Annotated in this window: 56 protein-coding genes (1 of these 56 running past the window's edge); 29 read left to right on the plus strand and 27 right to left on the minus strand. The window is 31.7% G+C overall.

Going from position 1 to position 57671, the window contains the following annotated elements:
* Window positions 1-146 precede the first annotated feature (146 nt).
* The 3 genes from NSA01_RS03255 to NSA01_RS03265 all read right to left on the minus strand — a co-directional run bounded on the left by NSA01_RS03255 (window position 147) and on the right by NSA01_RS03265 (window position 5323).
* Window positions 147-1193, minus strand: a complete 1047-nt coding sequence (locus NSA01_RS03255) for an alcohol dehydrogenase catalytic domain-containing protein (protein WP_257480081.1) — start codon at window positions 1191-1193, stop codon at window positions 147-149.
* Between the two features lie 207 nt (window positions 1194-1400).
* Complete coding sequence (locus NSA01_RS03260; RefSeq protein ID WP_257480082.1) at window positions 1401-3125, minus strand: ammonium transporter; 1725 nt, start codon at window positions 3123-3125, stop codon at window positions 1401-1403.
* 113 nt (window positions 3126-3238) lie between these two features.
* Entirely contained in the window at window positions 3239-5323 is a 2085-nt protein-coding gene (locus tag NSA01_RS03265) for a glutamine synthetase III family protein (protein ID WP_257480083.1), read from the minus strand.
* A 455-nt stretch (window positions 5324-5778) separates the two neighbouring features.
* Between NSA01_RS03265 and NSA01_RS03270 the strand changes: the two genes are divergently transcribed.
* The 6 genes from NSA01_RS03270 to NSA01_RS03295 all read left to right on the plus strand — a co-directional run bounded on the left by NSA01_RS03270 (window position 5779) and on the right by NSA01_RS03295 (window position 12475).
* A complete protein-coding gene (locus NSA01_RS03270) occupies window positions 5779-6885 on the plus strand; it encodes a class II glutamine amidotransferase (protein WP_257480084.1) in 1107 nt (368 codons plus the stop codon).
* A gap of 1 nt (window position 6886) precedes the next feature.
* A complete protein-coding gene (locus NSA01_RS03275; RefSeq protein ID WP_257480085.1) occupies window positions 6887-8392 on the plus strand; it encodes a glutamate synthase-related protein in 1506 nt (501 codons plus the stop codon).
* 378 nt (window positions 8393-8770) lie between these two features.
* Window positions 8771-9502, plus strand: a complete 732-nt coding sequence (locus NSA01_RS03280) for a glutamate synthase (RefSeq protein WP_373887177.1) — start codon at window positions 8771-8773, stop codon at window positions 9500-9502.
* A 12-nt stretch (window positions 9503-9514) separates the two neighbouring features.
* Window positions 9515-10810, plus strand: coding sequence for a glutamine synthetase family protein (locus tag NSA01_RS03285; RefSeq protein WP_257480087.1), 1296 nt, complete (start codon window positions 9515-9517; stop codon window positions 10808-10810).
* Window positions 10811-10843: 33 nt separating this feature from the next.
* Window positions 10844-11413 carry an ANTAR domain-containing response regulator gene (locus tag NSA01_RS03290; RefSeq protein ID WP_257480088.1) on the plus strand — a complete coding sequence of 190 codons (570 nt, stop codon included), beginning with the start codon at window positions 10844-10846 and terminating at the stop codon, window positions 11411-11413.
* 114 nt (window positions 11414-11527) lie between these two features.
* Window positions 11528-12475 (plus strand): calcium/sodium antiporter, encoded by a 948-nt coding sequence (locus tag NSA01_RS03295; protein ID WP_257480089.1) that lies wholly within the window; start codon window positions 11528-11530, stop codon window positions 12473-12475.
* Between the two features lie 42 nt (window positions 12476-12517).
* On the opposite strand, the gene NSA01_RS03300 is transcribed toward NSA01_RS03295, so the two are convergent.
* From NSA01_RS03300 to NSA01_RS03340, 9 genes are all read right to left on the minus strand, one after another.
* On the minus strand, window positions 12518-13186 hold the full coding sequence (locus NSA01_RS03300; RefSeq protein WP_257480090.1) for an allulose-6-phosphate 3-epimerase: 669 nt from the start codon (window positions 13184-13186) through the stop codon (window positions 12518-12520).
* A gap of 102 nt (window positions 13187-13288) precedes the next feature.
* Complete coding sequence (gmk, locus tag NSA01_RS03305) at window positions 13289-13837, minus strand: guanylate kinase (protein ID WP_257480091.1); 549 nt, start codon at window positions 13835-13837, stop codon at window positions 13289-13291.
* A 16-nt stretch (window positions 13838-13853) separates the two neighbouring features.
* Window positions 13854-14333, minus strand: a complete 480-nt coding sequence (locus tag NSA01_RS03310; protein ID WP_257480092.1) for a GNAT family N-acetyltransferase — start codon at window positions 14331-14333, stop codon at window positions 13854-13856.
* A gap of 3 nt (window positions 14334-14336) precedes the next feature.
* The gene (locus NSA01_RS03315; RefSeq protein WP_257480093.1) at window positions 14337-15212 is read right to left on the minus strand and encodes a YicC/YloC family endoribonuclease; all 876 of its coding nucleotides are present in this window, start codon (window positions 15210-15212) and stop codon (window positions 14337-14339) included.
* A 15-nt stretch (window positions 15213-15227) separates the two neighbouring features.
* Window positions 15228-16217 (minus strand): tRNA dihydrouridine synthase DusB, encoded by a 990-nt coding sequence (dusB, locus tag NSA01_RS03320; RefSeq protein ID WP_257480094.1) that lies wholly within the window; start codon window positions 16215-16217, stop codon window positions 15228-15230.
* Window positions 16198-16968, minus strand: coding sequence for a type III pantothenate kinase (locus NSA01_RS03325; protein WP_257480095.1), 771 nt, complete (start codon window positions 16966-16968; stop codon window positions 16198-16200). Before NSA01_RS03325 ends, dusB begins: the two co-directional genes overlap by 20 nt.
* A 10-nt stretch (window positions 16969-16978) precedes the next feature.
* Window positions 16979-17572: an ECF transporter S component gene (locus NSA01_RS03330; protein WP_257480096.1), complete on the minus strand. Its 594-nt coding sequence runs from the start codon at window positions 17570-17572 to the stop codon at window positions 16979-16981.
* A gap of 265 nt (window positions 17573-17837) precedes the next feature.
* Window positions 17838-18347 carry an ECF transporter S component gene (locus NSA01_RS03335; protein WP_257480097.1) on the minus strand — a complete coding sequence of 170 codons (510 nt, stop codon included), beginning with the start codon at window positions 18345-18347 and terminating at the stop codon, window positions 17838-17840.
* Window positions 18348-18644: 297 nt separating this feature from the next.
* Window positions 18645-19169 carry a nitroreductase family protein gene (locus NSA01_RS03340; protein WP_257480098.1) on the minus strand — a complete coding sequence of 175 codons (525 nt, stop codon included), beginning with the start codon at window positions 19167-19169 and terminating at the stop codon, window positions 18645-18647.
* A 235-nt stretch (window positions 19170-19404) separates the two neighbouring features.
* On the opposite strand from NSA01_RS03340, the gene NSA01_RS03345 reads away from it, so the two are divergent.
* Complete coding sequence (locus NSA01_RS03345; protein WP_257480099.1) at window positions 19405-19770, plus strand: helix-turn-helix domain-containing protein; 366 nt, start codon at window positions 19405-19407, stop codon at window positions 19768-19770.
* A gap of 23 nt (window positions 19771-19793) precedes the next feature.
* Here the strand turns inward: NSA01_RS03345 and NSA01_RS03350 are convergent, their stop codons facing one another.
* On the minus strand, window positions 19794-22175 hold the full coding sequence (locus NSA01_RS03350; protein ID WP_257480100.1) for an ATP-binding response regulator: 2382 nt from the start codon (window positions 22173-22175) through the stop codon (window positions 19794-19796).
* A gap of 190 nt (window positions 22176-22365) precedes the next feature.
* Between NSA01_RS03350 and NSA01_RS03355 the strand changes: the two genes are divergently transcribed.
* Window positions 22366-23784, plus strand: a complete 1419-nt coding sequence (locus NSA01_RS03355; RefSeq protein ID WP_257480101.1) for a GntR family transcriptional regulator — start codon at window positions 22366-22368, stop codon at window positions 23782-23784.
* A 1-nt stretch (window position 23785) separates the two neighbouring features.
* Here NSA01_RS03355 and NSA01_RS03360 read toward each other — a convergent pair whose 3' ends face one another.
* From NSA01_RS03360 to NSA01_RS03370, 3 genes are read right to left on the minus strand one after another with little or no spacing between them, the layout of a single operon-like run.
* Entirely contained in the window at window positions 23786-24478 is a 693-nt protein-coding gene (locus NSA01_RS03360; protein ID WP_257480102.1) for a YoaK family protein, read from the minus strand.
* Between the two features lie 20 nt (window positions 24479-24498).
* Window positions 24499-24972: a 23S rRNA (pseudouridine(1915)-N(3))-methyltransferase RlmH gene (rlmH, locus tag NSA01_RS03365; protein ID WP_257480103.1), complete on the minus strand. Its 474-nt coding sequence runs from the start codon at window positions 24970-24972 to the stop codon at window positions 24499-24501.
* Window positions 24962-25720: an acyl-[acyl-carrier-protein] thioesterase gene (locus NSA01_RS03370; protein WP_257480104.1), complete on the minus strand. Its 759-nt coding sequence runs from the start codon at window positions 25718-25720 to the stop codon at window positions 24962-24964. The genes rlmH and NSA01_RS03370 overlap by 11 nt, the downstream gene beginning before the upstream one ends.
* A gap of 138 nt (window positions 25721-25858) precedes the next feature.
* On the opposite strand from NSA01_RS03370, the gene NSA01_RS03375 reads away from it, so the two are divergent.
* Complete coding sequence (locus tag NSA01_RS03375) at window positions 25859-26803, plus strand: AEC family transporter (RefSeq protein ID WP_257480105.1); 945 nt, start codon at window positions 25859-25861, stop codon at window positions 26801-26803.
* A 31-nt stretch (window positions 26804-26834) separates the two neighbouring features.
* Here the strand turns inward: NSA01_RS03375 and NSA01_RS03380 are convergent, their stop codons facing one another.
* Genes NSA01_RS03380 through NSA01_RS03400 form a run of 5 tightly spaced genes read right to left on the minus strand, consistent with a single transcriptional unit; the run spans window position 26835 to window position 30226 of the window.
* Window positions 26835-27023 carry a DUF951 domain-containing protein gene (locus NSA01_RS03380; protein WP_306813843.1) on the minus strand — a complete coding sequence of 63 codons (189 nt, stop codon included), beginning with the start codon at window positions 27021-27023 and terminating at the stop codon, window positions 26835-26837.
* A 16-nt stretch (window positions 27024-27039) separates the two neighbouring features.
* Window positions 27040-27717, minus strand: coding sequence for a CvpA family protein (locus NSA01_RS03385; protein ID WP_257480106.1), 678 nt, complete (start codon window positions 27715-27717; stop codon window positions 27040-27042).
* Window positions 27718-27740: 23 nt separating this feature from the next.
* On the minus strand, window positions 27741-28577 hold the full coding sequence (locus NSA01_RS03390; protein ID WP_257480107.1) for a hypothetical protein: 837 nt from the start codon (window positions 28575-28577) through the stop codon (window positions 27741-27743).
* A gap of 1 nt (window position 28578) precedes the next feature.
* Complete coding sequence (locus NSA01_RS03395; protein WP_257480108.1) at window positions 28579-29460, minus strand: ParB/RepB/Spo0J family partition protein; 882 nt, start codon at window positions 29458-29460, stop codon at window positions 28579-28581.
* A gap of 1 nt (window position 29461) precedes the next feature.
* Complete coding sequence (locus tag NSA01_RS03400) at window positions 29462-30226, minus strand: ParA family protein (RefSeq protein WP_257480109.1); 765 nt, start codon at window positions 30224-30226, stop codon at window positions 29462-29464.
* A 1208-nt stretch (window positions 30227-31434) separates the two neighbouring features.
* On the opposite strand from NSA01_RS03400, the gene guaB reads away from it, so the two are divergent.
* The 9 genes from guaB (at window position 31435) to NSA01_RS03445 (ending at window position 41482) form a co-directional block, all read left to right on the plus strand.
* Window positions 31435-32898: an IMP dehydrogenase gene (gene guaB, locus NSA01_RS03405; RefSeq protein WP_257480110.1), complete on the plus strand. Its 1464-nt coding sequence runs from the start codon at window positions 31435-31437 to the stop codon at window positions 32896-32898.
* Window positions 32899-32909: 11 nt separating this feature from the next.
* Entirely contained in the window at window positions 32910-34457 is a 1548-nt protein-coding gene (gene guaA, locus NSA01_RS03410; RefSeq protein WP_257480111.1) for a glutamine-hydrolyzing GMP synthase, read from the plus strand.
* 175 nt (window positions 34458-34632) lie between these two features.
* Window positions 34633-35532, plus strand: coding sequence for a DNA adenine methylase (locus NSA01_RS03415; protein WP_257480112.1), 900 nt, complete (start codon window positions 34633-34635; stop codon window positions 35530-35532).
* 14 nt (window positions 35533-35546) lie between these two features.
* Window positions 35547-36083, plus strand: a complete 537-nt coding sequence (locus NSA01_RS03420) for a PD-(D/E)XK nuclease superfamily protein (protein ID WP_257480113.1) — start codon at window positions 35547-35549, stop codon at window positions 36081-36083.
* A gap of 3 nt (window positions 36084-36086) precedes the next feature.
* Window positions 36087-36965 (plus strand): type II restriction endonuclease, encoded by an 879-nt coding sequence (locus NSA01_RS03425; protein ID WP_257480114.1) that lies wholly within the window; start codon window positions 36087-36089, stop codon window positions 36963-36965.
* Window positions 36965-37711, plus strand: a complete 747-nt coding sequence (locus tag NSA01_RS03430) for a TRM11 family SAM-dependent methyltransferase (protein WP_257480115.1) — start codon at window positions 36965-36967, stop codon at window positions 37709-37711. Before NSA01_RS03425 ends, NSA01_RS03430 begins: the two co-directional genes overlap by 1 nt.
* 258 nt (window positions 37712-37969) lie before the next feature.
* The gene (gene speB, locus NSA01_RS03435) at window positions 37970-38914 is read left to right on the plus strand and encodes an agmatinase (RefSeq protein ID WP_257480116.1); all 945 of its coding nucleotides are present in this window, start codon (window positions 37970-37972) and stop codon (window positions 38912-38914) included.
* Window positions 38915-38932: 18 nt separating this feature from the next.
* A complete protein-coding gene (locus NSA01_RS03440; RefSeq protein WP_257480117.1) occupies window positions 38933-40381 on the plus strand; it encodes a YjiH family protein in 1449 nt (482 codons plus the stop codon).
* A 228-nt stretch (window positions 40382-40609) separates the two neighbouring features.
* A complete protein-coding gene (locus tag NSA01_RS03445; RefSeq protein ID WP_257480118.1) occupies window positions 40610-41482 on the plus strand; it encodes a DUF362 domain-containing protein in 873 nt (290 codons plus the stop codon).
* Window positions 41483-41511: 29 nt separating this feature from the next.
* Here the strand turns inward: NSA01_RS03445 and NSA01_RS03450 are convergent, their stop codons facing one another.
* On the minus strand, window positions 41512-42747 hold the full coding sequence (locus NSA01_RS03450) for a hypothetical protein (protein WP_257480119.1): 1236 nt from the start codon (window positions 42745-42747) through the stop codon (window positions 41512-41514).
* A gap of 294 nt (window positions 42748-43041) precedes the next feature.
* On the opposite strand from NSA01_RS03450, the gene NSA01_RS03455 reads away from it, so the two are divergent.
* Together NSA01_RS03455 and NSA01_RS03460 are read left to right on the plus strand one after the other, a co-directional pair.
* A complete protein-coding gene (locus NSA01_RS03455; RefSeq protein ID WP_257480120.1) occupies window positions 43042-43680 on the plus strand; it encodes a GNAT family N-acetyltransferase in 639 nt (212 codons plus the stop codon).
* A 22-nt stretch (window positions 43681-43702) separates the two neighbouring features.
* The gene (locus tag NSA01_RS03460) at window positions 43703-44623 is read left to right on the plus strand and encodes an AEC family transporter (protein WP_257480121.1); all 921 of its coding nucleotides are present in this window, start codon (window positions 43703-43705) and stop codon (window positions 44621-44623) included.
* Window positions 44624-44634: 11 nt separating this feature from the next.
* Here the strand turns inward: NSA01_RS03460 and NSA01_RS03465 are convergent, their stop codons facing one another.
* Complete coding sequence (locus NSA01_RS03465) at window positions 44635-45561, minus strand: hypothetical protein (protein WP_257480122.1); 927 nt, start codon at window positions 45559-45561, stop codon at window positions 44635-44637.
* Window positions 45562-45711: 150 nt separating this feature from the next.
* Here NSA01_RS03465 and NSA01_RS03470 point away from each other — a divergent pair, with 150 nt between their 5' ends.
* Genes NSA01_RS03470 through NSA01_RS03480 form a run of 3 tightly spaced genes read left to right on the plus strand, consistent with a single transcriptional unit; the run spans window position 45712 to window position 47757 of the window.
* Entirely contained in the window at window positions 45712-46251 is a 540-nt protein-coding gene (locus NSA01_RS03470; RefSeq protein ID WP_257480123.1) for an LOG family protein, read from the plus strand.
* Window positions 46252-46264: 13 nt separating this feature from the next.
* Window positions 46265-47038, plus strand: a complete 774-nt coding sequence (gene udp / locus NSA01_RS03475; protein ID WP_373887179.1) for a uridine phosphorylase — start codon at window positions 46265-46267, stop codon at window positions 47036-47038.
* Window positions 47039-47040: 2 nt separating this feature from the next.
* On the plus strand, window positions 47041-47757 hold the full coding sequence (locus NSA01_RS03480) for an AAA family ATPase (protein WP_257480125.1): 717 nt from the start codon (window positions 47041-47043) through the stop codon (window positions 47755-47757).
* 7 nt (window positions 47758-47764) lie between these two features.
* Here the strand turns inward: NSA01_RS03480 and NSA01_RS03485 are convergent, their stop codons facing one another.
* The 4 genes from NSA01_RS03485 to NSA01_RS03500 all read right to left on the minus strand — a co-directional run bounded on the left by NSA01_RS03485 (window position 47765) and on the right by NSA01_RS03500 (window position 51536).
* On the minus strand, window positions 47765-48376 hold the full coding sequence (locus tag NSA01_RS03485; RefSeq protein ID WP_257480126.1) for a class I SAM-dependent methyltransferase: 612 nt from the start codon (window positions 48374-48376) through the stop codon (window positions 47765-47767).
* A 64-nt stretch (window positions 48377-48440) separates the two neighbouring features.
* Entirely contained in the window at window positions 48441-49007 is a 567-nt protein-coding gene (locus NSA01_RS03490; RefSeq protein ID WP_257480127.1) for a TetR/AcrR family transcriptional regulator, read from the minus strand.
* A gap of 66 nt (window positions 49008-49073) precedes the next feature.
* Window positions 49074-50282, minus strand: coding sequence for a deoxyguanosinetriphosphate triphosphohydrolase family protein (locus NSA01_RS03495; RefSeq protein ID WP_257480128.1), 1209 nt, complete (start codon window positions 50280-50282; stop codon window positions 49074-49076).
* An 84-nt stretch (window positions 50283-50366) separates the two neighbouring features.
* Window positions 50367-51536, minus strand: coding sequence for a cation diffusion facilitator family transporter (locus NSA01_RS03500; protein ID WP_257480129.1), 1170 nt, complete (start codon window positions 51534-51536; stop codon window positions 50367-50369).
* A gap of 184 nt (window positions 51537-51720) precedes the next feature.
* Here NSA01_RS03500 and NSA01_RS03505 point away from each other — a divergent pair, with 184 nt between their 5' ends.
* From NSA01_RS03505 to phnW, 6 genes are all read left to right on the plus strand, one after another.
* Window positions 51721-52125: a hypothetical protein gene (locus NSA01_RS03505; RefSeq protein ID WP_257480130.1), complete on the plus strand. Its 405-nt coding sequence runs from the start codon at window positions 51721-51723 to the stop codon at window positions 52123-52125.
* A 140-nt stretch (window positions 52126-52265) separates the two neighbouring features.
* Window positions 52266-52976, plus strand: a complete 711-nt coding sequence (locus NSA01_RS03510; RefSeq protein WP_257480131.1) for a helix-turn-helix domain-containing protein — start codon at window positions 52266-52268, stop codon at window positions 52974-52976.
* A gap of 228 nt (window positions 52977-53204) precedes the next feature.
* The gene (locus NSA01_RS03515) at window positions 53205-53975 is read left to right on the plus strand and encodes an ABC transporter ATP-binding protein (protein WP_257480132.1); all 771 of its coding nucleotides are present in this window, start codon (window positions 53205-53207) and stop codon (window positions 53973-53975) included.
* Window positions 53972-55624, plus strand: coding sequence for an ABC transporter permease subunit (locus NSA01_RS03520; RefSeq protein WP_257480133.1), 1653 nt, complete (start codon window positions 53972-53974; stop codon window positions 55622-55624). The genes NSA01_RS03515 and NSA01_RS03520 overlap by 4 nt, the downstream gene beginning before the upstream one ends.
* A complete protein-coding gene (locus NSA01_RS03525) occupies window positions 55608-56600 on the plus strand; it encodes an extracellular solute-binding protein (RefSeq protein WP_257480134.1) in 993 nt (330 codons plus the stop codon). Before NSA01_RS03520 ends, NSA01_RS03525 begins: the two co-directional genes overlap by 17 nt.
* Window positions 56601-56619: 19 nt before the next feature.
* On the plus strand, window positions 56620-57671 hold the 5' portion of the coding sequence (gene phnW, locus NSA01_RS03530; RefSeq protein WP_257480135.1) for a 2-aminoethylphosphonate--pyruvate transaminase. It continues 40 nt past the right edge of the window; only the first 1052 of its 1092 coding nucleotides appear in the window; the start codon lies at window positions 56620-56622; its stop codon lies off the right edge, out of view.

A 57671-nucleotide genomic window follows, 5' to 3' on the forward strand; every position in this document is an offset into this window, starting at 1 on the left:
CCCTTTAGCCACTCGGGCACTCCCCCATGAATATGCTATAATATTTTATTATATTATTTCCCTTTTGTCAAGAGATTAGTCATTTATATAGTATTTAAATAAAAAATGCACCAATATTAGGTGCATTTTTTATAATATTATTTATTTTATTCCCAAGGTTTTAGAATTACCTTAATTGCCTCTCCGGTCCTTGTCATTTCTATCCCTCTTTTTATTTCGGATAAAGGAAGAGTATGAGTAACAAATTTATCCGCAGGTATAGTACCGTCAACTATTAAATCAAGAGCATGCTTAAATGAATCGGGTGAAAAACTATATCCACCGCATATTTGCAGTTCTTTATAATGTATTAGATTACTGTCAAAATTTACATGGCAGTTATCATGAGGAAGTCCTCCGAACAATAAAACTTTTCCTCTTGGTCTTACATAGTGCGTTGCTTCCTCTTGCACAGCACCTACAGGACAAGCAGTAATAGCCACATCTACCCCGTCCCCGTCCGTTTCTCGCATAACTATTTCTTCTAAATTTTCGGTTGTAGGATTTACGAATAAATCTATGAAATCAAATCTTTTGGCTTTATCAAGTCTGGGCTGATTTACTTCAGATAATATAACTTTTTTAGCACCCCTGATTTTCGCCATTGCACTATGTAAATTGCCTAAAGGTCCTGCCCCGATTATGAGAACGATATCGCCCTTTGTTATATTGATAAAATCATGAGTGGAATAAACACTCGCCAAAGTTTCTGACAGCGGAGCTAAATCCAAATTAAAATTATCCGGTAAGATATGTAAGAATTTTGGATTTGCACCAACTTCCGGAAGTGCTACATACTGTGCATATCCCCCATAAAAATCCATTCCCGGTACTACTATATTTTTACATTGGTTACCTAAATTTTTATCTGAAGTACAGAATTTGCATTTACCGCAGGTAATTCCTGGATTTAACATTACCTTCTGCCCTTTTTTATAATATTCACTGTCGCTTTCTTCAACTATCCCCGCAATTTCATGACCTATTACAAAAGGAGGTTTGACCTTATGATGTCCGGAATTAAATGTTCTGATATCAGAACCGCAAAGCCCTACGGATATGACTTTAATCAGTACACCATTTTTAGGACACTCTGGTGTTTCTACTTCTTCATAATCAAAATTTCCCGGTCCTTTATAAAGTATTGCTTTCATTTTCGTCTCCTTAAATCTAATTTATCTTAAGTTAAGTTTAATATTATAATTATATAATGGCAATACTGAAAATATTTTCACTAGTCGGAAACTTTTTTGTTTTTATATTAAAAAGCGTACTCTGAGGGCTAAGTGAGTACGCTTTTGAGGTGTAAAACCTGTCTGACCGATTAAATATTTAAAATGTAAATACCCAGACAGTAACTTTTATTCTTCTTCAGGTTCCTGCAGTGCATCAAAACCTTCTTCGCCTGTCCTGATCTTAACGACATTATCAAGCCCGTAAATAAAGATTTTTCCGTCTCCGATATTCCCTGTGTATAAAGCTTTTTTGGCAGCTTCGATAACGGTTCTGACAGGTACGGCTGCAACTACTATCTCTACTTTCAATTTAGGAAGGAGTACCGCATCTACTTCACTTCCACGATAATAGCTTTTTCTTCCCTTTTGGACACCGCATCCGAGTACATTTGTTACGGTCATACCCGTAACTCCAACTTTTTGCATTGCCGCTTTAAGAGAATTAAATTTATCTTTATTTATTACGATTGTGATTTTACTTATACCGGTATCGGTTTTAGTGACTTTAATTTTACTGTCTTTTTCTTTCAATAAAACATCTTCGATATTTGCCGGAGGAACAGGTTCTGTAACAGAAGCGAGACTGCCTTCATCGTCCAATGAATAATAGAAATCTCCTGCGGGAGCAAAATCCGCATAAGAACTTACCAATCCGTGCTCGGTTATATCAAGTCCTAAAATTTCTTCTTCTTCACTTGCTCTAAGTCCCACTGTCTTTTGAATAAGTTTAAAGACAATAAACATAGTAACTAAGACATAAACAGCAACAGAAACAACCCCAAGCAACTGAATTAAAAACATATGAGTTCCACCGCCGTAAAAAAGTCCGCCGTCCAATGCAAATAATCCTGTAAGTAATGTACCCGTAGCACCGCAGCAGCCATGAACGGCAATAGCTCCGACAGGATCGTCTATCTTAAGTTTATGGTCGATAAATTCAACTGCAAATACTACTAAAGTACCTGCAACAGCACCTATAAAGAAAGCACCTACGGGAGAAACCATATCACAGCCCGCTGTAATAGCGACCAATCCTGCCAAAGCACCGTTAAGTGTCATTGAAACATCAGGTTTTCCGTATCTTACCCATGTAACTATAAGCGTCATTAATGTAGCGGCAGCAGCTGCCATGTTTGTAGTTACGAATACACTTGAAGCGGATAGCATCGCTTCATCTGTAGACATTGCTACAGTTGAACAACCGTTAAATCCAAACCAACCCATCCAAAGGATAAATACGCCTAAAGCACCGATTGCAATATTATGTCCGGGAATAGCTTTACTTTTTCCATCTTTATCATACTTTCCAATCCTTGGTCCAAGGATTTTAGCTCCTACCAATGCTGCAACTCCGCCGACCATATGTACTGCGGTAGAACCTGCAAAATCATGAAATCCCAACTGACTTAACCAGCCGCCACCCCAAATCCAATGTCCTGAAATAGGATAAATAACAGCACTTATAACCGCAGAATAAATAAGATAAGAAATGAATTTTGTTCTTTCAGCCATTGCACCCGAAACGATTGTGGCTGCAGTAGCACAAAATACTGTTTGAAAAATCACAAATGCCATTGTGGGAAAGGCACTGTCATAATTACCTCTGATAAAGAAATCTACTTTACCTATGACGCCCAATATATCAGGTCCCATCATTATCCCGAAACCAATGACCCAATAAATGATTGTACCGAGGACAAAGTCCATCAAGTTTTTCATAATAATATTTCCTGCATTTTTAGCTCTGGTAAACCCTGATTCTACCATGGCAAATCCCGCTTGCATCCAAAATACCAGTATAGCTCCAAGCAATACCCAAATGGTATCGAGAGCATTAAATGTTGTCTCCATTTTAATTACCTCCAAATTGTATTGTTAATTTATATAAAAAAGCGTGTAATCATATAGAATATCTATACAATTACACGCCTTCGTGTCGAATTTATTAAATTAATTTTGATTACTTATTTTACACTAAATAAAATTTCTCCGTATGTAGGATATGGCCAAAAATCTCTGTCTACGATAGTTTCCAGTTCATCTGCATATTTTCTGACTTCTTCCATATTTTCAAATACATCTTTTCTGAATGACATGGCTCTTTCTTGTACATCTTCGATATTTTCAGCCTTTTTTAGTCCTTCTTCCAAAGTAGCGATAGCTTTATATAATGAAGCGTTAAGAGAGCTTACTCTCATTACCGTATCTTCTTCAACCGTGCTGTCAGCCGCAGGACAAACATCTTTCTTAACCGCTAGAGTCTCTGCAACTTCTTTTACGTATGATACACATGAAGGCAAGATTGAAGCTTTTGCCATATCCAGGCAAGCTTTTGCTTCTATTGAAATTACATTTGAATAATCTTCAAGAAGAACTTCCGTTCTGCTTTCAACTTCTTCTTTTGTAAGAACTTTATGTTTTTCAAATAATGAAATATTTTCTTCTCTCTTATAATAAGGGATCGCTTCCGCACAAGTTTTTAAATTAAGTAATTCTCTTTTTTCTGCTTCAACTACCCATTCATCGGAATATCCGTCACCGTTAAATATAATCCTTTGATGATTCGTAAAAGTATCTTTGATCAACTTCTTAATAGCTTCATCAGAATTGTCTTTTTCAAGGATATCAGCAAACTCACAGAAAGCATCGGCAACAATAGTATTAAGCATCATATTTGAACATGCAACCGAATCCTGTGAACCTACCATTCTGAATTCAAATTTGTTTCCTGTAAATGCAAAAGGTGATGTTCTGTTTCTGTCCGTAGTATCCTTTGTTAAATCGGGAAGGACTGTAGCACCGAGGTTAAATTTAGTTTTTCCTTCACTCTTATAATCATTATCTGAGATGATCGCATCTACAACTCCTTTTAAATCATCTCCCAAGAAAATGGATATGATTGCGGGAGGAGCTTCATTCGCACCGAGTCTATGGTCATTACCTGCACTTGCAACAGAAATCCTAAGCAAATCCTGATGTTCGTCAACGGCTTTAACGACAGCCGCAAGTACTAATAAGAACTGCATATTTTGTTTAGGGTCATTTCCCGGTGATAGCAGATTTTCACCTTCTTTTGTCGTAATAGACCAGTTATTATGTTTACCGCTTCCGTTAATACCTTCAAATGGTTTTTCGTGAAGCAAACATACTAAACCATGTCTTTTAGCAACCTTTTTCATTATTTCCATCATTATTTGATTTTGGTCACATGCTATATTCGTAGAATTATAAATCGGCGCCAATTCATGCTGTGCAGGAGCAACTTCATTATGTCTTGTTTTGGCAGTTATGCCAAGTTCCCATAAAGTTTCATCCAAGTCCTGCATATATTCCATGATAGGACCTTTTATAGGAGCAAAATAATGGTCATCCATTTCCTGTCCTTTTGGAGTAGGAGCACCGAATAATGTTCTTCCTGTATAAATTAGGTCAGGTCTGTTTTTATACATTTCTTCGGAAATTATAAAATATTCCTGTTCGGCACCTACAGAAGGATCTGCTCCGGAACATTCTTTACCTAAGAGCTTGAGGAGTCTTACAACTTGATCGCTTATTGCTTCTATGGATTTAAGCAAAGGTGCCTTTTTATCAAGTACTTCCCCGTTATAAGAACAGAAGATTGCAGGAATGCACAGCGTATTATCTTTAATAAAAGCATAACTTGTAGGATCCCAAACTGTATACCCTCTGGCTTCATTGGTAGCCCTAAGTCCCCCTGAAGGAAAAGAAGAAGCGTCCGGTTCATCTTGAAGTAAATCCTTCCCTGAAAGTCTTATTACTACATTATCTCCATGAGGCTCTATAAAAGCATCATGCTTTTCGGCGGTTAAACTTGTCATAGGCTGGAACCAATGTGTATAATGCGTACATCCGTTTTCCAATGCCCATTCTTTCATCGCATGTGCAACAGCATTTGCAATTGTTATATCAAGGGCTTCACCCTCTTCTATAGTTTTCTTTAATATTTTATATGTATCGTTTGGTAGTTTTTCCTGCATGGTTTCATCATTAAAAACCTTACATCCGAATAAACTTGCAACTCTATCCATAATTTATACATCCTTTCTCTTAGATAAATTAAATCTTTTAAATCAATATGAATTAATTATACATTTTTTTTCATAATCTTTCTACCATATTTTAAATCTTTATATCCTTATCCACCCTTTTAACCTTTCTCTTTGTAAATAAAAATTCAAAAATTAAACTTTGTATACAATTCTAATTTTAAAAAAGAAAAAGACGCCGTAAGCTTTTTGCCTACAGCGCCGTTGCTGTTATGAGTGCATAATACTACGCAAGTTCGTATTTGTCAAGTATTTTTTTATAATTTTTTAAATATTTAGAAAATTCAATTTATTTACGTATTAAGTCTTGATTTTTATTACTTCCGGGTGTATACTATTCCCACTATAAAATTAAATAGCCGGACAAAGAAGTCCAATGAACATAGATTATATTCTGTGTTTATTGGATTTTTTTATGTTTTCATGGGGGTGTAAAAATGGTATTTGATGAAAGATATAAAGAAGGGAATGTAAGGATTCCCTCCGGATGTGCAATAAGCGGTATATTTCATAAAGACGGAAGAAAGACCGATGGAAGAGATATTATAACTTCTATTGAAGTCATGCATGAAAGAAGCAATGGTTTAGGCGGAGGCTTTGCAGCATATGGGATTTATCCGGAATATAAAGATTATTATGCTTTTCATGTATTCTTTGATGACAATATAGCAAGAAAAGAATGCGAGGCATTCTTAGACACTCATTTTGATGTTATTGACTACGGAATAATTCCTACAAGGAAAATAGATAAAATAAAAAATGAACCATTGATTTATAGATATTTTTTATTTCCAAAAGAATCAAAATTAAAATCTTCACAATTGGATGAAAAAGAATTCGTAGTCCAAAGTGTAATGAATATAAATACAAATATGAAGGGATGTTATGTTTTTTCAAGCGGAAAAAACATGGGATCTTTTAAAGCCGTAGGTTATCCCGAGGATGTCGGAGAATTTTATAAACTGGATGACTACAAAGCATATTCATGGACGGCACACGGAAGATATCCGACAAATACACCGGGTTGGTGGGGAGGAGCTCATCCTTTCAGCCTGCTGGATTATTCTATAGTACATAACGGAGAAATATCTTCATATGACGCGAACAGAAGATATATTGAAATGTTCGGATATAAATGTAATTTGCTTACAGATACGGAAGTTATTACATATATGATGGATTATTTATTAAGAAAAAAAGGATTGAACCTTGAAGAAACCGCGGAAATTATAGCTGCACCGTTTTGGAGCACAATCGAAAGAATGGAAGAAAAAGAAAAAGAAAGATTAACATATCTAAGAACTATGTTTTCAAGCATGTTAATAACAGGGCCTTTTTCTATTATGCTTGGATTTGAAGGCGGTATCATGGCTCTTAACGACAGACTTAAACTTCGCTCGATGGTAGTTGGAGAAAAAGGTGAAGATGTATATATAGCGAGTGAAGAAAGTGCAATAAAAATTATACAAAAAGACTTTGATAATATTTATTCTCCTGCCGGCGGAGAAGCCGTAATCGTAAAACTAAATGAGGGGGCTAAATAAAATGAGAATTAATTTTATACATCCACAGTTTGAAGTGGTAAGAAATCAAGATAGATGTATACAGTGCAGAGTTTGCGAACGTCAATGCGCAAACGAAGTTCATTTTTACGATGAAGACAGCAAGTTAATGTTAAGCGACGAAACAAACTGTGTTGCTTGTCACAGATGTGTTTCTCTGTGCCCTACAAAGGCTTTAAAAATAGTTGAAAGCGATCATACTTTTAAGCCACATGCAAACTGGACGGGAGAACAAATAGAAAATATTTACAGACAAGCCGAAAGCGGAGGAGTTCTTCTTGCCTCAATGGGAAACCCCAAAAGCTATCCTATTTATTTTGATAAAATGCTGATTAACGCATCTCAGGTTACTAATCCTTCCATTGACCCTTTAAGAGAACCTATGGAAACAAAAGTAAGCCTTGGAAAGAAAAATGTAAAAATAAAAAGAGATAAAAACGGAAATATAATTCCCGATATTCCTCCTCAAATAAAACTTAATGTACCAATAATGTTTTCTGCCATGTCATATGGTTCAATAAGCTATAATGCTCATGAAAGTTTAGCAAGAGCGGCAAGCGAGCTGGGAATAATGTATAACACAGGTGAAGGCGGACTTCATGAAGATTTTTATAAATATGGTAAGAATACTATAGTACAAGTAGCTTCGGGAAGATTTGGTGTTCATAAAGACTTTTTAAACATAGGTGCAGCAATAGAAATAAAAATGGGACAAGGTGCTAAACCGGGTATCGGAGGACATCTTCCGGGAGAAAAAATAGGTCCGGATATTTCAAAAACCAGAATGATACCCGAGGGAAGCGACGCTATAAGCCCCGCACCTCATCATGATATATATTCCATAGAAGATTTAAGACAGCTTGTATTATCCCTTAAGGAAGCGACAAATTATGAAAAGCCGGTATTAGTAAAAATCGCCGCCGTACATAATGTGGCTGCAATAGCAAGCGGAGTTGCAAGAAGCGGAGCGGACATAATCGCAATAGACGGTTTCAGAGGAGGAACAGGAGCTGCTCCTACAAGGATAAGAGATAATGTAGGTATACCTATTGAACTCGCTCTTGCAAGCGTAGATTCAAGACTTAGAAACGAAGGTATAAGAAACAATGTTTCACTTGTAGTGGGAGGAAGTATAAGAAGCAGTGCAGATGTCGTAAAATCAATAGCACTCGGTGCCGACTGTGTATACATTGCAACATCAGCCTTAATGGCTCTTGGATGTCATTTATGCAGAAACTGCCACAGTGGTAAATGCAACTGGGGTATCGCCACTCAACGCCCCGATTTAGTAAAAAGATTAAATCCGGATATAGGATATAAAAGAGTAGTTAATTTGGTTACCGCCTGGGAACATGAAATAAAAGAGATGATGGGCGGAATGGGTATTAACTCAATCGAAGCATTAAAAGGAAACAGATTAATGCTGAGAGGCGTAGGACTTAATGAAAAAGAACTTGAAATACTTGGAATTAAACATGCGGGAGAATAAAAGAAAAGTATATATAATAAAAAATTGTGCATTGAATACCTTATATGTGAATATAACTATTCTATTATAAATAGTAATAAAGTCTAATAAAGTACGTCCTTAAAGACAAAAGATGTGCAAAATATCGGATAAGAAAAAATCAAATAATAACATAGCACCAATAAATTTTTTTGTATTGGGGTCTACATATGATAATAAAGTAAAATTATGATAGAGAAAAATATATTATTACTGGAGATATAAACAAATCGGGAATATATACATATTTAATCAGATAAAAAATAAAATTAAAGGATTTTGGTTTAATAAAAGATAATCCCGGACTTATGACATTTTAAAAGAATACAGAAAATCTACTCTGGGAGGGAAAAAATTATGATGGAAATAAATGCAAAAGGACTTGAACATAGAGAAATAAATTTGGAAATAAAAGCATGTGCCATAAAAGAAAGGGATATTACCGTAAAGGAAGTAATGGGACAAAGATTTATCGGTTCTGCCCTATCTAAAACAAATCTTATAATAAACGGAGTTCCCGGTAATGCTGTGGGAGCATATCTTGACGGCGCTAAAATCACCATAAACGAAAATGCACAGGACGCTACCGGAGATACAATGAACGACGGAGAAATCATAATCCACGGCTCAAGCGGAGATGCTACGGGATATGCAATGAGAGGCGGAACTATATATATTAAAGGTGACGTCGGGTACAGAGCAGGAATTCATATGAAAGCTTATAAGGATAAAAAACCCACTATAGTAATCGGAGGAAAAACCGGTTCATTCCTCGGAGAATATCAAGCTGGAGGAAATATCATAGTTCTTGGATTAGGATATGAAAACAAAGAAATCCCATTGGGACATTTTTGTGCAACGGGAATGCACGGAGGAAAAATATTTTTAAGAACGAAATATCCGCCCAAAATAGAAACTGATAAATTGATTATTAAAGAAGCGGACGCTGAAGATATAGATGAAATCAAAGAATATATAAAAAAATTCAGTTCTTACTTTAACAAAGATTATGATAAAATAGTTAATAGTAAGTATTATGTAATAATACCTAATACAAAAAGTCCTTACAAACAATTATACACTAATCATTAGGAGGAGTAGTATATGAACAGTATAACAAGGGAAGTAATCAATTTTGTCAGAGAAAATGATATAAAATTTATTCGACTAGCATTCTGTGACATCTTTGGTGTACAAAAAAATATAGCTATAATGTCAGACGAACTTGAAAATGCCTTTGAAAATGGAATTTCTTTTGATGGATTTTCGATTGACGGATTTTTAAATGACAAAAGCAGTCATCTTCTGCTTTACCCCGATCCGTCTACACTATCCATATTACCATGGAGACCTTCGGAAGGAAGAGTTGCAAGATTTTTTTGTGACGTCAAATATCCAACAAAAGAATTATTTGATAATGACTCAAGGTATATTCTAAAAAAAGCAATCAATAAAGCAAAAGATATGGGATATCTGGCTAAAATAGGAGCGGAATGCGAATTTTATATCTTCGAAACCGATGAAGAAGGACATCCCACTATGATACCTTATGACGAAGGCGGATATTTTGATGTTTCTCCTTTAGACAAAGGTGAAAATATACGTAGAGAGATTTGTCTCACACTGGAACAAATGGGTATTACTCCAATAAGCTCTTATCATGAGAGAGGTCCGGGACAACATAGAATTAAATTCAGATACGGAGATCCGCTGACGGCAGCAGATGATTTTATTACATTTAAATGGATTGTAAAATCAATCGCAAATAAAAACGGAGGTTATGCGACATTTATGCCAAAACCTCTAAAGGAACTATATGGCAGCGGACTTCATGTGAGTCTTCTATTATTTAAAGAAGGTAAAAATATATTATCTGAAGGTCTTGATAAATCAAGTGAAGCTAAATCTTTTATAGCAGGAATAATGAATAGGATAAACGAAATTACCGCTATATTAAACCCAACTAGGAATTCATATAAAAGATTCGGAGAATTTCATGCACCTAAATATATTACTTGGTCAGAAAAAAATCCAAATACTTTGATAAAAGTTACTACATTCAATAAAGATAAAGCAAAATTTAAATTAAGGTCTGTAGACCCAACAACCAATCCATACCTTGCTTTTGCCTTGATTTTACTTGCAGGTTTAAAAGGTATAGAAAACAAAGAAAAAATAGATGATAAAGCAAATATTAAATCTATAATGGAAGAAGATATACCGACCGGAGTAAATATGCTTCCGCAAAACTTTAAGAGTGCTTTAAAGATATTTGAAAAAAGTGCATTTGCTGAGAAATGCTTAGGAAAAAATTTAGTTTATAACTTTATTGAGAAAAGAAAAAAAGATTTAAAAATTGACGAAGATATTCAAGAGCTTAAATACTTTTTAATGGATTAAAATATAGAAATTTTATTACAAGGGGGTGATTATTTGGAAAAAGTATTGATAGTATCCGCAAATGAAAAATCAAAAGATACACTATGCGAATTATTAAAAGAATATAATAATATCCAAATAGTTACCACGACTTCCGCGGCAAAAGCAAGAAGATATGCCGCAAATAATGAATTGTCAATTGCCATAATCAACACTCCGCTGAGAGAAGAATTCGGTACCGAACTTAGTATAGACCTATCAAGGTTAAATATAGGAACGTTATTGCTGGTTAAAAGCGATATTGCAGAGGAAATTAGAGCAGATGTAGAAAGCTTCGGAGTACTAATCATATCTAAACCTGTTATAAAATCTCTTTTTTATCAATCACTTAGACTGCAAATGTCAGTGAAAAACAGACTTATTTCTTTAAAAAAGGAAAATGAGCAGCTTAAAAATAAAATAGAAGAAATTAAAATCGTGGATAGAGCTAAACTCATACTAATAGAAAATGAGCATTTAAATGAAAATGAAGCACATAAGTACATAGAAAAAGAAGCTATGAACCGCAGATTAAATAGATATGATATAGCAAAGGAAATACTTGATAAGTATAATATTTCTTGACATATGTATTCTTATATTATAAAATATTTTTTAATTCGTAGTTGAATTAACATAAGTGGATTAGGAAAACTTATGTATGTAACATAAGTTTTTTTAATGCAAAAAGGAGATAAAATGATCAGAGATATAATATTTCTTATAATAGGATTTATACTTCTTATAAAAGGTGCGGACTTATTTGTGGAAGGCTCCAGCTCGGTGGCAAAACTTTTAAAAGTTCCTACGATTATTATAGGGCTAACAATAGTTGCAATGGGAACAAGTGCACCGGAGGCAGCTGTCAGTATTTCCGCAGCACTCAAAGGGCAAAATGCGATTGCTATAGCAAATGTCATTGGTTCAAACATATTTAATCTTTTAGTCGTAGGCGGAGTATGCGCTGTAATAACCCCGATAATAGTCAAAAAAAGCATTATTAAAAGGGAATATCCATTTTCAATCATAATAAGTATACTGTTACTGTTTTTCATTTCCGATTTTATATTTGGAAATAATAATATTACGCTTGGAAGATTTGAAGGTCTTATCCTTTTAGTATTATTTATACTATTTCTTATATATATGGTTGTTTCTGCCATTAAAAACAGAGAAGAGTTAGATGAAGATTTTATAGTTCTTTCTCCTATAAAAAGTGTATTATATATACTACTGGGTCTTGTAGGTGTGATCTACGGAGGAGATGTAGTCGTTGACTCAGCGTCTTCAATAGCATCCAGTTTAGGTTTAAGCGCAAATTTGATAGGACTAACTATAATAGCACTTGGGACAAGCCTTCCCGAACTCGTTACAAGTATCGTTGCCGCAAGAAAAGGAGACAGTGATATGGCACTGGGAAATATAATTGGCTCAAATATTTTCAATATCTTATTGATTTTAGGTATGGCATCCTTCATTCATCCGATAGCAGTATCAATGGAATCTGTTTTTGATTTAATTATGCTTTGTATAGTGAGTATAATCACTTACTTCTTCTGCATATCTAAAGATAAAATAAGTAAAAAAGAAGGCTTTGTAATGATTTTTATGTATTTGATATACATGATTTACATTATAAACAGATAAAATTTCAATAAAAAAAGGCTTCAATTATGAAGTCTTTTTTATTTATGCTTCTTCAATTTGTTTTAAAGTCATTTTTACCGCAGTATCCAAATCTTCATGAAGACTAAATAAGCCCCTATTTCCGACGATATAAACATCTACCCCTGCTTCTTTATATTCTCTGAAATGTTCTTTATTTACAACACCGTCAACTTCTATTAAAAAATTCAAATCTCTTTCTTTTCTGATTTTAACTAACTTTTTTATTTTATCTAAAGTTCCCGGTATAAAATCACCACCCGCAAACCCCGGTTCTTCCGTCATTACAGTAATCTTATCAATTTCACAAATATAAGGCATCAAAGTTTCTTCGCCTATTTCAGGACACAGTACCACACCGAACTCTTTGTTTCTTTCATGTAAAAACTTACTGGTTCTAAATGCTTCGTTAATAAGTTTTTCAGAATGAATGCTTACACAGTCCGCACCGCAGTCAACCATTTCTTCCAAATAGTAAAAAGGATCCACGAGCATTACATGCGCATCTAATTTTGCGGAAGTTACTTTTCTTACAGCCTTCATAAAAGGAGGTGTGAAAGAAAAATTTTTAAAATATACTCCGTCGATTATATCGACATGATAAGAATATACATATGGATTAAGAGTTTTTATTTGACTTTCTATATTAAGCAGATCCATACACATAAGAGATGGACTTATTTTATATTTCATTTTTACCTCCCTAAATATATTCATTTATAATATATCATAAAAAAATTATAAAACACAAATATATTTATATAAAAAGAAAACTGATTTATAAAATAAATCAGTTTAATTATTGTTTATAATATCTTTTATTTCATTTGCGGCTCTATTTATATCATCATTTACCACTATGTAATCATACTTATTTTTAAATAATATCTCTTCTTTAGCCGTCGCAATTCTAAGTTTTAACTGTTCATCGCTTTCCGTTTTTCTGTTTGTAAGTCTTTCGATAAGTTCTTTCTCACTTGGGGGCATTATAAATATAAGTACAGCCTTATCATTTTGTTTTTTTATTTGCATAGCACCCTGAACATCTATTTCAAGAATTACATTATATCCGCCGTCAAGCATTTCATCAACTTTTTCTTTAAGCGTACCATAGTAATGATTGAATACGCTGGCAAATTCGTAAAAAGCTTTCTTTTTTATTTTTTTCTGAAATTCTTCATTACTTAAAAAATAATAATTAACGCCTTCTTCTTCACCTTTTCTCATAGGTCTGGTCGTTGCGGAAATCGATATTTTTATATTTTCTTCTTTTTCAAGTTCTTTACATATAGTACTTTTTCCGCTTCCCGAAGGTCCCGAAATAACAAATAATTTTCCCCTCATGAATATCTCCTATTATTTAAAAATTTAATACCATTATATAATCTTCATCATTTTCTTTTATTATATCAAATCCCAGCTTTTTATACAAATCAACAGCATAATTTTCTTTATTGACACTCAAAGAAACTCTATTATAATTCTTTTTAAGTACTTTAAGATGTTCTTTAAGTAAAGCTGTCCCTATACCTTTATTTCTGTATCCTTTTAAAACAGAAACAGCGATTTCGGGAGTATTATTATCGATATTACCGTAACCCTTTATATCACCGCTTAGTATCCTGTTCCAGGATAAAGCAACAATTTTATTATTGTATTCACATCCTAAAATAATATCATCTGCTTTTCCAAGTCCTTCGATATAGTTATAAATTTCTTTATTATAGATTATACTTTTATCTATGGGCTTACTGTCTTCAGGTATATAAATCGCATTATATAAGAATTCCTCTAATATATGTATATCCGGATTATCTATTAATTTTATATTATACTTCATTTTTTATTCTATATTTTGGATTTGTTCTCTTATCTTTTCAAGTTCGCTTTTTATTTCGACTACTGAAGAACTGATTTCAAAACTGTTGGATTTTGAAGCTATTGTGTTCGCTTCCCGGTTTATTTCCTGAAGTAAAAAATCAAGTTTTCTTCCTATAGGTTCTTTCTTTTCTATTATGGTTAAGAATGATTTAAGATGATTATCTAATCTTACCAATTCTTCTGTTATATTGACTTTTTCTGCATATAAGGCAATTTCAGTAGCTAATCTATCAGAATCGATTATTCCGACTTTATATTTTTCTATATTATCATTTAATTCCTTGGCATAGTTTACCGGAATGTCATGAGCCAATTTAGAAATTTTTTCAGTCTCGGCACTAACGATATCGATCCTTTTTATGAAATCCTTCTTAAGTGCCTCGCCTTCAAGTCTCCTGCTTTCAACCAAAGTTTCTACAGCTTCATTTATTGCTTCTTCAAAATACTTCCACTGTTCTTCCAAATCAATTTCAGCTTCTTCTGTTTTTATAACCTCAGGATATCTTGCTATAGTAGTTATTGCAATATCATTTTTAATATCGGTAAATTCACATCCGATTTTATTTAATATATCATAATATTCTTTAGCAAGGTTTTCATCATAAACCAAAGAAACATCTTCACTGCCAAATTTTTCGGCCTTAATAAAGACATCGATTCTTCCTCTGTTTACTTTCTTACTTATAAGATTTCTTACTCTCTCTTCAAAAGCAGAATATTTCCTGGGTAATCTTATATTAAAATCTCTGTACCTGTGATTTATAGTTTTGATTTCAACATCTATTACCAAAGTTTCGCTTCTGTATTCTCCTCTTCCGAAACCTGTCATGCTTTTCATAATATTTCCCCTTTTCTATGACTCTAATATATCATCTATTCTATTAAATATATCATACACTTCATCTATTTCGTTAACATTGTTGATACTGTTCCTAATTTTAGCACTGTTCTTTATACCTTTAATATACCAATATAAGTATTTCCTGAATTCAATCACTTTCTTTTTATCGTTTGAATATTTTAAATGTATTTCAAAATGTTTTCTTGCAGCATCTATTTTATCATGAATAGAATACTCACTTATTTTTTTCCCCCCAATACACTCATTGAACTGAGAAAAAATAAAGGGATCATAATTCGCACCCCTGCCTATCATGACACCGTCAGAACCGGTATAATCCATTTTTTCTTTTGCCTTAAGATAATTATCCAAATCACCGTTTGTAATAAGTGGAACGCTTGCTGTCTCTTTAGCTTTTTTTATTCCGTCATAGTTTACTTCTCCGGTAAATACCTGTTCTCTGGTTCTCCCATGAACGGTTATCATATCCGCACCGCCGTCTTCAATAGCTTTTATAATATCCTCGATAATATTTTCGTTAAAACCAAGCCTGACTTTAACACTGACAGGTTTAATTGAAGCCGACTTTACTTCTTTTACTACTTTATTTGCCTTATCCAAATCCTTTAAAAGAGCAGAACCGTCTCCGTTATTAACTATCTTTTTCATCGGACATCCCATATTGATGTCAATAAAATCAAAAGCGGTATCATTTATATATCGCTTGGTAACTTCTTCCATTATTTCAGGTTCACTCCCAAATATCTGGATACCGGTTACTGCATCACTATGTTCAAGTTCATTAGTTTCCATTAAAGGAAAAGTATTTCTGCTTTTATAATACAAACCTTTGGCACTTACCATTTCACTTATAAAAATCTTACAGCCCATTTCTTTCATAAATAATCTATATGGCAGGGTCGTTACCCCTGCCATAGGTGCCAAGATTGCTTTATTTACCTTTAATAAATCTTCAAAATAATTATTTTTTATTTTTGTCATATATGATTTTCAGTCCTTTTAATGTTAATAATGGGTCAAATACATCTATTACATTTGTTTCCGGATATATTATTTTCCCATATCCGCCGCAAGCTACAACTTTTATGCCTTCTGTGTTTAATTCTTCTTTCATTTTCTTTATTACATATTCGACTTGACCGATATATCCATAAACAAGTCCCGCCTGCATACTCGTTATGGTATTGCTGGCAAGTATGCTTTTAGGTTTTTCTATCTCTATTTTAGGAAGTTTTGCGGCACCTTTCCAAAGTGCGTCCGCCGAAATTTGAATTCCCGGCGAAGTCACCGCATAGGAAAAAACACCTTCTCTATTTACATAATCATATCTCGTTGCTGTTCCGAAGTTTACTACTATTACCGGACATTTATACAAATTATAAGCAGCAGCCGCATCTACGATCCTATCTGCCCCGACTTCTTTTGGATTATCAGTCCTTACGTTTATACCCGTCTTTATCCCACTGCCCACCATCAATGGCTCTACACCTATGTATTTCTTTATTGCATTTACAAGGTGATAGTTGACATCAGGAACTACACTTGAAATTATTGCACCTTTAAAATCTTTGATATCAATATTAAAATGAGCAAAAAAAGTTATTATCAGTGTTCCTATTTCATCACTGGTCCTATCCTGCTTTGTAATATATCTGAACTCATGCATTAACTTATCATCTTTAAATATACCAAGCTGCGTTGTAGTATTACCGACATCGATCACTAAAATCATTTTTTCTCTCCTATTGTTCCGCTTTAATATTAGGATTTTTCTTTATATAAACAGCCATGACTGCAAGGGTAAATATTCCCATTACCGCTGCTTCAATCAACATCGAAGAAGTTATTATACCAATAAGTAAAATTTTGAACGAACTTCCGACTGCCTTTGCAATTTCCGTTCCGTAAAGAAAATATAACATCGGCATTACAAGCGCCGTGTTGGTGATTGCACCAAGTGCACCCGATAAAAATGAAGCAATACTTTTTGCTTTTATGATTTTTTTACTTAGTTTATAAACGTAATATGGAACTACTCCGATAAAAATCCTTGGTAATACAGATACCAACGGATTTATAAAGTAAGGATCCAATATACCCGCAGGCATTAAAATTGCTTTTGATAAAGAAACAAGTCCCGCAAGTGCTCCCATAAAAGCACCTTTAACCGGACCGTAAATCAAAGATGTAATTACCGTAGGAATAAAACAAAGAATAGCAACAGACGCCATTCCCGCAGGTATCATCCCCGCAGTGTAAGTGAAGAAAATTGTAATCCCGAACATGATACTTAAAAAAGTAAACTCTTTTGTGTCTTTAAATAATCTATTTTTCATAATTAACCTCCGTTCTCACTCCTCATTTACTATATACAAAGGATGCAAGACGATTTTTTTTAGTTAAGAACATTATATCATTACCGATTTTATTGTCAATAAGAAAACCTTTTATTGACATCAAAGTAATTTTATAAAATAAAAAAGGAATATTAAATATTCCTTTTAATAAATGTTTATAATTATACCTCTGCGGCAATTTTACTTTTCTTTTTCACATAAATCTGCATAATAGCAAAAGCGGCAACTCCCATTATAATCGCTTCTATAATCGCTGATGAAGTAAGTATTCCAAGAAGTATGACCTTAAAAGATTTACGGCAGCCATTACAATATCCTTAGCATAGACTATATATAACATACCCATTGCCAATGTTGTATTGGTAACCGCACCCATAACACCTGCGCATAATGAAGCAATACCAATATTTTTAGATACTTTCTTAACGAATTTATAAACGTAAAAAGGAACTATGCCTATAAAAATTCTCGGAAGAACCGAAACAAGAGGATTTATAAAAAACGGAGATAAGATACCTGACGGCATTGTTATATTTTTAGACATTGCAACCATACCTGCCAATGCACCCATAAAGGCACCTGCCTTAGGTCCGTAAATCAATGAAGTAAGTACTGTCGGGAAAAATGCAAGAACCGCAATAGAAGCCATACCTGTAGGTATCATTCCCACGGTATATGTAAAAAGGATAGTAAGAGCAAACATAATACTTAGAAAAGTAAAAGTGTTTGTGTCTTTAAAAAGTTTATTATTCATTTGTACCTCCGTTCTCGCTCCTATATTTTTTAGTTTTCACCAAAGGATGCAAGACGTAATAACAAAATCATTATAACACTAACTTTTTTATTGTCAATAAAACACTTCACACTTTTCCTTTAACAATTATTACATAAAAGAACTGTCTTTTTAAATCGAATTTAAAAGTAAAGCAAATAAAATACAGAATTTTTAATGGATTGTCTGAGATAATAAATATTAAATATAAATAATATATATTTTATAAAGATTATATATAATTTTATAAAAAGAGCATAATAATATGCTCTTTTTATTTTATTTAACTATAATACTATAATTTTCTTTTCTTGGTTTAGCTTCTTTAATTTTACCTTTTGCATATCCCAAAGCTAAAGCCCCCACTCCGACAAGATCATCACTCAGTCCCCATTTATTTAAAAGGTCTCTTCCCTCTTTTGTATTGAACATTTCATATTCCCTGTTGATCCAGCAAGTAGATATTCCAAGAGAATTAGCGGCAAGCATCATTGTGCCAAGAGCCAAACTCCCGTCTTGCAGATAAGTACTTACATTTTTATCTGCAAGGACTATGATAATAGTTGGAGCACCATAGTATGGATTTGAATCCGTACCCATGATTTCTGCATTCATTTTAACAAGCTTGTCTATGGTTTCCTTGCTTTGAACAGCCACTATCACAGGTGACTGTTTTCCCATACCCGACGGTGCATATTCACCAGCTTTTAATATTAACTTTAAATCATCTTCACTTACTTCTTTATCTAAATAACTTCTAACACTTCTTCTCGATAAAATATTATCTATAACTGCATTACTCATTTCCATACCCCCTATTGTATTTATTTATATTATAATCCTCTAATATTAAATTTAAGTGAAACTTATGTAATAAAAAATTATTTTGTTCACAGATCTCATTAATATGTGTTTACAACGAAATAATGTTAAAATACTAAATAGCACGTAAAAAGTGCGTAATTGTATTAAGTCAGTTGGTAGAAGTTAGCTTAAAATTAAAATATAATTTGATTATAAATCAAAAAGGAGAAATAATATGAGTTTTAAAGAACAATTGATACACTTAAGAAATACTAACGGATTATCTCAGGAAGACCTAGCAGAAAAATTAAATGTAACAAGACAGTCGGTATCAAAATGGGAAGTTGGCGAAACAATGCCTGATACGGATAAGCTTATAAAAATAAGCGAGATTTTTAATGTTAGCACAGATTTTCTTTTAAAAAACATTGATAATGTATCAAATAGTAAATCAAAAATTTCAGTAGCATTATCCAAAGAAGTAAATGAAACAATTGAAAATATAAATAAGATGAGTAAATCAAAAAGATATATTATAGGTCTTATATTTATAGGTATCATATTTATAATAATAATTTTCTTAATAAACATAGTAAAATAAAAAAGAGTAATCATTACTCTTTTTTATTTTATTAACTTATTTATTTCCTTCATCATAATGCTGCTATTAAGAGGCTTTGAGAGATGTCCGTTCATACCCGCTGCTTTTGCGGCATGTATGTCTTCCGAAAACACATCTGCTGTCATTGCTAGTATCGGAACCGTTAAAGAATCATTTCTTTTTAACTTTCTTATGATCTTAGTTGCCTCATAACCGTCCATTACAGGCATTTGAATATCCATCAACATCAAAGCATAATAATCTTCTTTAGAAGACTTAAACATTTCCACACATTCTTTTCCGTTTGAAGCACATTCAATATTAGCTTTTGTTATGGATAATAGTTCCACTGCAATATCTCTATTTAGTTCATTATCTTCAACCAGTAATATATTTTTATTTTTAAAATCGTAATAATTAGTTTTCTTATCTAAATAATCTTCGTCATTTGTTTTTAAAACATATTTATTGAGTGCCCTGTAAAGCGTTGAACGGAAAAGTGGTTTTGATAAAAATCCATTCACACCTTCAGCTTCATTTTCTATTTCACTCCAGTCATATGCAGAAACGATTAAAATAGGTATATCACCATTTATGGAAGCTCTGATTTTCTTTACTGTTTCAATCCCATCTTGGTCAGGCATCATCCAGTCAAGAATTACTATATCAAAATCTGTTTTTTCGTCATGAGCATTTATTACTTTTTCAACAGCATCCTTACCGCTGTCTACCCATTCTGCATTTGCTCCTAAGGCTTTTAAGTTACTGACTGTATATTCACACATGATATCATCGTCATCAACTACGAGTACATTTGTATTTGGTAAAGTATAGTCTGTTACTTTGTTTTTATCTATTTTAAGAGGAAGAGTCACGATAAATGTTGTTCCCAAACCCACTTTGCTTTTTACTTCAATAGTACCATCCATTATGTCTACTATCTTTTTAGTAATAGCCATCCCAAGTCCGCTGCCCTCGGTTTTATCGACTCTTCCGTCTTTTTCACGAGTAAAGGAATCAAAAATATTGTTTAAAAATTCTTTTTTCATTCCCATCCCCGTGTCAGTAAACGTAAATGTCAATTTGGAATAATCCATATCATCAGAATATTCCTCTTCTACATCTACAGTTATACTCCCTTTTTCAGGTGTAAATTTAGTAGCATTAGATAAAATATTAATAAAACATTGACGGAGTCTCAATGCATCAAAGTAAAAATCCTCATGTACTAAATTATGAATTCTGATTGAAAATGACTGTTTTCTCGATTTCACCATTGGCTGAAGTATAGATACTATATTCTCTAACGCTTCCGGTAAAGATACAGAATCATTTCTTAAAATCATCTTTCCGCTTTCAATTTTAGACATATCCAAAACATCATTTATAAGTCCAAGTAAATGCTGACCCGATACAGAAATCTTTTTAAGGCAGTCGTTTACTTTATCAGTATTTAAAATATTCATTTGGGCTATCTCAGTCATACCCATGATAGCATTCATCGGTGTTCTGATGTCGTGGGACATACTTGATAGGAACTCTGATTTTGCTTTGTTTGCATTTTCAGCTTCATTTAACGCTTTTTTAAGTTCAACGGATTGTTTTTCAAGTTTTACCTGCATTTCTCTTAAATCCGTTAAATCTGTTACATCTATACAAACAAATAAGTAAATTGGATCTTGTCTGATCCAGTCAATACAATCTCCATTTATTTGCATCCATGTATCTTCATTTTTATTATTTTTAAGTTTTGCCAAAAAACGTATATGTTTACCGACTTCAACTTCTGCTAAATATTTTCTTATTATTTGTCTGTTATAATCAGACATAATATTATAATTTTCATTTTTATAATTAAGTATCTTTTTATTTTTACCTTGTTCATCTAAAAGCTCAAGTTCATTATCATTTTTTATAATGCCTTTAAAAATCAATCCGGGTAAATTGTTAGTTGTTATATGCTGAGTTTTTTGAGTTTGAACCAAATCATCTATATTTGTAATTACAGTATAAGATACTTGCTTACCGCTTATTATTTCATCGGTAAAAGTTGCATTCATCCTTACCCATATATGCCCCTTTTTCCCTTTAACAGGAAGACGGGTTATCAAGCTATATCCTTTTCTTCCGTTATTAATTGCTTCCATTACAGCAGCAGTAAGTTTAGCCAGTTCATCTAAATATCCAAGTTTACTGTAATATATATCCGGACGATTTTTAAATTTTTCTTCATATTCATCTTTAGGATAACCTATTAAATCATAATAATAATCATTAGCCCACACAGTTGTAAAGTATTCATCTAAAAGGTGTTTGCTTACACTCACTTTCATCGTACTCATTAGATTATTATATTCGTCACTTAATGGCAGTGATTTATCTGTTTCATTTATATCATGTTCCATAATATATTTCTCCTATACACGGATAAACATTTAATATTAAAAATAAATTTCAATTAAAGGTGAATACTTATATTAAAATATCTATAGCTTCTGTGTTCATGTATATATAGATTTATTGTAACAAATACTTTAAGATATAGCAAGAAAAGAAATTATTTAATTATTAAATAACAATTATTAGGTGGGTATTGTGAACAGAGCTTTTTATGAAATGATTTATGAATATTATTCCACACAAATATTATTTGGACATATAAAATATGGAGAAAAACTACCTTCAATCGAACACCTATGTTATAAATTCCAGGTAGCACCCCAAACCATAAGAAATATGCTATATAAACTAAAAAAAAATGGATTTATAGAAATTTCATCGGGCAAGAAGGCAACTGTAGTTTATAAAACTTCAAATGATGAGGTTATAAATTATATAAACGATTATTACGTAAAAAGAATTGAAGCAATAAGGGATATAAATGAAATCGCTCCTTTAATGATACATCCTATGCTAAAAAAAGCATACCTATTATTAGATAAAGAAGACATGAACATTTTATATAATTCAATTAAAAATACTGATCCTAAGGATACTTATTTATCTTTTACTATGGGAAGTGCTATACTTGAAAAACTTAATAATAAATTAGCTATGAATTTATTTAATGAAATAATTTTATTTTATAAATTCCCTTATTTTGATGATAAAAACGATCATTTTAATACATACACTAAAGATAATAATATAAATATTTTAGAAAGAAAAAGTTATAAAGAGGCTATTAAAAATATATTAATAAGTTGTAAAAACCATAAAGCAAACGATTTTTTAAATAATTATTTAATTTTTGAAGATATACTACTTACAGATATAAAAAAATATATTAAATATCCTGATAAAAAATCGTTAACACCTGAAAAACAGATTCCGTTTATTTGGCATGTATTTCGTGACAGACCTCAAAAATGTTATTCTATAGCCGAACATATCATCGGCGGGATTTATTATGGAGATTATAAAATGAATTCTTTCTTACCTTCTTTTACAAAAATGGAAGAAAAGTATAAGGTTTCATTTAGTACAATAAGAAGGACAATAAATCTTTTAAGCACATTGGGAATAGTAAAAACGATTCCGAGAAAAGGCACAATAGTAAGTATAGAAAATATAAACATTGAAAATTTCAATAATAAGACTATAAACAAAAATATAAAACTTGGATATGAAAGTCTGGAAATATTAAAACTTAATGCATATGAAATGAACGAAATTATTTTTTCAAAATTTTCTAATGATGATTTCGATAAAATAAAGGAAAAAATTATATCTTTAGATAATAAAAAATCATTGGATATAATATTTGCTTATTTGGAATGTATTATATTATTAACAAAATCAAAATTTATTAAAATGGTATATTCTCGTTATTTTGCACTAATCCTTTGGATATATCCTATAAATCTTATATATAATGAAAAAAATATGAACGACATTCAAGACATTTTAAATATATTAAACAGCAGAAATGCTGATGAATTTTCAATAATAATGATTAAACTGATAAAAAATGTCCAAGATATTACAAAATCTGTGCTACAAAAAAAAGAGTAAGTCATACTCTTTTTTTGTTATTATTTTTTACTTCAACTTCTTCAATAAACATAAGTATAAAAACTGCTATTAGACCAATCAGAGAAAATAATACTGCTTTAACAAAGAACAAATGCGTAAGTAAACTTCCTATTAGTGCTCCGACTATAAAAAATAGTATTATCCCATAATACTGTAGACTATTTTTAAGTATTCTTTTATCTTTTGTTTGCTTGTAGTTATATAAATGTTCCGTAGCACTTCTTAAATTTCCTGTGCACATAGTAGTAGCATAAGCATTGCCGTTGACTTTCCTAAAGCTTTCAACTTGAAGCGAACATACAAAAGATATCAATATATTACTTAACATATCAAATCTTCCCGAAGGAATAAATCCTACTATTAAAAGAGTAACAATTTCTATTATGATTACAATTTGTCTCCAGTGAATGTTCTCATTATATTTATGTCTTTTCTTTATCATCTCTGCGCCTATAATACCTACAAAAAATGCAAGAATAGGAAGCAGGTAAAAAGCTGCCTCTTTAAATTCTCCTTCTGCAAAATTCACCCCTAGAAGTACTATATTACCGGTTTGAGCATTGGCAAATACTTTACCTCTTGAGATATAAGTATATGCATCTAAAAATCCTCCTACAATGGCGAGGATCATACCTATTATATAAGTCTCCGACATTTGTTTTTTTCTGGTCATAATTATCCTCTATAAGTATTCTATTTATGATAAGTCTCATTATTATTTATTTTAAAACATCTATATATCTGCTCTAGGAGCATAACTCTGAATAACTGATGGGGAAAAGTCATTAATGAAAACGACATTTTTTTATTAGCTATTTTCAGAACATCTTCGCTAAGCCCCAGGCTTCCGCCGATTATAAACGTAAAATCGCTTTTGCCGGATACACTTAAACTATTAAGTTCTTTTGCAAAATCTGTGGAAGTGAATTGTTTACCCTTTATATCCATGGCAAAAATATAAGAATTTTTAGGTATTTTATTTATAATACTCTCCCCTTCTTTATTTTTTGCTATTTTATCCAACGATTCACTGCCCGTCAACTTTTCATCATTTAGCTCTATAATTTTTATTTTAGCAAACCTTGATATTCTCTTTAAGTATTCACTCTGTGCTTCTTTAAGATATTTTTCTTTTAATTTCCCTACGCATATTATATTAACATTCATCTTTTTTCTTCCACAAAATCTTAATCAAAGTATAGATTTCATTATTATCATTACATATTTTAACATTTGTGTAATACTGCTCGTCTTTTATTTCATCTTTTGTATATACATATGGTTCATCATCAATAGTGATTTGCTTTTTATATGTAAGCTGGATCTTATAAGGGATATATTTTTCCAATACTTTCTTATCGATATAATCATAAAAATATGAAAAGTATAATGTATTATTAACATGATTATTTATATCAAGATCCGATCTTCTTATTTGTAAAGGCTTCTTTTCTACATCACTAAACAACTTATCATCTATGCTGTCTACTTCAAATCCTTTTCCCTTTTCTATTTTATGAAGGTCATATACCTCTGCAATTTCTTCGGTTACTTTTTTTATCTTAAAAGTATCTTTTTCAACAAGCAGCCATCTTGTCTTTGCCTCTATTAAAACATTATCATTTTCGTCTTTTAAGAAAAACATTCTATTTCCATAAAATCTATTAAAAGAATAAGGATATGTTTCTATTTTTACACTATCTCCGATTTTTCCATACTTATAAATATTCATATCATAATTTAATAATATCCAAGTAAAATCATTGGTCCTCTCAATCCCCAGTACTTCGTCCTGCCTTAAAAATATATCCTGAAACCACCTTGCGGCTTCCATCGGCTTTAACATATTATTATTATCTACATTTGAATATTTGATTCTGTGATTTTCTGTTATATATGATTTTAAGTTTTCCATTTTAGCTCCTAATACTCTATTTAACTTCTTTGAAATTACATTATACTACGTCTTGTTAATTTTTCAAATTATATAAATACACTTTATTGTCTTTAAACCCTCGTTATGGTAAAATTTTTCCCGGAAGGAATTAAATATATGGATGATTTGATTTTTAGTTTAAATGCAACTTTACCGATTTTTTTTACTATGGTGGTCGGTGTAATATTAAAAAAATTTGATATATTCAATGATAACTTTTTATCTTCTTTAAATAAATTTGTTTTTACCGTAGCGCTTCCAATCCTATTATTTCAAGATATAAGCTCGACGGATTTTATAAAAAATTGGGATACCAAATTTGTGATATTTTGCTTTATTGTTACTTTGATCTCAGTATTGATATCTTATCTGGTTTCTATATTTTTAAAAGATAAATCGATACAAGGAGAGTTTGTGCAGGCTTCATACAGAAGTTCCGCTTCTATTATAGGAATAGCATTTGTACAAAATATATATGGAAATATAAGTGTAGCCCCTCTCATGATAATAGGCGCTGTTCCGTTATATAATATAGTAGCTGTAGTAGTGCTTTCTTTTCTAAAGCCGGAAAAAGATAAGATTAACATAGAAACAATAAAATACACAATTAAAGATATTATAACAAATCCTATAATATTTGGAATTATTATAGGCATGGTATGGACTGTTTTAAAAATACCAAAGCCTATTATTTTAGATAAAACCTTGGTCAATCTCGCAAATTTAGCAACACCTTTGGGATTAATAGTAATCGGAGCGAGCTTTGATTTCAATAAGGCATTTAAGAATATAAAACCTGCACTAATGTGTACTATTCTTAAATTGATAATATTTTGTGCACTATTCATTCCGCCGGCAGTATTCATTGGATACAGAAACGAATATCTTGTAAATATATTAGTCATGCTCGGCTCAGCGACGACCGTAAGCTGTTACATAATGGCTAAAAACATGGGACATAAAGGAATATTAACCTCGAGCACTGTTATGCTTACTACAATGCTTAGTTCTTTCACTTTGACAGGATGGCTGTTTATTTTAAAAAGCTTGGGACTTATATAATGTTTCACGTGAAACAAATAAAAAAAAGAGACTATATAGTCTCTTTTAATTTGCACTTTACACTTTTATTAAATTTAGCTCTTGATAAAGTAACTATCCTTTTGCACTGGATACATTCAAGTTTAACATCAGAGCCTATCCTTATTATTCCCCATTTATTGCTCCCGCAGGGGTGTCCTTTTTTCATCATCACAATGTCATTTACTTCATAATTTTCCAAAATATATATCTCCCGATCAAAACAAAATATATCCTATATAAAAGTAACTTGCAAATAAGGAATCTCTAAGTGCTATATTAAGAGGTGAATCCTTTAAAAATATTGCTATAACAAATAAAATACTTATTATGACAAGATTTAAGATAAGTCCTTTTAAAAATCCAAATACAGCTCCGCCTATCGTATTGAAAGTCCCGATGACCGGAAGTTTTGTTACCAAATTCAAAACTTCTACAAGTAGGGAAATAACTACAAAGGCAAATATCAGTAATCCAATAAATGATATAAATGAAACTATAGAAGCTGTGGTTATATCTGCAACCGTCGCATTTGCATTTCCCGCAGCTTGAACACCGCCATTCCATAAATTTTGAAAAAAGTTAATTACGGAATTAGGTACTTCACCAAGGTTTAAACTATCAAACCACACGCTTACACTATTTGAAGCATCACTTACCCCGCTTGGAACACTGGGAAGGGTATCTTTAACTTTAAAAAAGTTATGTATGGTGTTTTCTATATTGGTATTATTTATAAGCCAGCTTGAAAGGACAGGTGTGAACATCTTAGCAACTAAGAAACTTAAAACAATAGTCACCAAAGAGAATACACTTTTTACAAGTCCCTTATAAGCTCCGAGTATAATGCATATACCAATAATTACAATTATTAAAATATCAATCCATGTCAGCATAATTTTTTCCTTTTGAAGAAGACTTATTCATCTTCATTTTTAGGTCCTTTTTGCTCCTTTAAATTTTCCTTTAATATACTATTTACAATTTCCTCTGCTAACTTATCTTCTTTTTCATCTAAATCTTTTGTTATTGTAGTAGTGTCTGTAACCAAGGCTTCTTCTATTTTATCGTCGTCATTAGCAATCTCGTTCAGTTCATCTTTTTTATATGATAATTCATCATCTATTTCTTCGGTTACCTTTTCACTGTCTTCTTCAACTTTTTCTTTTTTCTTCAGTTTTCTCTTATTCTTCTTTTCTTTTTTTGCTTTTTTATCTTTTTTATTAGGTTTAGTGACAACATTATTTTCTTTTACCGATTTTTTATTTTTTCTTCTTTTTCCCCCATTAATGGCATAACCTAAAAGCTCGCCTATAAAATAGGAAATACCCATTACCGCATAATTCACTAAGAACAGTAAATATCCGCTGCCTTTAAACATAGCCATAAGTAACGTAATTGGTTTATTGAAGAATATAAGAGGTCCGCCTAGGAAAAAGAAATGAGTCCACCCCTGACTTTCCACAGGTATAAATCTGCTTACACCATAAGATATACCGGTATATAATAATATTGGGAATAAAGCGATCAAAACAGCCAAAAACAGTTTGCCTACCTTATCCATATCACCGCTTACTGCAACTTTAAAACCGCATATCAGCCATATTATAACTTCCGCAATAAGCATGACCATTGCTATAACCACATTATTAACACTAACTATCATCCCCACAACATATATTATAAAACATAATAAAAGCTGTAGTCCGTTTACCAACATTGCTGTCCCAAAATATCTAGTTTCTTTTTTTGTCATATTATTTATCCTCTATATTAAAAAGTTCCAAAAGTCTCGATAAATCCTCATTTGAATAATAATCAATCACAATACTTCCCTTATTGCCTTTATCGTTCAGTTTAACTTTTGTTCCAAACGTTAAAGACATTTTATGTTCTAAATCCACAATATAAGGATTTTCTTGTTTTTCTTTTATTATTTTTTTAGATTTATCTTTACTGTTACCTTTAAATTCTTTACTTAATTTTTCGCTTTCTCTAACCGATAAGCTTTTATTTATGATTTCCTCTAAAAATTCATCTCTGTAATTTTCATCAACCGAAAGGATAGCTCTTGCATGTCCTGCAGATATTTTATCATCTCTTATAGCTTTCTTTATATTATCCGTTAAAGAAAGGAGCCTCAAAGTATTTGCAACGCTTGCCCTGCTGGTGCCAAGTCTTTTTGCTATATCCTCCTGAGTCATCTTAAAACTTTCTTTTAACTCATTATATGCTTCAGCTTTTTCGATTTCATTCAAATCTTCTCTTTGGAGATTTTCTATTAAAGAAACTTCACTTATTTCTTTCTCGCTGTAATCTTTAATTATAACTGGCACTTCTTTTAATCCTGCAAGGATAGAAGCTCTATACCTTCTTTCCCCCGCAACAATTATATACTCATCTTCTTCTTTTACAACAAGTAAAGGCTGAATAACACCATGTTCTTTGATTGAAGCGGATAATTCTTTTATTTTTTCTTTATCGAAATGTTTTCTTGGCTGATTTGCATTTGCCTTAACCAAATTAATATCGACTTTTTTTATATCGTGTTCACTACTTTCACTGAAAACACCGTCTACATCTTCCTGAGGTATTAATGCAGACAGCCCTTTTCCGAGACCACCTGATTTTTTCTTCATATTATTCCCCTTTTTTAAGTAATTCTTTCGCCAAATTCATATAAGCTTTTGAACCTTTTGAAGAAGGATCGTATTCAACGATCGTTTGTCCGAAGCTTGGAGCTTCGGCAAGCCTTATATTTCTTGGGATAATCGTATCATAAACTTTATTTCCAAAAAATCTTTTTACCTCTTCGACCACCTGAGTTGAAAGATTGGTCCTATTGTCAAACATCGTAAGCAGTACTCCCTCTACTTTTAAGTATGGATTTATACCTTTCTTAACAAGATTAATTGTATTCATTAACTGACTAACCCCCTCAAGTGCATAGTATTCGCATTGAATAGGTATGAGAACACTGTTTGATGCACAAAGAGCATTTATTGGAAGCAATCCCAAAGACGGAGCACAATCAATAATAACAAAATCATAATTTCCGATTATGCCTGATATATGTCTTTTTAGAATAGTTTCTCTCTTCGGCTTACTAGCTATTTCAATTTCCGCACTTGCTAAATCAATACTTGAAGGTATCAAATCTAAATTTTTTACTTCGGTATTTATAACGACATCACTTCCGTCTATATCGTTGACGATAATGTCATATGTACTATATTCAAGTTTAGTTCTATCTATATCAAGTCCGCTGGTAAAATTACTTTGAGGGTCAAGGTCGATCCCAAGCACCTTTTTACCCATTTTTGCAAGACATGCAGATAAATTAACTGCGGTAGTTGTCTTACCAACGCCTCCCTTTTGATTAAATAATGATATTATCTTTGTCATATTTCTTACTTCTTCCCTATTATATTTTTACTTTCTACATTGTAACACAGAAAAAGTACCCCTTCAATAAATTTAATATTAAAAATGTTTCACGTGAAACATAATTTTATTCTTCATTTCTTATTTAATCTAATTGATATAAATTATTAACTTGTTTTATTTATCAAATAAATATTTAATAATTTGTTAATAAAGAAAATCACTCCCTGCATTATCGGCTAACCATTATATTCACATTCTTCTTTTATTTTCTATTTTCCCTATATATAGCCGTTAAACAATAATAATTCTTCGGATGAAATAATTTTGAATTCTAAATGTATGTATATATATATTGAAAAAAATATCTTAATCAGAGAAGACTATATTTTCTCCAATTAATAAATTAAGAAATATAAGTTTATAAATAATAAGGAAAATGGCATAAGCTAATTTATCATATAGAATTAAACAATTTTAATTTTCATTCAATGAATAATATGTTTTTTCAACTTTTATCATATCCAACATAATGAAAACATATTAAATCAGAATGTGCAAATTTATTTCTGATTTTATGAATACTATTTTCTCCTCTTGAAATAAACATATATACAATTTATTAAGTATTTTTATTATATAAAGTTTTGTATAATAAATAAATAAAGTTTTATAGTCATTTAAAATATATATTATAGTTATCTCCAATATATTAAATAACAAAAATAAACATTCAAACTCATTTCCAGCCTTATTCAATTCTTCACAATAAAATATTTGACTTTTAAAATATTTTGAATACTACAAAGTATAATCAATAATTTTTGTTTTTATTAAAATTAATTAATTTAATTTCATATATCCTTTAAATATAAAGTTACTAAATGTTTCACGTGAAACATTAAAACTTTATATGCACATTAATACATTATAAATTATAATGTTTAAAGCTTAATTTAACTTGAATTTATTTTGAAAATTCTAAATTAATTATAATATTTGACTGTTTAACACCCATATATTATATAAAACAACAATTTAAATTATCTTTATATAATTAATATTATAATCACCTAAATATTTAACAATTTTTTCTCATTTTTTATTGCATTTTCTGTTTACAAAAATAGCTTTTTGCATTAATATATATATAAATTAAAATACAGTTTACTTTTTAGAAGATAGCAGAGACTTTATCTTCGATTTTTTTATATTATAAGGAGGCAATCATGGGTAAAATTTTAAAAGAAGGACTAACATTCGATGATGTATTATTAATACCGAGAAAAAGCGATGTTATCCCTTCACAGGTAGACACATCAACATATTTAACAAAGAAAATCAAACTTAATATTCCACTAATGAGTGCGGGAATGGATACTGTAACAGAATCAAAGCTTGCCATAGCGATGTCAAGACAAGGCGGTATAGGTATTATTCATAAGAATATGACTATTGAACAACAAGCAGCCGAAGTCGATAAAGTAAAAAGAAGCGAACATGGGGTTATTGTAGATCCATTCTTTTTATCTCCTGAACATGTAGTTGAAGATGCTAATGAAATCATGGCAAGATATAAAATCTCGGGAGTACCTATTACGGACAAAACAGGTACACTCGTTGGTATCATCACAAACAGAGATTTGAGATTTGAAAGAGATCCTAAGAAAAAAATAAAAGATGCTATGACTAAAGACAACTTGATCACAGCAGCGGAAGGTACAACTTTAGAAGAAGCAGAAAAAATACTTAAGAAAAACAGAATTGAAAAACTTCCTATAGTAGATAAAAACTTTAAGTTAAAAGGTCTTATAACAATCAAAGATATCGAAAAGAAAATTCAATATCCAAATGCCGCAAAGGACGAACAAGGCAGACTTCTTGCAGGAGCTGCAGTGGGTACAGCAGCAGATACACTGGAAAGAGTTCAGGCACTGGTAGATGCAAAAGTCGACGTTATTGTGCTTGACACCGCTCACGGACATTCAACAAATGTTTCGGACTGGCTAAAGAAAATCAAAGATGTACATCCTGATTTACAAATCATCGCCGGTAATGTTGCAACGGGAGAAGCAACGGAAGATTTAATAAAAGCAGGCGCCGATGCGGTTAAAGTTGGTATGGGTCCGGGTTCCATTTGTACAACAAGAGTTGTTTCGGGAATTGGTGTGCCTCAAATCACAGCGGTAATGGACTGTGCGGAAGTCGGTAATAAATACGGCGTTCCCGTAATTGCCGACGGCGGTATCAAATTCTCAGGTGATATCACAAAGGCTATTGCGGCAGGTGCAAGCACAGTAATGCTTGGAAGCATGTTTGCAGGAACAGAAGAAGCTCCGGGTGAACTTATAATATATCAAGGAAGACAATTTAAAGCATACAGAGGAATGGGTTCAGTAGCTGCCATGTCACAGGCAAATAACTCTTCAGACAGATACTTCCAAAGCGGACAGAAGAAACTTGTTCCCGAAGGAGTTGAAGGAAGAGTTCCATTCAAAGGAAATATTGCAGACAATGTATTCCAGCTTCTAGGCGGACTTAGAGCAGGAATGGGATACTGCGGATGTGCTACAATACACGAACTTAGAAACGATGCAAACTTTGTTAAAATAACAGCTGCTTCACTACAGGAATCTCATCCTCATGATATTTCAATAACAAAAGAGTCTCCAAACTATACAAGAGAATTTTAAGGAAAAATAATATGAGCAAAAAAAATGAATTAGTAATAGTTTTGGATTTCGGAGGACAGTACAATCAGCTTATCGCAAGAAGAGTAAGAGAATGTAATGTTTACTGTGAAATAAAACCCTACACTATTTCTTTGGAAGAATTGAAGGAATTAAATCCTAAGGGAATTATTTTTACCGGCGGTCCTAACAGTGTATACGGTGAAGATTCCGCAACATACACAAAGGAAATATTCGAAGCGAGTATCCCTATCCTTGGAATATGCTACGGTTCACAGTTGATGGCACATAAGCTTGGAGGAAAAGTTGAGACAGCTCCGGTTAGTGAATACGGACATACTGAAGTCGAACTCGATACCTCTTCCCTACTATTTGAAGATATAGATGAAAAAAATGTTTGTTGGATGAGTCATACGGATTATATATCTAAAGAACCTCAAGGTTTTAAGGTTACAGGAAAAACTCCTGTTTGCCCTGTGGCAGCAATGGAAAACAAAGATAAAAATCTTTATGCAGTTCAGTTCCACCCTGAAGTAATGCATACAAAAAAAGGAACTAAAATCATAAATAACTTCCTATATAATATTTGTAAATGCAGCGGCGACTGGAAGATGGACTCATTCGTAGAAGATACAATCAAAGCTATAAAAGAAAAAGTCGGTGACGGAAAAGTTTTATGCGCATTATCGGGAGGAGTGGATTCTTCCGTAGCAGCGGTAATGTTAGCAAAAGCGGTAGGTAAACAGCTAACTTGTGTTTTTGTAGACCATGGACTTCTTCGTAAAAATGAAGGTGATGAAGTCGAAGCTGTATTCGGTCCCGACGGTCCATATGATTTAAACTTCATAAGAGCTAATGTACAGCAAAGATTTTACGATAAACTTGCGGGAGTAACAGACCCGGAAACAAAAAGAAAAATCATCGGAGAAGAATTCATAAGAGTATTCGAGGAAGAAGCTAAAAAAATCGGAACTGTGGATTTCTTGGTTCAGGGAACGATATATCCGGACGTTGTGGAAAGCGGTCTTGATAAAAGTGCGGTAATAAAATCACATCACAACGTAGGCGGACTTCCTGATTATGTAGACTTTAAAGAAATCATTGAGCCTCTAAGAGATTTATTTAAAGACGAAGTTAGAAAAGCAGGAAAAGAACTTGGTATTCCGGAATACTTGGTAATGCGTCAGCCATTCCCGGGACCGGGACTTGCCATTAGAATAATCGGAGAAGTAACGGAAGAAAAAGTAAAGATAGTTCAGGACGCAGATGCTATTTACAGAGAAGAAGTCGCAAAAGCAGGAATAGACAAAGGCCTAGGACAATACTTCGCGGCACTTACAAATATGCGCTCGGTAGGTGTCATGGGAGACTTTAGGACTTACGACTATGCAATAGCCTTAAGAGCGGTAATGACTTCAGACTTTATGACGGCGGAAGCAGCAAAACTTCCTTGGGATGTCCTTCACAAAGTAACAACAAGGATAGTAAACGAAGTCGACCACGTAAACAGAGTACTGTACGACTGTACAAGTAAACCACCGGGAACGATTGAGTTTGAGTAGAAGTAATAAAATATAAAGCAAAAAAGTGTCTTAAATAAGACACTTTTTTTATTTGCATTTATAATATATTTTATTATAAAAATATAAAGTTGTTAAATGAAATATTATGTGATAATATAAAATATAATTAATTTATAATTATATTTATTATATTATTAGGGAGATTTATATAAATTTGAAAAAAACAAAAAATGTAAAACCTTTCTTAAAATGGGCTGGCGGCAAAAGTCAACTTATATGTGAAATTGAAAAATATTATCCTTTTTCTGATAGTCATATAACGAAGTATGCTGAGCCTTTTGTAGGTGGAGGAGCAGTTTTATTCGATATATTAGACAAATATGATTTAGATGAAATTTATATCAGCGACATTAATGCCGAACTTATAAATGCTTATCGTATTGTTCGTGATGATATTGATGACTTAATTCAAATACTTTCTTGTTTGCAAAATGATTTTATTCCGTTAGATACAGAACATCGCAAAGCATATTATTGTAAAAAACGTGAGCGTTTTAATGATTTGAAGATTAACGGAAACGAGAGTATTAACATTGAAAAAGCAGCGTTGATGATATTCTTAAATAAAACTTGTTTTAACGGGTTATTCCGTGTGAACAAAAAAGGATTGTTTAATGTTCCTATGGGAGCATATAAAAATCCAATGATTTGCGATGAAAAAAACCTAAGAGCAGTATCACAAAAATTACAAAAAGTCACTATCGTATGTGGAGACTATAGAATGTCAAAAGAATTTATTGATGAAAATACTTTTGTTTATTTTGATCCACCGTATCGCCCACTTACGGTTACAGCAAGTTTTACTGCATATACAGAAAATTTATTTAATGATGATAGCCAACAAAATTTGGCAAATTTTGTTGATGAATTGGACAAGAAAGGAGCTAAAATTGTGGTGAGCAATTCAGATCCTAAAAATTCTAATATAAAAGACGATTTCTTTGATAATATTTACTATACTCACAAAATAAAGAGAGTTGATGCAACACGAATGATTAACTGCAATAGTAAAGCAAGAGGAAAAATCAAAGAATTGCTTATTTCAAACTTTTAAGGAGAATTGCCAATATGATAAAGAACGGAAAAGGCGGAGGAAATACCAAGACAGGACTTGTCTTTGAGGGGAAAACTGATTTGGCAACCTTTTTGAATAGTCAAGATGGATATCGTGTAACCGATGGTATTGTATTTTATAACGATAAGAAGGTAGCTCATATATTCAAAAAGTACGAATTTTATAGATATTTAAGGGAAGTTGGCGTTGATTGGACAAAGATTATTTCAAAAAAACTTTTGCCAGATAATAGTATTTATATAATCATCAATAATACATTTTTTATAATTGAATGTAAGTATCAGCAAGTTGCGGGTTCGGTTGATGAAAAATTACAGACTTGCGATTTCAAAAGAAAGCAGTATCAAAAGTTGATGGCACCACTCAACATTGATGTAGAATACATTTATTTACTTTCGGATTGGTTTAAGGATCCAAAGTATAAGGATGTTTTGGATTATATTATCAGTATGCGTTGTTACTATTATTTTGAGTATATACCGCTTACAAAGTTAGGGCTACCTGTGCCACCTAGTAGCGAGGAGGAATAATTAATGTCAAGAGATTTTAATGCCTGGTTATCAGGTTTTCGTGATAGTATAGCAGACTATGGGTATTACATAGATTTTAAAAAGGTTCACAAAAATGTGGATAGCATTAAAGTTGAACTTAATATCTTAAATTCACTTATCGGCTCCAAGAATATCGAAACCGATTTTGAAAATTTAATAACAAAATATCCCGAAATATTAAAATGTATTCCTTTGCTTTTAGCAGTTCGAGCAAACGAAATATATTGTCATGATGAAAATGGTGGTTATTTATTCCGATTTAATTTTAGCAAGTATCCACCGAATAGTCACGCACATTACGAAAGATATAAATATTTTATGCGTAAAACCGGATTGTTTGATTTATTGGAAAATCACATCGTGAATAATTTGGTTGATTATGCAACTGGTGTAGAAACAGGTCTTGATTCCAACGGGCGTAAGAATCGTGGAGGGCACCTTATGGAAAATTTGGTTGAAAACTTTATTCAAAAAGCAGGTTTTGTGAAAGGTGTTAATTACTTCAAAGAAATGTATATCCACCAAATTACAGAAAAATGGAACATAGACTTATCCGCGATTTCCAATCAAGGCAAGATGGAAAAACGCTTTGATTTTATTGTTAAGACACCTAATATGATCTATGGTATCGAAACAAATTTTTACGGAAGCAGTGGCAGTAAGCTAAATGAAACCGCACGTAGTTATAAAACACTTGCACTCGAAACCGATACAATAAATGGCTTTACATTTGTTTGGCTTACAGACGGAAAAGGTTGGAACAGTGCTAAAAACAACCTCGAAGAAACTTTTGATGTTATGCAACATATTTACAATATCAAAGATTTGGAAGAAGATGTAATGAATGAGGTTTTTAGATAATGGCAAAGAAAATAACAAGATGGGAGCCTGAAGATTTTGAACTTGAAATGACTACGCACTGGTCGTTTCCAAAGCGTGGGAATTGGGCAACTCATGATGCTAAATGGCGTGGGAATTGGTCGCCGTATATACCGAGAAATATTTTACTGAGATATTCTGGAGAAAATGATTTAGTCCTTGACCAATTCGTAGGCGGAGGAACTACCCTTGTAGAGGCAAAACTTTTAAACCGTAACATTATTGGGGTTGATGTAAATGATATTGCTCTTGAACGATGCAAGGAAAAAATTGATTTTAAACATGAGGATGCAAATGGTAAGGTGTATTTGCATAAAGGTGATGCAAGAAATCTCGATTTTGTGATGGATAATAGTATTGATTTGATTTGTACTCATCCACCGTATGCAAATATTATCCGATACAGTGACGATATTGACGGAGATTTATCACAACTTAAAGTCAAAGATTTTCTCGAAGAGATGAAAAAGGTTGCTAGTGAAAGTTATAGAGTTCTTAAAAAGGGCAAGTTCTGTGCCGTTCTTATGGGCGATACAAGACAAAAGGGGCATATGATACCAATGTCATTTGAAGTTATGCGTATTTTTGGGGATACAGGATTTAAACTTAAAGAATTAATTATTAAAGAACAACATAATTGCAGAGCAACAGGATTTTGGAAAACTAATAGCGTAAAATATAATTTTTTATTAATTGCACATGAGTATTTGTTTGTGTTCAAAAAATAATATCTATTATATAATAAATCAATTAAATATAATATACATTAATAATAAATAAACAATATATTAGCTATGCAAATATATTGTTTTTTAATATTTTAAATAATATAACATAATTAAAGCAAAGCAATCTATATTTATAATATTTTTCACTCTCCCGAATATTCAGAATATATTGAAAATAATGTCGAAATATGCTATTATTAAGGGCAAAAAGAGGATATTTTATAACATTTTGAAATGTCTAAGGAGGAAATTATTATTATGTCAGAAGTAAAACAACCCGCAAGTGCCCTATCATCACCTAGATTTTGTAATATGGGGACTTTTATGAGAATGGATAAAGTAGACAGTGCAAAAGGACTAGACTTTGTAATAGCAGGTGCACCTTTTGATACCGCAAGCTCATTCCGTTCAGGCTCGAGATTTGGACCAAATGCGATACGTAACATATCCGCAATGATGAAACCTAACAATGTATTGATGCAAGTCAATATCATGGACGGTTTAAAAGGCGGAGATATCGGTGACTTTCCTGTTATTCCGGGATATATCCACCCTACGTACAAGGCAATAGAAGAAGGAGTAAAAGGCATAGTCGATGAAGACGCTGTTCCTATAGTACTCGGAGGAGACCATTCCATAACTTTAGCGGAACTTCGTGCAGTAGCTAAAAAATATGGACCTGTTGCATTGGTTCATTTCGATTCTCATTCGGATTTATGTGATGAAGTATTCGGAGAAAAATATAACCACGGAACACCTTTCAGAAGAGCACTGGAAGAAGGTTTAATAGATCCTTCGCATTCAATTCAAATCGGTATGAGAGGTTCACTATATGACCCCGACGAACATAAAATGGCTGCAGAACTTGGAATGCTACTCATTCCGGGACACAAAGTAAGAGAAATGGGAAGTAAAAAGTTACTTGAAACCGCTCTTGAAAGAGTTGGAGATAAACCTTGTTTCTTAACATTCGACATCGACTTCGTCGACCCTGCATATGCTCCGGGTACAGGGACACCTGAAGTAGGAGGATTTACTTCTTGGGAATCTCTAGAAATGGTAAGAGGACTTAAAGACCTTAACTTTATAGGAATGGATTTGGTTGAAGTTCTACCTGCTTATGACCATGGAGAAATCACAGCTTATCTTGGTGCAAATATAGTATTTGAATTCTTGTCAATTCTAGCTACAAAGAAAAAATAGAAAGGGCAAGAGTGATAAATGGAAAATACAACAACAAAAGTAGTCTATGATCCGGACATGCCTTCAAATGAGCTGGATAATATAACATTCAATAAAGAAAAATTTATAAAAAGTCTTATAAGACTAATTATTTGTTCTGTAATTGGTGTACTGGTATTCTTTGTATCCGTTCCTCATAACGGCGACAGTGAGATCATATTTAGTATAGTATATAACTGGCTTATAGGGCTAATGGGTAATTTTGCATACTGGGTGATTGCCTTGATAGTGGGAGGGAACCTATGTGCTCATATTTATTATAAGTACATAAAAAAGAGCACATGTACATCCACATTTGCAGGAGTATATGAAAATGATACAATAATTCACACTGTCCTATATTCTTTAGGATTTATATATGTATTCTTATATGCGATGAAAATGAATATTGCCGGCTTTGTCGGTCCCGAATTCATCGTTGGAGACGCAACGGGCGGAAGTGTAGTACCTCCTATCGTTCTAGGTGTCCTCGGTATTATCATAGTAGGAGCGATATTCATGCCTTTCTTGCTTAACTATGGAATACTTGAAATCGTAGGAGCATTATTGGAACCTTTTATGAGACCTTTGTTTAAGGTTCCGGGAAAAGCCGCTCTGGACGCAGTAGCTTCGTTTGTAAGCTCATCTTCCCTCGGCGTTCTAATTACAAACAGGCTTTGGAAGAAAAATGCCTACACCGATAAAGAAATGGTCGCAATAATGACCGGATTTAGTGCGGTAAGTATCGGTTTTGCATATCTTGTAATAAATACAGCAAATCTAGGTCATTTATTTCTAAAAATATATGCAATCAGCTTTGTGCTTGTTTTCATCATGGAAATGATAATGGTTCGAATACCTCCTATCTCAAAGAAAAAAAATGTATACCATAATGGAAGAGAACAAAGTGAAGCAGAAAGAAAAGACGGTGCTAAAGCAAGTTTATCTATATTTAAAACAGGTTTCAGCCGTGCAGTAAAAAGAGCAGGTATAGCAAACGGAGTAGCGACCGATATCAAATTAAGTTTAATGGACAGCTTGCTTATATTACCTCAAGTGCTTACAATGCTATCGGCAATAGGTGTATCGGCATTGATACTCGCAGAATACACTCCTGTATTCCAGTGGCTCGGTAATATATTTAAACCACTATTATTAATATGTCAAGTCCCAGATGTTTCACTTATTGCACCCTCTATTCCCGTTGGTATAGCTGAAATGTTTTTACCTGTCCTAGTTATGGGAACAAAAATAACCTTAATCAGCGAACCCGCAAGAGTATTCGTTACGCTTGTTTCTATAGTACAAATCATTTTCTTCTCGGAAACTGCAACGGTTATGCTTGCGACAAAATCTCCAATCAAATTTTGGGAGATCATAGTTTGCTTCTTGGAAAGAACGGTCATAGCCATACCTTTAGCGGCAATAGTTATTCATTTGTTCTTCTAAATAAAAAAATCAAACAGCAGTGTTTATTAAACTGCTGTTTTTTTATTATTTATTTTATATTTATCCTTGACTTAGAGTTAACTCCAAGTGGTAAAATGTTTATATAATATATATGACATCTATAAAAAATTATTATCCAATGATTTTAATCATTTCGAGGAACTATTATCAGCTCTTAAAAGAATTGAAATGCACAGTTAAAATAAATAAAACAGAGAGGTAAATAAAATGAAAAGCAAAGTTTATTTCACAAAAGAAATCACACCTTCAAAAATGGTGGAAATGTACAAGGTGATGGACAGAGAACTAAAAGGAAAAATCGCTGTAAAAGTCCACAGCGGAGAAGTCGGCAATCAAAACTTTTTAAGACCGGAATTCATGAAGGACATTATCGATTATGTAGACGGTACGGTTGTAGAATGCAACACTGCATATGAAGGAAAAAGGAACACAACAAAAGCACACTGGGAAACAATGAAAGAACATGGCTGGAGCGAAATGTTTAAGGTAGACATTATGGACGAAAAGGAAGACATGGAAATACCTGTTAAGAATGGAAAAATCCTCGATAAAAATTATGTTGGAAAAAACTTAGAAAATTATGATTCATTGCTGGTTCTCTCCCATTTTAAAGGACACCCCATGGGAGGATACGGCGGAGCGCTTAAAAATATTTCCATAGGCATAGCATCAAGCAAAGGTAAAGCATATATTCACGGAGGAGGCACGTTCGATGATATGTTCAAAGCAGACCACGACTCTTTCTTGATATCAATGGCTGATTCGGCAAAATCAATAATGGATTATGAAAAAGATAATATTGCATTTATAAATGTAATGTGTAATATGTCGGTAGACTGTGACTGCTGTGCGGTAGCAGAAGACCCAAAAATCAAAGACATCGGAATATTATCATCACTTGACCCTGTTGCCCTGGATCAAGCATGTATCGATTTAGTATATAATAGTAAAGATGAAGGCAAAAAAGATTTAATAGAAAGAATTGAATCCAGAAACGGACTTTTGACTATTAAAGCAGCAAACGAACTTAAAATAGGCTTAAGAGAATATGAATTAGTAGATGTAGATATAGATAAATAATAATTAAAAGCAGGTAACGATACCTGCTTTTAATTTACAAATTTAAATATTATCCCAAATACAATACCTGCTATTATTCCAATAGTAAAATATGATTTTAATCCTTCGTTTGTGGTCATGATGTCAGGATGGTGTTTGCTTAAATAAAGAAGAAATAAATATGATCCATTTTTTACTTCAATAATATCTCCGTCGTAAGTATGTATATATAATTTATTTGGAGTATAACTGGTCCTGCTATACGATGCAGCTTCGTAATGAACCGAATTTATATCTTCCCACTTAGTATAATCTCTAAGAGTACTTATCCCCTCTTCATCAGCTACAATATTTATTTTCCCAAACCATAAATAATTGATTACTACCAAAGGGATAACAAAAATAAAGGCTGCTCCAAACATAAGTAGTATACTTAAATATTTAAAATCGAAAAACCATATCACACACATTATAGAAATAGACAAAGCTAGAGGTGCCATAACAACATAAAAACCAAGACTCCACATATGTCTGAACTTTTTACCTTCAATGTCATCTAAATCTTTGATACTATTTACCCTATCATTATTAATATAATTTTCATATATTTTTTTGAATTCTTCATAATATCTATAATTACATATACTGACCGGTACAATAACGAATAAGCAGAAGTATGAAAATATCAATGCAACCATACAAAACCAATTAGGAACAATAAAATATAACGGTAAAAATAATATAAGAACTACAGCTATATATAAATAAAACCTTTTATCAATTTTTCCATTTATAAAAAAGTTTATATAATATTTTGACGCTATTCTATAAAATATAAAAACAAACGGTAAAGAAATCATAAAAACTATTTTGAGTACTATCAAATTAGAAAAATATTTCAAAAATAAAATACATATAACATTGCTAATTCCTAAAAATATACTTGATACAAGTAAACTTACAAAAACCTTAGATAAAAAGCCCATTAACCTATTCGTCATATCTTTTTTGTATTTATAAAAAATAACAGAATACATTAAATATAAAAATGCAGAAATAATTAATAAAATCCATGGAAAAACACCAAAGTAAAATTTACATATAAAAGTCAATACTAATTGAACAGCGAAAAAAATAAATAAAGCAATTAAATATCCAATAAAAGAAGACTCTTCCAACACTTTAAAGTCTTTCCCGTCACTGTCATTCAAAAAGTCTTTTATATTTGAAGAACTATGTCTGCATAACTCATCAATATTATAAACCGGAAATAAAAATTCTTTCAATTCATTCTCCTTATACTTATTTTTATCATTATATAATCTTTATAAGTTTTTATCAATCAATAAACTATTTAACACAATAAATTTATGCTATAATGTGTAAACAATCTTTTTATTAAATCAATAACGAGGTTTATAAATCGTAAGATAGAATTCACTGTTTTTGTTTTTTAATCTTAATTACATAGACAGTAAAAGCATACCAAATATTAAAGATATTTGACATGATATTCTCATGTCTTTTTTGTAAGGTGATATTATTAATATTTAAATAAAGAAATGGAGAATAACATAGTAATGGACTATATCATAAGGTTGGAAAATAAAGAAGATTATAATGAAACAGAAACATTAACAAGAGAAGCATTTTATAATGTATATATTGAAGGTTGTTTTGAACATTATATCTTAAATAAACTGCATTCAAGCAAGGATTATATAAAAGAGCTTGCATTTATAGTTGAAAAAGATAACAGACTAATAGGTCACATAGGTTACACTCACTCTAAACTTATTTCATCAAACAATAAAGTAAAAGATATAATAAGCTTTGGTCCTGTAAGCATACTTTCGGAATATAAAATGCAGGGTATAGGAAGTAAACTAATAAAACACTCAATAAGTAAAGCTAAGGAGTTAGGATATAAGGCAATCGTTATATATGGAAATCCTAAATTATATCAGAAGTTCGGTTTTACCTTAGGTATAAAATATGGCATCAAGACTTCAGAGGGAAAAGATGCAGTCCCGCTTCTTGCACTGGAACTTAAAGAAGGGTATTTAAAAGACACTGACGGATATAGATTTATAGAAAGTCCGGATTTTGAAATCGATGAAGAAAAGTTTAATGAATATGATAAAAACTTTCCATATAAAGAAAAAAAGAAAACAAAATCTCAGATTGAATTTAAAATAATATCAAACTTAATGTGGTAAAAAACATATAAAGGAGTAAGTTATGAATATAAGTAATATAATTATGCAGATGATAGAATTATTCCTAATAATGGGAGTAGGATATATATGTTATAAAGTAAAATATATAGACATAAAATCTGCTAAGAAAATGAATATATTACTTTTAAATGTAACTACGCCCTGCCTTATTTTAGGCTCGGTATCGACCGGAGAAGTTCCATATGAAAAAAGCATAATATTTACAATTTTGTTAATAGCATTTCTTATGTATATCATTCTTCCTTTTGTTGCATTTATTTTAAATAAGTTATTAAAAGTCGAAAAAGAAAACTTCGGATTATATTTATTTATGACAGTATTTTCAAATATTGGATTTATGGGTTACCCCGTAGTGAAAACAATATTTGGTGATAATGCAGTATTCTTATGCAGCCTGTTTAATATGGTATTTGGATTATTCGCATACAGTCTTGGGATATATTTATTTAATTTAGATAAAGAAGAAAGTATCAAATTTGAAATCAAAGAAATGATAAATCCCGCAATGATTGCAAGTATAATCGCTCTCTTTATATTTCTGTTAAATATAAAACTTCCTTTAATGATAAGCGACACCTTTGTTACGATAGGAAATATCACAACTCCTCTGGCAATGATGTTGATAGGCTCATCTCTTGCCACAATGCCTGTGAAAGAAATATTTAAAGAATATAAATTATATCCATATACACTAATAAAACAAATAATAATTCCTTTATTAGCACTTATATTATTAAAACCTATATTGACAGACCCCTTGATTTTAGGAATAACCGTCGTAGTACTTGCGATGCCTGTGGGAAATATATCAAACATATTTGCCAATAGATTTGACGGGAACTATCAGCTGGCTTCAAAAAGTATATTTATAACGACCATATGCTCCTTTATTACCATACCCATTTTATGTTATATATTATAAAAGACAGATGATTATCTGTCTTTATTTAAATACCATTTTTTAAAATCATTTACCAGAAGCTCCTCCAAATAATTGAACTTTAACCTTAAAACTTTACCTGTACTGATTATAACTTTAATAGTATAAGTTCTGCGAGTCCCTAAACCGCCTTCTTTTTTTATATCTGAGATTTTACTGATATAATTCCTATTAAATGCAATAAATCCTGTGTTGCCCATACCTATAAACCAATCATCGGTCTTATAAATCAAATCTTTATTTAAATATTTATCCTTAAAATAATCATTAAAAGATATACCAAATTCTTTTTCTTGCTTAATAATATATATAATAGATTTTATCGAGCGGATCGAACAGAAAAAAATTATACCTAAAAACATAGCTATAATGATCATCCACATATAAATAAAATCCAGCATTGTAAATCCATTTTTATCTAAATTTACTATCCCTATAACTGTCATTATTATTAGTAAGAAAGAGCATATTACAGACATGACTAAAAATAAGCTTTTAATTGAATTCTTGAAAAGAGAAAATTTTGAAATAGCAATCGGCTTACGATTAACATACTTATTCTTGAATTTTTTGTTTTTCTCTTTTAATTTATCATTACCGACAATAAATTCAGTATATGGTATATAGCTTACTGCAGGTTCATCATCTATTGAAACGACTTCAATTTTTTCTTTAATATCAAGTAAATATTCATCGTCAATAATTCCATACTTCTTTAAATCTTCAAGTGAATTAAATTTTTTATCATCCAAATAAAAATCACATACTTCTCTTGTGCTTCCGCTGTCATCACCTTCCAGAGATAAAACATGTTTCTTACCACGTATAATAAATACTATTCTACACCCTATTAAAATTTCAAGACTTTCATATATTGGAATAAATAAATCCTCAATATTGCAAATCACTTTACCTTTCATTCTATTCTCCGATTTTGTATATTTATTTTATATATCATAACATAACTTTTAAGTATTAAATGTAAATCTATTAAATTATTTATATAAGATGACTTTCAACATAAAAATAAATATATGTTATAATACAATAAAAAGATAGCAGGTGATAAGATGAATATATGCATTTATGGTTCTTATAGTAAAAATCAAGATGAAAATTTATTAATATTATCAAAAAATATAGCGAAAGAACTCTGTAAAAGAGAGCATAATTTAGTTTACGGAGGAGGAAAAAACGGGCTTCTCGGAGAATTAGCAAAAGAAGTTCGTAATAATAAAAAAGAAACAATCGGAGTGATTTTAAATGATTCCGATATGGAAAGCTATGTTTATAAAGACTGCACAAAGTTGATATCAAAAAAGAATATGAGTGAGAGAAAATATTATATGGAAGAAATATCTGATGGATTTATAATCTTACCGGGCGGAATAGGCACGTTAGATGAATTCTTTGAAATACTTGTATTATCAAGTAAAAATGTATTAAATAAACCAATAATATTATTTAATAAAGATGGATTTTTCAATGAAATAATATCATTCATGAAAATGCTTTTAAATAAAGGCATGATGGGAGAAAAAATATTTGATTTATTCTATATAACGGATAATATCAAAAAATGTTTTGATTACATAGAAAACTACAAATAGGAGAATTAAAATGATAGATTATGCTGAAGGAAGCGGAAAACAATATCATATAGGAGTAGGAAAAGGAGAAGTGGGGAAATATGTACTTCTACCGGGAGATCCAAAAAGATGTAAAGAAATCGCCAAATATTTTGACGAACCTAAGTTGATAGCCGATTCAAGAGAATTCGTTACTTACACGGGATTTGTCGGCGGAGAAAAAGTATCTGTCACATCTACTGGAATAGGCGGACCTTCCGCAGCCATTGTAATGGAAGAATTGGTCGCCTGCGGAGCCGATACATTTATAAGGGTAGGTACCTGCGGAGGTATGGACTTAGATGTAAAAGGCGGTGACATGGTAATAGCAAATTCCGCCATAAGGTTTGAAGGGACAAGCAAAGAATATGCCCCTATAGAATACCCTGCCGTAGCAGACTTTGAAATAATAACTGCTCTTAAAAATGCCGCAGATAAACTGGGTATCAGAAACCATATAGGAGTGGTACAAAGTAAAGACGCTTTCTACGGACAGCACAGACCGGAAACCCTTCCAAATAAAGATGAACTACTATCTAAATGGGACGCATGGTGTAAACTTGGATGTAAAGCAAGTGAAATGGAAGGAGCTGCCTTATTTATAGTTGCAAGCTACCTTAAGGTAAGATGCGGTGCATGTTTTCTTGCAATAGCAAATCAGGAAAGAGAAAAAGCAGGTTTACTTAACATACAAGTTCACGATATAGATGAGGTAATCAAAGTTTCAATAGAGGCAATAAAAGAACTAATTAAAAAAGATAAGAAATAATAATGAATGATTTATTTATAAGAGGAATTAAAATAAACTTTGATGAAATAAAAGAGAATTCTTATGTTAAAGACATAAAATCAATAGGAAATACAAAAGAATTGATATTCAATAAAAACGTAACTTTTTTTGCAGGAGAAAACGGAAGCGGAAAATCAACATTACTTGAAGCGATTGCTATCAATTACGGATTTAATCCCGAAGGAGGAAGCAAGAACTTCAGCTTTTCAACAAATGATACTCATTCAGACTTATATAAAAATATAAAATTGATAAAAGGTACAAGACCGGCAAAAGACGGTTTTTTCCTTCGCGCAGAAAGCTTTTATAACGTAGCAAGTAAATTAGATGAATACGAAGCTATAAACAGTTACGGAGGTACTTCTCTTCATGAAAAATCACACGGAGAAAGTTTTTTATCTTTAGTGGAATATAGATTTTGGGGAAAAGATTTATATATACTTGATGAACCCGAAGCAGCTTTATCTGTAGAAAGACAGCTTACTTTACTGATACATATAAACAGACTTGCAAAAGAAGGTGCACACTTCATAATCGCAACCCACTCCCCTATTTTGCTTGCCCTTACCGACTCGGAAATATTATCCTTTGATAATAATAAAATTTCCAAGATAGACTATGAACAAACTAGCAGTTATCAGTTAACAAAAACATTTATAGAAAATAAGGATTATATGCTTAAGATATTGCTTGAATGATAATATCTTATTTTCTTGCTTTTATTACACAGCTTGTATGATTTACTTTCTTATAATCGATATCTTTAAATCCAACTTCATTAAGCATTTTAATAAACTCTTTCTTCGAATATATTTTTACATCTCCGTCACTGCTGAACTTCATAAATATATTTACTATTTCCCTGGAAATAATCGGCTGAGCACATTCCCCAATAATCAAATATCCGTTATATTTTAATACTCTGTACACTTCACTTAAGACTTTCTCAGGGTTTGGATAATGATGAAAAGAGTCATTGCATAATATCAAATCAAACTCACTATCTCCATAAGGTAAATTTTCGCTGTCACCTACAGTAAGAGCAGCATTATTTCCCAGTTTATTTTCTGCTACTTTTATCATATTCTCCGACAAATCCAAGCCATAATATTTTGCTTTATCATTTTCAATTCTAATGATATTTATAAGCTCTCCCGTACCGCAGCCAACATCCAGCATAGAAGTAAAATTTATACTTCCCACTTCTTTTATTATATTAGCATATAGTTTCTTGGCATGATCACAGCAATTTGTTTTATCATACCCTACTGCATATCTGTTAAAGGATTTTCTTGATTTTTCTTTATATTTATTCATTATTTACCTCCACTGACCTTTGTTCATTCAAAGTTTAAAAATTTACCCCGACATAAGTCGGGGATTAACCTTTAATCAAAATATCAATATAATGACGTAATTCTCTTACAACTTCCTCTATATTTTTATCTGTACTAGAAAGAAGTCCCACCTGACCATACATGATAAAGTTTACCAATACCTCAGGATTATTTACTTTTATCTCTCCGCATTTACACAGTCTCTCTATTTCTTCCTTAAAATAAGGAGATAAATATCTGCACATTTTTATAGTGAGTCTTTCATGAAACTCTTCATTTCCGTCTTTATGAAAAAAACTGTTATATTTAGATTTCTTATCCGTTTCAATCATTAAAGAGCCAAGTAAATCCAGTCTTTCACTCAGCGGTTTTGAATGGTCATTTATAAGATTTAGAAATACTTCACTGCACTGTATAACATATTGATCCATGGCTTCTTCAAAAAGTTTTTGTTTGGAATCAAAATACCTGTAACAAAGACCTTTTACCACGTTCATCTCTTTTGCTATATCCGCCATAGTCGTTTCATTATATCCCTTTATGGAAAACAACCTCATAGCAGTATCCAATATTTCCTGCTTTCTTTCTTCAGGTGCTTTAGAAATACGCATTTTTACTTCCTTTCAAAAATATATTATCATATTAATGAATTAAAGTCAATGAACTATATTCATTTATTAATGTTCAAAATATCCTTTATACTGAACTTTATATTTACTGTTTGGGAAAAGATGTTCATGTAAATCTATGAAATAATCATCCGTCATACTGGCTATATAATCAGTGACTATATCATTGGGTTTTGTTTCTTCATATTTAAAGTCCTTGGCAGTATAAAAATTGTTGCTGTTTACATAATTGATATGATGTCTGTATATGATCGATGAAGTATCCTTTTTATCCAAATCATAAAGGAGTTTTTCATATATTTCTCTCATCATCGGTTCGATTTTTTCGCTGTAATCCGACCTTACCTTATCCGTTCCGTATATGATTTCATTATTTTCGACCTTACCGAGTTTTAACGCATTATATGCTACCTCGTCCATTTGAAGGTACTCCTTGCCGTAGCTATGCTCCATTATGCTTACACTTAAATTATTTATTATTTCAGCATTGCTGCTGCCTATTCCTTCATCACTGAACACTTCTGTTCCCTTAAGCATTTTGAGTCTTTCAGCGTCCTGTCTGTCTTTACCAAGATAAGCTATTATATCACTGACCCTGACCACACAGCCTTCCAAAGTTGAAGGTACCAAATGTCCTATATTCTTTTTATCAATATAACAAGCTTCGGCTTTTTTATCAAAGTTATCAAAACTGTTAAGAGGCACAGGTCTATATTCTTTTTGTTCAAGTTCACCGTTATGACATAGTATCCCATCCAAAACCTGAAGACTCATATTTCTCTTTATTATTTTATCTAAAACCCTTACGCTATGTACATTATGATTAAAATATCTACCTGTGTGTTCATAATATAGCCTGCTTAAAAAATCCTCTCCCGCATGACCGAAAGGAGTATGTCCAAGGTCATGTCCGAGGGCTATAGCTTCTATCAAATCCAAGTTTAAGTTTAGTACTTTTCCAATATTTCTTGCAATTCTCGAAACAAGCTGAACATGAAGACCTCTACGTGATATATCATCATTTTTATATAATGAAAACACCTGAGTCTTATCAAAATACCTATTATAATAAGGGATATGCAAAATCTTTTCCACATCTCTTACAAAGGCAGGTCTCCACAAATTTGCCTTATCATGCTCAATATCCCTTCTTATGATATTTTCATCTTTAAAAGCATATGGATTTTCCTTGTGATTTTTTCTATCTTCCATTATTCGTTGCTGTAACTCTTTAGAGAGTGAATTATATTTAGGCATCTTATCATCTCCTTTTGTTAATTGTAACACATTAATATTGTTTTATTAATAAAAAAACTTTGCCCATTTTGGGCAAAGTTCTATTTATATATATGTACTTTCCACTTTGACTACCGCAAAGTGGTTTTTAAAACTATTACTGACCAGCTCTTTTATTCTATCCTCTACTTCTTTTTCACTCATTTTATATTTGGGAGGTATCACCGCATCAAAAATCACATTCGTATGACTCGGTCCCTTTACCATCCTAAAATCATGAATAGAAATAACTTCATCTATTTCTTCTTTTATCTTTTTACTTACTAAATCTTTCATTCTCATAGTTTCTTCGTCATCGGTATCTATGGGATCCAAATGAATAACTGCTTCACAGTGAAGTTTTTCGCTGAGCTCCATTTCGGCTCTGTCTATAGCATCATGAAGAACGTATATATCTCCGCTACCGGGAACTTCCGCATGAAGAGAAATCATGAGCCTTCCCGGACCGTAATCATGAACTACAAGGTCATGTATCCCTACTATCTCATCATAATTCATTACTATATCTTCGATACTTTGAACAAGAGAATTATCGGGAAGCTGCCCGAGAAGCGGACTTAAAGTTTCTTTTGCCGCATCATAACCTGCATAAAGTATGAAACAAGCAACAAGCACTCCGCTGTAACCATCGATATTTAATCCTGTTAGTTTAAGTATCAGCATAGATATGAGTACAACAGTGGTAGCAATGCAGTCGCTCTTGCTGTCCGTAGCAGTAGCTTTCATTGCAGATGAATTTATCTTTTTACCTATACTTCCGTTATATAAAGACATATATAATTTAACAAGGATAGATATAATCAAAATAACAATCGCTGTTAAACTTGTATCTATTGCTTCAGGACTGAAAATTTTAATTACAGACGATTTAAATAATTCAACACCCATTAATATTATGAGAACCGACACAATAAAACCCGCTATATATTCTATTCTTCCGTGTCCGAAAGGATGTTCATTATCAGGTTCCATCCCCGCAAACTTAAATCCTATCAAAGTAATTAACGACGACCCTGCATCGGATAAATTATTAAATGCATCTGCCATAATAGCAATCGACCCGCTTAACACTCCTGCAAAATATTTGATACCAAATAAAAATACATTAAATAAAATGCCTAATATACTGCATAATATCCCATATGCACTCCTGACATTTTCGTTATTTACATCATCATAATTTTTAATAAACTTTCTAGCTAATAAATTAACCATTTTAATCCCCTACCTTTTACTTACAATATAATACAATATTTAGCATAAATTTACAAAGCTTTTATGTGATAGTTTTTAAATTTCATAAACTATAATATTTTTATTATTTCTATATATAAAGTATCTATTCAAATAACATTATGTTATAATTTGAGTAAATAAACAAATTTAAAGGAGAAAATATATGAATAAAAAAGCAAAAGGATATAACTTTTTAACTGCTTCTGCCATTATGGATATTATTTTAGCATTAGGCAGTCTGTTACTTGTTGTTATTTTACAAAACGAATCATCATCAGAACTTTATAAATCTATAGGTATAAGTGCAAAAGAAGGATTACTTGGATTATTTGGCTTCTATGCTATCCTGATATTACATGCAATAAATGCAGCAGTAGCTTTTATGACCAGAAATAAGCCGGAATCATGGAAAACACCCTATATACTTTCTATATTCATGGTATTATTGGTTTGTTTGACAACCAACTGGTCTGCACTTAATATTATAAATGTAGCTATACCGCTCATACCTCCATGTTTTATGATGTCCGGAGCAACTATGAACAAAAAACAAACTCAAGAACAATAAGTTGTAAAAAATAACTATCTTAAAAATGATAGTTATTTTTTTATGTTAACTTTGGTTGACAAAATTCAAAGTAAGATTGATAGCTATTTTAATGTCTTTGGTGTATATTTAAGTTAACAAAATAAAAACAGAGGTTAAATATGGATCTGGGAAATAAATTATATACATTAAGAAAACAAAAAGGTATATCACAGGAAACGGCTGCAAATGAAATCGGTGTTTCAAGGCAAACGATATCAAAATGGGAAACAAACTCCAGTTATCCCGAGTTCGATAAACTTGTATTAATAAGCAAGCTTTATAACATAAGCCTGGATGAACTTGCAGGAAATACAAATATAAATAACAAAGAAATTAACTATATACCAATCAAAACTCACTATGAATACATCAGCAAAAGAAAAATAGGAGGTATTCCGTTTATACACATAAATATAGGAAGAGGTCTATATAAAGCAAAGGGTATCATAGCCATCGGAAATATAGCAAAAGGTTTGATATCAATAGGTCTATTATCAATGGGACTTATTTCTATAGGTCCGGTCGCACTCGGATTATTACTGGCGCTTGGCGGATTTTCTGCCTCAGTGATAAGTATCGGAGGATTTGCAATAGGGGGAATCGCTATAGGAGGATTTGCACTTGGTATATTTGCCATTGGAGGTTTGTCAATCGGTATATACTCAATAGGAGGAGCTGCCTTTGCAAGTAAGATCGCCGCAGGAGGATATGCTAACGGACCTGTTTCAATAATGGAAAATACAAAAAATATAAAATACCTCATATTAAAAGAATTACCCAACACACCGGATTTTCTTATTAAATTATTCAGTAATATAAATATAAGATAAAATTCATATGCATTATGAAAAGAAGAGAATTATACTCTTCTTTTTTATTTGAGTACTATTGAATATTATTTTAATTATAAATTTTACAAAGTCTTTATTGCAAGTTCTAATTCATATGCGTTTTAAATTTACAAAACATTTACAAAAAATTAAGAGTAATTTGATAGTGAAGACTTTCCTTTTTATGTAAACTTTAATAAAACAAGAAAAGTAAAAAGGAGAAATATAATGCTCAAATTACAGAATATAAAAAAATCATACGGTGATAATGTTATCTTAAATAACATTAACCTGGAAATAAACGACGGAGAAATCGTATCGATTTTAGGACCATCAGGCAGCGGTAAGACTACACTGTTAAATCTGATATTGGGACTCACCGATGCAGACAGCGGCAAAATAAAGTTCAATAATAAAGACTTAACAAATATATCTATGGAAAAAAGAGGATTTAATATAGTTTTTCAGGACTATGCTTTATTCCCAAATTTAAATGCATATGAAAATATAACTTATGGACTCAAAAATAATCCGCATATCTCCACAAAAGAAGAAGTAAATGAAATGATACACCTTTTGGGATTAGAGCCTCATTTAGATAAAAGAATTGAAATGCTTTCCGGAGGACAAAAACAAAGAGTAGCTCTTGCAAGAACTCTTGTAATGAAACCCGATATTCTTCTGCTTGATGAGCCATTAAGTGCTTTAGATGGTGTTATAAAAGAATCAATAAAAGAAAAGATCAAGACTATCGCAAAAGAACTTCATCTTACAACTATAATTGTAACTCACGATCCTGAAGAAGCCTTAACTCTTTCAGATAGGGTACTTATTATAAACGAAGGTGAAATTTCACAGTACGGTAAACCGGAAGAAATCATTCACAGTCCCAATAATAACTTCGTAAAAGATTTTATATTAAATCAGCTTGAGATAAAAAGAAATAATATATTTAGTTTATTTCAAGTTAACAATAATCTAAGCGGTGAACTTGCATGAAACAAAAAAAGGGCTTAGAGATTAAAATAATATATGCATCTATTTTAATTATCTTTGCTTTTTTTCTGCTAATGCCATTACTGCATATACTTGGTAATGCATTTCTGAATGGCAGCAGTTTTACTCTGGATTATATAAAAGAAGTGTTCAGTGAAAGAAACTTTTCTACAGTGCTTATAAACAGTTTCAAAGTATCTATAGTAAGTGCTTTAATAGCAACATTGATTGCTTTTTTTATGTCTTATACGATCCAATATACTAATGTAAATAAAAAAGTAAAGAAAATAATAAAACTTAGCTGTACACTACCAATGCTTTTACCAACCATAACATATGGTTTTGCGATTATATACTCTTTTGGTAAACAAGGACTTCTTACTAAAATATTCGGTAAACAGATTTTTGAAATATATGGATTTAACGGACTGGTTTTGGGTTTTGTGATATATACTCTTCCCATAGCATTCATGCTCATAAATAATACTATGCTCTACATAGACAAAAAATTTATGATCGTTTCCAAGATAATGGGAGATAACGGCTTTAAGACATTTAAAAATACTCTGCTTAAACCTCTCCTCGGAACTCTGGCAGCATCATTTATTCAAGCATTTTTCTTAAGCTTTACCGACTTTGGTATTCCGGCTTCAGTAGGAGGTCAGTACTCCGTGATTGCCTCAAACTTATATGGAGAAATGCTCGGTGCTCTTCCAAACTTCAATACCGGAGCAGTTATAGCTATAATAATGCTTATACCTTCAGTTTTAAGTATTTTGATACTTACTTATTTAGAAAAATATAATATCAGATATCAAAAAATTTCTACAGTTGAAATAAAAAAGAATACTTCAAGAGATGTATTTTTCGGTTGTGTATCATCAGTATTCTCAATCATGATACTGTCACTTTTCCTGGTAATATTCCTTATACCTTTTATAAAAGGTTGGCCTTATGACTTGACATTTACCTTGGATAATATAAAAAATGCCATTACAGGTCAAAATCTCGGTCAGGTATATTTAAACTCGATATTTGTAGCGGTCTTAACCGCTGTAATAGGTATGCTTATTACGTATGGCGCTGCGCTTGTCACTGCAAGAAGTAAGCTAAGTAAAAAATTAAAAAAAGTAATAGAAAATATATCTATTATAACAAACACCATACCGGGGATGGTTTTAGGTATAGCATATTTACTCATGTTTACGGGAACAAGTCTTCAAAATACTTTTCCTTTAATCATAATTTGTAATATAATTCACTACTTTTCAACACCGTACCTAATGTTTAAAAATTCTTTGGAAAAGATGAACAGCTCATGGGAAACTACCGCTATGCTCATGGGAGATAACTGGGTCAAAACAATTATAAGAGTAGTAACACCAAATGCAAAATCAACAATCTTTGAAGTATTATCTTATTACTTTGTAAACGCAATGGTAACGATAAGTGCAATAGTATTTTTGGTTGGAACCAAAACAATGGTCATTACAACTAAAATAAAGGAACTTCAGCATTTTGCAAAATTCAATGAAATATTTATATTATCTTTGATGATAATGATAACCAATGTAATTATAAAAATAATTTTTGAAAGACTGGCAAATAAAAAGAATAAGGGGAATAAAAAAGAAAATGAAAAAATTAATTAGTTTATTATTATGTTTAATTTTAGGATTAGGACTTTTCGCGGGATGCGGAAATAATGAGGCAGAGAATAGCTCAAACTCGGATAAAGTGATCATATATTCAAATGCAGATGATGAAGCGATTGAAGCTATGTCTACCGCTCTTGATTCTAACGGATACAAAGACAAATATATGTTCCAAACATTTGGAACAAGCGAACTTGGAGGAAAGTTAATCGCCGAAGGAAAAAATATCGAAGCAGATATGGTAACAATGTCTTCTTTTTATCTAGACAGTGCAGAAGATAAAAACACAATGTTTAAAGATTTAACATTTGATGTTAAAACAAAAGATAAGTTTCCTAAAATATATGCTCCTATAACATCTCAGGAAGGTGCAATCATAGTAAATACAGATGTACTAAAAGAAAATGATCTTCCTATGCCTAAATCCATTAAGGACTTAACAAAAGATGTATATAAAAATAATATATCAGTTACGGATATAAAATCATCTTCAACAGCTTGGTTACTTATTCAAGCTATAATCAGTGAATACGGAGAGGACGAAGGAGCTACAGTACTAAAAAAACTTTATCAAAATGCAGGACCTCATATTGAAGAATCAGGTTCGGGACCAATTAAAAAAGTCCGCTCAGGAGAAGTAGCAATAGGCTTTGGTCTCAGACAACAAGCGGTATCGGACAAAAAAGAAGGACTTCCCATAGATTATGTCGATCCTACTGAAGGCAACTTTTCACTTACGGAATCAGTAGCAGTAGTGGATAAAGGTGATAAAACAAATCCACTTTGTATGGAAATCGCAAAATGTATCATTGAAAAAGGAAGAAGTGAATTGATCAAATATTATCCTAACGCATTATATGAAGGAGAAACAACAAACAAAGAGAACTCTTCCAAATATCCTAAAGTATTTAAAGAAAAATTATCAGCGGATTTATTGAAACAGCATCAAGACTTTTCCGAAAATTGCAAATAGGAGGATTAAAATTCTAAATATGAAATATAAACTATTAACTCCGGGACCACTTACAACTACTGACTCGGTCAAAGAGCAAATGCTCTTTGACCATTGTACATGGGATGAGGATTATAAAAAGATAACAAGAGATATAACAGATAAATTATTAAACTTAGCAAAAGTCAATAAAGATAATTATGTATGTACTTTAATGCAGGGAAGCGGTACTTTTGGCGTAGAATCGGTATTATCGAGTTCTATAGGTGAAAATGATAAACTTCTTATCCTTTCAAACGGAGCTTACGGAGAAAGAATGGCGGATATTGCAAAACATAATAGAATAAATTACGTTATATATACCGAAGATTATAATAAAAGACATAACATAAATAAAATAAAAGATATTCTTAAAAATGATAAAGCTATTACTCATGTTTCTATTGTACATAGTGAAACCACATCAGGCATATTAAATGATATTGAAGAAATTGGTAAAGTAGTTAAAGAATACAATAAAATATTTATTGTTGATGCCATGAGCAGTTTCGGCGGAATTGATATTCCCGTGGAAAATTATAATATAGATTTTATCATAAGCAGCGCTAATAAATGTATACAAGGGGTACCGGGATTTTCATTTATAATAGCTAAAAAAGAAGAAATACTAAAATGTAAAAATAAAGCTAGAAGCCTTTCTCTTGATTTATACTCTCAGTGGGAAACGATGAATAAAGACGGAAAATGGAGATTTACATCACCGACTCATACTATCCTTGCATTTAATAAAGCTCTTGATGAGTTAAATGAAGAAGGCGGAGTTGATAAAAGATATGAAAGATATTATAACAATAACCGTTTGCTTATAGATAAAATGAAAGAACTTGGTTTTGATACATATGTAGATAATAAATATCAGTCTCCAATAATCACTTCTTTTATTTATCCTAAAAATGCCAATTACACATTTGAAGAAATGTATGACTTTATAAAACAAAGAGGGTATGCAATTTATCCGGGAAAAATTGAAAATATAAATTCTTTTAGAATAGGTAATATAGGCGAAATATATAAAGAAGACATAATAAAATT

The organism is Anaerofustis stercorihominis, assembly GCF_024623185.1.
GTDB lineage: Bacteria > Bacillota > Clostridia > Eubacteriales > Anaerofustaceae > Anaerofustis.

Bases quoted from the DNA above. Each gene is read 5' to 3' on its own strand.
- NSA01_RS03275 (WP_257480085.1), top strand. From the start codon at position 6,887: ATGAGAATTAATTTTATACATCCACAGTTTGAAGTGGTAAGAAATCAA.
- NSA01_RS03470 (WP_257480123.1), top strand. From the start codon at position 45,712: ATGAATATATGCATTTATGGTTCTTATAGTAAAAATCAAGATGAAAAT.
- NSA01_RS03335 (WP_257480097.1), bottom strand. From the start codon at position 18,347: ATGAATAATAAACTTTTTAAAGACACAAACACTTTTACTTTTCTAAGT.
- NSA01_RS03510 (WP_257480131.1), top strand. From the start codon at position 52,266: ATGGATCTGGGAAATAAATTATATACATTAAGAAAACAAAAAGGTATA.
- NSA01_RS03360 (WP_257480102.1), bottom strand. From the start codon at position 24,478: ATGACCAGAAAAAAACAAATGTCGGAGACTTATATAATAGGTATGATC.
- NSA01_RS03285 (WP_257480087.1), top strand. From the start codon at position 9,515: ATGAACAGTATAACAAGGGAAGTAATCAATTTTGTCAGAGAAAATGAT.
- gmk (WP_257480091.1), bottom strand. From the start codon at position 13,837: ATGAGGGGAAAATTATTTGTTATTTCGGGACCTTCGGGAAGCGGAAAA.
- NSA01_RS03465 (WP_257480122.1), bottom strand. From the start codon at position 45,561: ATGAAAGGTAAAGTGATTTGCAATATTGAGGATTTATTTATTCCAATA.
- guaB (WP_257480110.1), top strand. From the start codon at position 31,435: ATGGGTAAAATTTTAAAAGAAGGACTAACATTCGATGATGTATTATTA.
- NSA01_RS03430 (WP_257480115.1), top strand. From the start codon at position 36,965: ATGGCAAAGAAAATAACAAGATGGGAGCCTGAAGATTTTGAACTTGAA.
- NSA01_RS03445 (WP_257480118.1), top strand. From the start codon at position 40,610: ATGAAAAGCAAAGTTTATTTCACAAAAGAAATCACACCTTCAAAAATG.
- NSA01_RS03325 (WP_257480095.1), bottom strand. From the start codon at position 16,968: ATGATTTTAGTGATCGATGTCGGTAATACTACAACGCAGCTTGGTATA.
- NSA01_RS03460 (WP_257480121.1), top strand. From the start codon at position 43,703: ATGAATATAAGTAATATAATTATGCAGATGATAGAATTATTCCTAATA.
- NSA01_RS03505 (WP_257480130.1), top strand. From the start codon at position 51,721: ATGAATAAAAAAGCAAAAGGATATAACTTTTTAACTGCTTCTGCCATT.
- NSA01_RS03455 (WP_257480120.1), top strand. From the start codon at position 43,042: ATGGACTATATCATAAGGTTGGAAAATAAAGAAGATTATAATGAAACA.
- NSA01_RS03425 (WP_257480114.1), top strand. From the start codon at position 36,087: ATGTCAAGAGATTTTAATGCCTGGTTATCAGGTTTTCGTGATAGTATA.
- dusB (WP_257480094.1), bottom strand. From the start codon at position 16,217: ATGACAAAAATAAAAAATAATTATTTTGAAGATTTATTAAAGGTAAAT.
- NSA01_RS03370 (WP_257480104.1), bottom strand. From the start codon at position 25,720: ATGGAAAACTTAAAATCATATATAACAGAAAATCACAGAATCAAATAT.
- speB (WP_257480116.1), top strand. From the start codon at position 37,970: ATGTCAGAAGTAAAACAACCCGCAAGTGCCCTATCATCACCTAGATTT.
- NSA01_RS03340 (WP_257480098.1), bottom strand. From the start codon at position 19,169: ATGAGTAATGCAGTTATAGATAATATTTTATCGAGAAGAAGTGTTAGA.
- NSA01_RS03310 (WP_257480092.1), bottom strand. From the start codon at position 14,333: ATGAAGTATAATATAAAATTAATAGATAATCCGGATATACATATATTA.
- NSA01_RS03375 (WP_257480105.1), top strand. From the start codon at position 25,859: ATGGATGATTTGATTTTTAGTTTAAATGCAACTTTACCGATTTTTTTT.
- guaA (WP_257480111.1), top strand. From the start codon at position 32,910: ATGAGCAAAAAAAATGAATTAGTAATAGTTTTGGATTTCGGAGGACAG.
- NSA01_RS03300 (WP_257480090.1), bottom strand. From the start codon at position 13,186: ATGAAATATAAAATAAGTCCATCTCTTATGTGTATGGATCTGCTTAAT.
- NSA01_RS03485 (WP_257480126.1), bottom strand. From the start codon at position 48,376: ATGAATAAATATAAAGAAAAATCAAGAAAATCCTTTAACAGATATGCA.
- NSA01_RS03490 (WP_257480127.1), bottom strand. From the start codon at position 49,007: ATGCGTATTTCTAAAGCACCTGAAGAAAGAAAGCAGGAAATATTGGAT.
- NSA01_RS03265 (WP_257480083.1), bottom strand. From the start codon at position 5,323: ATGGATAGAGTTGCAAGTTTATTCGGATGTAAGGTTTTTAATGATGAA.
- NSA01_RS03295 (WP_257480089.1), top strand. From the start codon at position 11,528: ATGATCAGAGATATAATATTTCTTATAATAGGATTTATACTTCTTATA.
- NSA01_RS03330 (WP_257480096.1), bottom strand. From the start codon at position 17,572: ATGAAAAATAGATTATTTAAAGACACAAAAGAGTTTACTTTTTTAAGT.
- NSA01_RS03315 (WP_257480093.1), bottom strand. From the start codon at position 15,212: ATGAAAAGCATGACAGGTTTCGGAAGAGGAGAATACAGAAGCGAAACT.
- NSA01_RS03260 (WP_257480082.1), bottom strand. From the start codon at position 3,125: ATGGAGACAACATTTAATGCTCTCGATACCATTTGGGTATTGCTTGGA.
- NSA01_RS03395 (WP_257480108.1), bottom strand. From the start codon at position 29,460: ATGAAGAAAAAATCAGGTGGTCTCGGAAAAGGGCTGTCTGCATTAATA.
- NSA01_RS03440 (WP_257480117.1), top strand. From the start codon at position 38,933: ATGGAAAATACAACAACAAAAGTAGTCTATGATCCGGACATGCCTTCA.
- NSA01_RS03270 (WP_257480084.1), top strand. From the start codon at position 5,779: ATGGTATTTGATGAAAGATATAAAGAAGGGAATGTAAGGATTCCCTCC.
- NSA01_RS03525 (WP_257480134.1), top strand. From the start codon at position 55,608: ATGAAAAAATTAATTAGTTTATTATTATGTTTAATTTTAGGATTAGGA.
- NSA01_RS03385 (WP_257480106.1), bottom strand. From the start codon at position 27,717: ATGCTGACATGGATTGATATTTTAATAATTGTAATTATTGGTATATGC.
- NSA01_RS03520 (WP_257480133.1), top strand. From the start codon at position 53,972: ATGAAACAAAAAAAGGGCTTAGAGATTAAAATAATATATGCATCTATT.
- rlmH (WP_257480103.1), bottom strand. From the start codon at position 24,972: ATGAATGTTAATATAATATGCGTAGGGAAATTAAAAGAAAAATATCTT.
- NSA01_RS03345 (WP_257480099.1), top strand. From the start codon at position 19,405: ATGAGTTTTAAAGAACAATTGATACACTTAAGAAATACTAACGGATTA.
- NSA01_RS03390 (WP_257480107.1), bottom strand. From the start codon at position 28,577: ATGACAAAAAAAGAAACTAGATATTTTGGGACAGCAATGTTGGTAAAC.
- NSA01_RS03420 (WP_257480113.1), top strand. From the start codon at position 35,547: ATGATAAAGAACGGAAAAGGCGGAGGAAATACCAAGACAGGACTTGTC.
- NSA01_RS03515 (WP_257480132.1), top strand. From the start codon at position 53,205: ATGCTCAAATTACAGAATATAAAAAAATCATACGGTGATAATGTTATC.
- NSA01_RS03400 (WP_257480109.1), bottom strand. From the start codon at position 30,226: ATGACAAAGATAATATCATTATTTAATCAAAAGGGAGGCGTTGGTAAG.
- NSA01_RS03350 (WP_257480100.1), bottom strand. From the start codon at position 22,175: ATGGAACATGATATAAATGAAACAGATAAATCACTGCCATTAAGTGAC.
- NSA01_RS03495 (WP_257480128.1), bottom strand. From the start codon at position 50,282: ATGCCTAAATATAATTCACTCTCTAAAGAGTTACAGCAACGAATAATG.
- NSA01_RS03480 (WP_257480125.1), top strand. From the start codon at position 47,041: ATGAATGATTTATTTATAAGAGGAATTAAAATAAACTTTGATGAAATA.
- NSA01_RS03500 (WP_257480129.1), bottom strand. From the start codon at position 51,536: ATGGTTAATTTATTAGCTAGAAAGTTTATTAAAAATTATGATGATGTA.
- NSA01_RS03255 (WP_257480081.1), bottom strand. From the start codon at position 1,193: ATGAAAGCAATACTTTATAAAGGACCGGGAAATTTTGATTATGAAGAA.
- NSA01_RS03280 (WP_373887177.1), top strand. From the start codon at position 8,771: ATGGAAATAAATGCAAAAGGACTTGAACATAGAGAAATAAATTTGGAA.